The sequence below is a fragment of the Streptomyces malaysiense genome (genome assembly GCF_000980885.2).
Lineage (GTDB): Bacteria > Actinomycetota > Actinomycetes > Streptomycetales > Streptomycetaceae > Streptomyces > Streptomyces malaysiense.
The window spans coordinates 1-56,787 of the sequence record NZ_LBDA02000116.1 but is presented as its reverse complement, the minus strand read 5'-3'; the positions used below and the strand labels follow the sequence as shown (position 1 = coordinate 56,787).

The following is a 56,787-nucleotide window of genomic DNA, read 5'->3' as shown; positions in this document are numbered from 1 at the left end:
ACGCCGGTGCCGGGCGGTCGGGCGAAGAGGCAGCGGATCGCCCGGCACCGCCGCCGTCGCGCCCTCCGGCTGCCCGGCCCGCACCCCGGGCGGGGACCGGACACGGCGCGCCGGAGCGCCACCGTGCCGGCCCCCGTCCCCGCGCGGACCCCGGTCGGGGCCTGCCGGGTTCGCTCACACCGCGACGCGGCGCGAGCGCCGGGCGCGGCGCAGGCGGACCGCCGTCACGGCCGCGGCGGCCGTGACGGTGGCGGCCGCGGTGACGGCCGCCGGCGTGCCGGCGGCGGCCGGGCGGGCGCGGGACGCGGGAGGTGCCGCGAGGGCGCCGTCGTAACCGCCGCCCCTGCCCGCGCGGTCGTAGGCGGAGCCGGGGAGCTTGTCGCCGTACTTCCGGTGGACCAGGTGCTGATAGCCGGCGAGGGAGACACCGGACCTGCCCACGGCGCGCCGCGCGTCGGGGTCGAGCGGGAGCACGCGGCCGTCGCGCACCACGTACCAGGCGTCGATCTGCGGTTCCTGGAAGACGGTTCCGCGGCCGTGTGCCTTGGCGACGTAGTCGGTCTCGTCACCGCCGGTCGCGATGTTGACGACCTTCCACGCCTTCGCCGTCCGCGCGGTCCACAGGGAGGCGACCTGCCCGTCGGCGGAGACCGCCTTGCTCGCGACGAACCGCGGGACGGCGACAGGGGCGCCCGGCCGTCCGGCGACGAACCCGGGAGCGAGGCGGTAGACCGTCACCGAGGGCCCGACCAGGTGCGGGCGGGCCGTGTCCGCCCTGATGGCACCGGCGCGGGCGAAGAAGCGGGAAACGGTGTGGAGGGTGGCGGGACTGGACGCCGCCGCGCGCGCCTGGGCGGTGGCCGTGGTGGTGAAGGGCGCCGGGAGGGCGGCAGGGCCGGAGGCCGCGTGCGCGGGGGCGGGGGCGAGTACGCCGAGAGCCGCGGTGACGGCGAGCGATGCGACGGCCGTGCCGGGGCGGGTCGCGGTCATGGGGGTCACGCTCCGATCCCGTACAGCGAGTGCGTCCACGTGAACGAGGCGTTGTCCACGTAGTAGTCGTAATCGGCCCAGTTGTAGCGGGAGTTGGAGGGCCAGGGGTCGCCCCAGTAGACCTGGCCGCCGGAGGCGTCGTAGCCGTAGAGCACATGCATGTGCCCGCCCCCGGAGCTCCACTCGACGCGTGTCTCGACGGGGTGGCCGGCGTCGATCTCCTTCCGCACGGTGGCGTAGCGCAGATAACCCCGCACGTACTCACCGGGGTTGATGCCCATCCAGCCGAGGGCGTTGCGCACCTCGTCCAGCGTCGCCTGCCGGTTGCCGCAGGCGCTGCCCTGGGGACGGCCGAACGCGGCGTCGCAGAACTGGTTCTGGCTGTAGTCGCGTCCGAACCACGAGGCGATGGTGTTTCCGCTCGCCGCCCAGCACCAGTTGCTGTTCTGCTGCGCCTGCATGGTGATGCCGAGGCGCTTGGTGGCGGCGGCGACCGAGGGGTGGGCGGCGGCTCGAGGTGCCGCCTGTCGCACGGAGGCGGGTGCGGCGTGCGCGGTGGCCGCCGGCAGGAACGCGGGCATCAGGACGGCGACGGCCGCGAGAGCCAGCGACGCCGGCCGGGTACGGCCCCGGTTGAAGGTGGACATGGCAGTGCTCCCAGTCGAGGTGGGGGAGTGGCGGTGCGCGTCCGGACGCTGCGCCAGCAGCTTTGATCACCCGCCGGGTCCTGGTCAACGACGTCCTCCGCGAGGCGGTGCTGAAGTAAACTCCGCGCGTACGGTTGTGAACGCGCCCGCAGTGCCGGCAGGCGGCGGCCCGCGCGCGACACCCGTGCCAGTAGGGGGAAGTGAACGTTCACTGGAAGACGGTCACGGGGGCGGGAGAGGGAAGAGCCCCGATGGCAGCACGCGGTACCGATCGCCATGTCACCCCGCGCTCCGGTGATCCGGCCCTCGGCCCGTCCCGGCGCCACGCTCCTCGCTCCGCCCCCGAGGCCGAACTCGCCGAAGCCCTGCGCACCGGCCCCTTCGCCGTCGCGCTCCGCGCCGCGCTCGCCGCGCGCGGGCTGGCACTGCACCGGGTGCAGCACCGGCTCGCCCAACGGGGCGTACGTGTCGGGGTGACCAGCCTCAGCTACTGGCAGCGCGGACTGCGGCGGCCCGACCGGCCCGAGTCGCTGCGCGCCGTCACCGCGTTGGAGGAGGTCCTGGAGCTTCCCCCGCACGCGCTCACCCGCCTGATAGGACCACGTGCCGACGGCGACCGTCCCCCGGCCCGTCCGTACCGCGCCCTCCTCGAACCCGCCGCCGCGCTCGAATCACTGCTGGCGGGCCTCGCGGCTCCCGAGGACGGCGGGCTGCACACCGTGCTCCACTACGAGCACGTTCACATCGGCGCCCGTCGTGAACTGCTCGCGCGGGACTCGCACCACGTCGTACGGGCCCACCGCGACGGCGTCGACCGCTATCTCGCCATCCACCTCGGCGACCCGGGCTGCGACACCGAGCGGGTCCGGGTACGTGGCCTCGGCGACTGCCGGGTCGGGCGGACCAGGCGCGACGGCGCTTCGGGGATGGTCGTCGTCGAGCTGCTCTTCGACGGACGGCTGCGGGCCGGCGAGACGGCCGTCCTCGGCTACCGCTTCGAGGACGGAACCGGCGCGCCCAGCGAGGAGTACGTGCGCGGCTTCACCTACGGCGGCGGCCAGTACGCCCTCCAGGTCGGCTTCGACCGCGCCGCCCTCCCCGTCCACTGCCGCCGCTTCACCCGCCCCTCGGCGACCGCCCCCCGCAGATCGGTCACCGACCTGACCCTCAACGCCCACGGCTCGGTCCACCTCGTGGAGCAGCAGGTGCGCCCGGGGGTCCTCGGCATCACCTGGGAGTGGGACTGACCCCGGTCGGCGGGCGCCCGGCCGCTGGAGAGGCAGGGCGTGAACGCATACCGCTCCCGGGCGACTTGGCGGTCGGACAGGGCGGCTCCGGCCGGGTCGCTCACAGGGCTCACGGCGAGCCCGCGGTGCCGTACCCGGCCGCGTCGGCCCGGTACGAAGCCCTCACCGGCACCGCCGAAGACCTCTAGCAGATGCTCTGGCTGTCGAGGGCGGCATCCCACCCGCCTCCCGGGTCGCCGCCGGTCGAGTACTGGTGCCAGTCGGAGTCGAAGAACACGCTGTTCTCCTGGCTGCCGTCGGAGTAGGCGGTACGTACCCAGCCCCGAGCCTGGAAGGACTTGGGCGCCGAGTACTTGTCGATGGGCTGGCTCGCACTCACGACGCCGTACCAGCGCTTGAATCCGTTGGAGTCACCGTGTGAGACGACGTGCCCGTTCTGGTCGACGAGGTCGACCGCGAGCCACCAACCCGGGCCCGACGGGAAGTGGCAGTCCATGCTGTTGTAGTCGACGTCCAGCTCCGCCCAGGTGGACCGCCTACACGAGTCGTAGTAGAGCGTGATCGTTCCCAGCGTCCAGCCGTCCCTGCTGTCGGTCAGCGTGCGCGAGCCGACCATGGCGCTGGAGCCGCAGGCGTGGGCCGGCGGGGATGATGCGACAACCCCGAGGCAGGTCATCGGCAGTACGACCGCGGCGGTGAGCGCCAGCCGGGTCGTTCCGGTCAGAGGTACGAAAGAGGGCACGGCCGTGCTCCTTGGCTGACGAAGGGCCCCGGTCCGGGTCAGGCCCAGGGAGGGGAGTGGGTGCGGGGAGAGCCGCGGTAGCTGTAGGAGGCGTTGTCGCAGCCGAGCTGCGAGGTGCCAGGCGTGGTGACGCTCTACGGCGGCACACGGCGAGGACGGCAGCGCCGGCTGCCTGCACCGGCTGAGCCCGGAGGAGCGCGGCGGCAAGCGGCCGTGGCACCAGGAGGCCCGCGGCGCCGGGGCCGGGGCCTGCGCGCAGGTCATCGCGCACGGCACGGCCGAGGGCAGCCGGCACAGCCGCTGCCCCGCGGGTGGCGGTCAGGTCCAGTTCCAGTTCTGGGGCGCGTCCCCGTGCCGCCCGTCCGGGAGGGTCGGGGAGTAGTAGTCCCAGACCAGGACGGGGTCCCCGTTCTGCGACGGGTCGGTGCCGCCGTAGTTCTTGGCGTCCATGAAATCGAAACTGCCTCCGTTGTCGGAGCCGCTCTGCAGTCGTGCCCACCCGTCGTAGTCACCGGAGAGCTGGTACCAGACCTGGTTCGCCTCGGGCTGTCCGTTGTCGGTGATGCAGTGCCACAGCTGGACCAGGTGTCCCTTGTAGTCGTTGGGGATGTTGTCGTAAGTGCCACCGCTGATGTCCATGTCCAGACACAGGCCGCTGCGCTGGTTGGTGATGGTGAACGCGGGTACGCCACTGGGAGTACGGACAGGGTGGAAGACCCACCCCTGCTGCGCCTGACCGTTGCAGACCCACATCTGCACCTTGTCACCGTCCTTCCACGGATCCTGGTGCGGGTCGCCGGGCGCGTAGGCGGCGTCCAGGCACATGTTGCTCGCGTAGGGTGTGTGAAGCTGCCAGTTCCCCGGGCTCGCGTGGGCCGTCCCCAGGCCCAGGTCGACCACGACCAGCGCTGTCATCGCCGCCACGGCACTGAGTTTGACGGTCTTCCCCATGTTTCCCCCTGTACTCGGATAGAAGTCGGCGAGTGGTCGTTCGCCTGTGCACGCATGCGGTGCTGCGCCTGGTACTCCCGGCCGGACCGCCCCCGCGCACTACCTGACCCGGCGTCGGACGGGCACGGCAGAGACTACGGCGGATGAAGGCGGCGCGAAGGACGCCATTGCACAGTGAGGCCGGCCCTTTGGTGCCAGACCGCACAGCGAGCCCCCCTGTCCGCCTGGCAGAGCCCCGGATACGCTCTGGCCGAACGGATTCGGCAGTCTCTCGGGGGAGTGACATGCACGGTCATGATCCGCGTACGGCCACGGTGGCACCGGGACAGGCCCGGCGGGCCGACGACGTGCTGGACATGCAGCGCGCGGCTCGAACGGGCGGCAGCGCGCTGCTGCTCCGCTGGCTGGCCGGCCGTACCGGGGCCGCCGTCCTCCTGGCGAACCGCTCGGGCGCCCCCGCCTCCGCGCCCCCGCAGCCCCTCGGCAGGGCCGAGCACGACCTCGTACTGCACGGGATCCGGGAGGCCTCCGCGCGAGGGCTCAGGTCCGTGACCCTCGACGGGGAGGACCTCACCTGCGTCGTCCTTCCTCTCGACGGCCCACCGGGCGTCCGCGCGCCCTTTCTCGCGGCCGTGGCGCCACGGCCGGTGCCACCCGGCCTGCTGCTCCTGCTCGCGGATGCCGCATCCGGCCTCAGCCTGTGCTGGCAACTGGAGCGCACCCGGCAGCAGCAGCGTCGGATCCGGGACGCCGACGCGCGGATCCGGGAGGCCGTCGTGCACCTGCTGATGAACGGTCAGGTGACCACCGCACGCCTGGTCGCGGGGGCACTGCGGCCCGCGCTGCCCGACGTGATGCGGCTCTATGTCATCGAGGGACCGCACACGACACGCAGGGCGGTCGCGGACATGTGGGCCAAGGCGGTCGACGGTGCGTGGGTGGTGCCGTGTCCCGTGTACGCCAGCCATCTGGTGGTGCTTGCGCCGGCCGACCGCGCGACTCACGTCGGTATGGCCGTCGAGCCGGTCTGGCCCCCCTCGGTGGCGGAGAACTGCTGCATCGGGGTGAGTGACCCGGTGCCTTTACGGGACACCGCCATCGGCTACGCGCAGGCCTTCCACGCCCTGGCCGCCGCACGTCACAGCGCTGAGCGGCGTGCGTCGTTCGCGGGCCACCCCGACCTGGCGCTCATCATCGGGCCGGCCGCGCAGGCCTGGGCGGCGGTCTTCCTCGCGCCGCTGAGTGCCTACCGTGCGCGGCGTCCGCAGGACCCGGACAGCGCGGAGCTGCTGGCCACCACCGCGTCATGGCTCAGTTTCTCCTCCAAGGCGACCACCCATCTCAAGATCCACCGCAACACCCTGGCGGCGCGCCTCACGCTTGTGCAGAGGTTGCTGGGTCTTGACCTGGAGCGGCTGCCCGACCAGGCGGCACTGGCTCTCGCACTTCGCGTGATCGGCGCGGGCATCCCCGCCGGCCCGGAGGATCGCACGTCGGATGCCGGGGGAAGGGCGCCCTCCTTGGACGGACTCCTTGCGCTGCCCCACGTCGTGATGTGGGCGCAACGCCAGTTCCGTCCCGTACGAGCACCGGGTGTCCCGGTCTCGATCGCGCGGACGCTCACCACCTGGCTCCGCCTCGACGGCCGTATCGTTCCGACCGCTGCCGCGCTGTCCGTCTCGGCATCGGCGGTACGCAAGCGCCTGGAACGGAGCGAAGCATTGCTCCAACGCTCCCTGTTGCGTTCCCCGAGTGCCGTCCACGACCAGTGGCTGGCACAACGGGCCCTCGACCTGGCCGAAGGGAGCGCAGCACCACGTACCGCTTCGTCGGCCGCCACCGCGGGCACATGACCCCGCCGCGGTCTCCAGAAGCTGTGTCGGAACCTCTTCCGGCAGGTCACCACCGATCGGGTTGTGTGACTCCGCCCGCTGCCCGCAGGCAACCCATCATCCTGGGCGCGGCCCGCCGAACGCACCGTACGCTGCTTCCGCAGCAGCACCAGGTGCGGTTCGTTCCACCGCAACGGCTCGGTCAACGGCCACAGTTCATCCGAGACGAGCCACGGCCTCGGCAGGTGCTTCCCCACGGCTGCACCGACGAGCAACCGAACCGACAGCCACATGATCAACAGCTTGTCTCAGGACCTCTCAGGACCTCTTAGGCCGGATGCCGTCTGCGGATGCATGCCGCGGTCGGCCGTCGCAGCATCCTGATCATGCGGATATCTACTGTCGTACGGACCTGTCCTGTGCCGGCGCGGCGCCGTGGGACGCGCCATGTCATACCCGTGACCCTCGCCTGCGGCGTGCTGCTGGCCGGTACCGCGGCGTGCGCCGGCGACGGCGGACACCGGAACCATGCCGGCGCGCCGGGCCTCAACATCCCGGTGGCGTCCGGGTCTCCCCACCCGGGTGCGGCCCCCCGCCTCCCGGGCATCGGAAGCCGCCTGTCGAAGCGGGTACCGGCCGACAGCCGCCAGGCGGTGGTCGTCTACGGCGACGACCGGGACTCCGCCGAGAGCACCGCCGTGCTCTACGAGAAGCACGGCACCGCGTGGAAGCTCGCGGGCAGCTGGCCCGCGCACAACGGCAGGCAGGGCTGGACGACCGACCATCACCTGGACGACGAGCGCAGTCCCGTCGGCGTGTTCTCCCTGACGGACGCGGGAGGGTCGCTGGAGGATCCCGGCAGTCGCCTGTCCTACTGGTACGACGACAACGCCTTCGCGTCCATGACGGAGGAGGGCGACGAGCACGCCCACGACTTCGACTACGTCATCGCCATCGACTACAACCGGCTCAAGGGCGTCCCGCCGTTCGACTGGAACCGCCCGCAGGGAGTGGAGAAGGGCGGCGGCATCTGGCTGCACCTCGACCACGGCGACGGCACGTCCGCCTGTGTCACCGTTCCCGAGTCCGGGATGAAGACTCTGCTGCGTACCCTGAATCCCCGCCTCCACCCCGTCGTGGTGATGGGGGACCGGGAGCACCTGAGCGCCTGACGGCGGGCCGCTCCGACGGTCGGCTCGCCGGCCGGCCCGCGACGGACACGCTCACGAGGTGTCCGTGACCGGTGCCTGGGCGGCGAGCAGCACCACCACCGTCGCGGCGGCTGCCGTGAGCACCGGTGCCACCGGCGGCCGGCCCGGCGTGGCGGTGACACCGACCGTCCGGCAGCGCTTCCCCTGCAGCCCTACGGCAAGGAGAAACCCCCAGGGAAATCGTCACGCACACCTCGGCCGTCAAGGCCCCCGCCGAGCGCTTCACCGGCGATGTGTATCTGTGAGGAGCACTGGTACGGCGGCGCCGGTACCTCCCTCATGGCGCACATCGCCATGTCCGTCGGCGCTGACTACTCCTTGGGGGGCTTGACGGCGATGTCGAGGTAGAAGGCGTCGATGCTGCGGACGGCGGCCTCGAATTCATCGAGGTTGACCGGCTTGGTGACGTAGGCGTTGGCGTGGTGGTGGTAGGCGCCGGTGACGTCGTCGGGGGCGGCGGACGTGGTCAGGACGACGACCGGGATGGTGCGCAGGTCGGCGTCCTCCTTGACCACGGCGAGGAACTCGCGCCCGTTCATGCGCGGCATGTTCAGGTCGAGCACGATGAGGTCGGGGCGCGTGCTGTCCGGGTCGCGCAGATAGTCGAGTGCCTCGACACCGTCGGAGACCTGCGTGAGGTTACGGGTACCGCGTTCGGTGAGTGCGTCCTGGATGAGCATCGCGTCGGCGACGTCGTCCTCGACCAGCAGCACGTCGTAGGGGCGGGTTGCGGCGGCAGCCATGATTCAGGTGCTCCGGTGTGGGGGGCGATGGGATGGATGGTTCGTGTTGCTGCTGATCAGACCGGGCCAGCGGCGCCTGGCTCCCTGTCGGCTCATGCTGACTGCCCGACCGATCTCCGGGTACCCGGCTCCGCTCTCGGCGGCGGCGTGCGCGGCCTGGTCCTCCAGGTGCCGGACGGCCCGCTTGACGTCGCTGAGGACCCGCAGGCGCAGCAGGGCGTGCCTGCGGGACTCGTGTGCCTGATCGGCGGGCCTCGCCGGCGGGCGGACGGATTCCGGGGTGAAGCGCCGGCTCACCTCGTCCACCAGTCGGGCCACCAGCGCGGCCGTATCCTCGCCTGGCGGGCGGGGAGCGGGAGACGGATCAAGCATGGCGTCACTGTACTGCCCTGATACGGAGCCGGACAACATGTGTTGTCGAAGCGTGGGTACAGTGTCCCTGCCGTGCGGCACCGCGCGGCCAGGGACAGCGGGTCTGGAGAGAGAAGCCGAACGATGACAGGCAAGCAGTCGGAGAGCTCGGGCGCGTTCGCCGACTGGACGACCCGCCGCTGGCTGCGCGTCGGGGTGAGCGGCGTGCTCGTCGTCCTGGCGGTGCTGGGCTCCCTGGGCGGCTGGGCCATGTGGCGGACGTCCCAGCTCACCGCCTCACTCATCGACCGGCGCTCCCCGGCCCTGGTCGAGTCGATCCGGATCGAAGCGGCTCTGGTCGACCAGGAGACCGGTATCCGTGGCTACGGGGTCTCGGGCCGACGGGACTTCCTGCAGCCCTACGCGCAGGGCGTGGCCGACGAACAGGCGGCACTCAAGCGCATGCGGCCCCTGCTCAGCGACGACAGCCGGGCGCGCGCCGATCTGGCCGAGGTGGAGAAGGACGCCGACGCCTGGCAGAAACTCATAGCCCGGCCCGTCTCGACGGCTTCCCCCGCCGACGCCGCGAAGATCGCCGAGGCACGGGCCGACGAAGGCAAGGCGGACTTCGACTCGCTGCGGCGTGCGATGGCACGCCAGCAGGCCCACCTGCAGGACGAGCGGCAGGCGGCCACGCGTGAGCTGCGGCAGGCGGTGACCCTGCGGAACTGGATGTTCTCGGTCATCGCCCTGGTCATCGCCGTGGTGGCGGTGCTCGTCTTCGAGGCCCTGCGTCGTGGTGTCACCGGCCCGCTCAGCCTGCTCGGCGCGGCCGCCCGCGAGGTCTCCCAGGGCCGTTTCGACCGTTCCATCGTCGGCAGCGGCCCCGCCGACCTGCGCGGGCTGGCCGCCGACGTGGACTCCATGCGCCTGCGGCTGGTGGAAGAGCTGCGCTTCAGCGAGGGGGCCCGCGGGCTGCTGGACGAACAGGCCGAGGACCTGAAGCGGTCGAACGCGGAACTGGAGCAGTTCGCCTACGTCGCCTCGCACGACCTGCAGGAGCCGCTGCGCAAGATCTCCAGCTTCACCCAGCTGCTGCAACGGCGCTACGGGGGACAGCTGGACGCGAAGGCGGACCAGTACATCGCCTTCGCCGTCGACGGCGCCAACCGCATGCAGAACCTCATCAACGACCTGCTGGCCTTCTCCCGGGTCGGCCGGGTCCACAACGAGCACCAGACCGTGGACCTGGAGGAAGTACTGGGCAGAACGCTGGACGACCTCAGCGTGAGCGTGGAGGAGACCGGCGCGGAGATCACCCACGAATCCCTGCCCACCGTCGTCGGGGACCTGACCCAGCTGGGCATGCTGTGGCAGAACCTGCTGTCCAACGCGCTCAAGTTCCGCAGCCCCGACCGGCCGCCGCGCATCCACATCGGTGCCGTGTGCGACGAGGGGGTGTGGGAATTCGCGGTCACCGACAACGGCATCGGCATCGCGCCGGAGTTCCAGGAGAAGGTGTTCGTCCTCTTCCAGCGGCTGCACACCAAGGACGCCTATCCGGGCACCGGCATCGGCCTCGCGATGTGCAAGAAGGTCGTGGAGTTCCACGGCGGTACGATCAGGATCGACCCGGACTACAGGCTCGGCACCCGCGTCGTCCTCACTCTCCCCGCCCTCGACGCCGCGACGGCGGCCCCGGACAGAGAGACCCAGCCGTGACCGCTCCAGCCGCAGGCCGCGACGAGCAGTACCAGGTGCTGCTGGTGGAGGACGACGACGGAGACGCCCTCCTGGTCGAGGAACTCCTCTACGACACCGACCTGCCGCACACCCTGACGCGGTGCCGTTCGGCGGCCGAGGCACGCCGGGCGCTGGAGGCGTCTCCCGTCGACTGCGTCCTGCTCGATCTGCACCTGCCCGACGCGAGCGGCGTGGAGACGGTCCAGGCGATCGAGGCGAACACCCAGGCCGCCATCATCGTGCTCACCGGACTGGAGGAGCCCCGCGCCGGGGTCGACGCCCTGGCCGCCGGTGCCCAGGACTATCTCGTCAAGGGCAAGGTCGAGCCCGAGCTGATGCAGCGGGCCGTCCGCTACGCCGTCCAGCGAAAGCAGGCCGAACGCGCCAACGCCGCGCTGCAGATCGGCCGGCTGCGCGCGGAGGAGAACGCCCGCCTGGAACGCGGGCTGCTCCCCGAACCCATCCTGTCCCCGTCCACCGCCGTCACCGCCTCCAGCCGTTACTACCCCGGCCGGGCGCAGGCCCTGCTCGGCGGTGACTTCCTCGACGTCGTCCAGACCGATGACGGCCAGGTCCACGCCGTCATCGGCGACGTCAGCGGCCACGGCCCCGACGCGGCCGCGCTCGGCGTCTGCCTCCGCATCGCCTGGCGCGCCCTCACCCTGGGCGGCCACCGTGATCAGGAACTGCTCCACCTCCTCGAAGAGATCCACATCGCCGAGCGCGCCGGCAGCGACCTGTTCACCACCTGCACCCTGATCACCCTGGACCCGGCGGCCGCCACGCTCACGCTGCACCTCGCCGGCCACCACGAACCCCTCGTCACCACCCCCGATGGAACCCAGCAGGTCAGCGCCGCCCACGGCATCGCCCTGGGCATCGCTCCCGGACTGGGTGGCTGGCCCGCCACCACTCTGGCCCTGCCCGCCGAAGGCGCGCTCATCGCCTACACCGACGGACTCGTCGAGGGCTTCGCGGAGGGCACGGGCACCCGGCTCGGCGTGGAGGGCCTGCTGCGCATCATCGACACCCTGCACAGCCCCGACCCCGGCACCCACCTCGACGAACTGATCGCCCGCACCCGCGCGCTCAACGCGGATCGCCACACCGACGACCTCGCCGTCCTGCGCCTGGACTGGAAGACGGGGGCGCCCGGCCGTACCGCGAACGCCTGGCGCACCGCACCGAATCCATGAACCGGACCATGCCCGACAGACCCTCCGTGCCGGCGCCCCGCCCGGCAGACGCCCTTTCCGGCCCGGCGGCCGGTCCCGGACGAACGGCCGCCGGGCCGGACTGCCTGGTGCCTCTCCGAGACGCGGCCACAGGGGGTCGGGCTCCGGCCGCCCGCGAGGACCTGAGGGCGGCCGCCACGGCTGTGATCACCCCGGCCGGGAACGGTACGGCACCGGACGACGAGGTGATGCGGACCGGCGCGGTGCTCGACGGAACGGGGGCCTGCATAGCCCGAGCTCGTCGTCTCGCGCTGGACTTCCTGGACGAGGCGCGAAACGAGCGGGGCATTCCGGTGACCGACAGGGCGCGGGACCTGACCCGGCTGGTCGTGAGCGAACTGGTCACCAACGCCACCAAGTACGCCCCGGGCCCCGTCCGGTTCGGCCTGCGGATCGCCGGCGGCCTGGTGGAGATAGTCGTCCAGGACTCCGATCCGACGCCACCGACCGCGCGGGCGGCGAACCCGGCCCGGGTCGGCCAGCACGGCCTGGAGATCGTACTGGCCGTGGTCACCTCGTTCGAGGCGGTCCCGGAGCCGACGGGCAAGCGCCTCACCGCACGGATCGCCCTCCTCCCCGGCAACGGAGGCTAGCCCCGCCACACGGCCGCACCACCCTCGCGCGGCGTCGCCGACGTCCGGAGTACGACACGAGGAGGTTCTCGGTCTGCTGGTGGTACACGGCATACAAGTCGTTGACCAGCTGGAATGGATCGAATAGGGCGAGACGGCAGACGATTGGCCCGCGTATGGTCCGGATCTTGGTTCAAGGGGAGTGTCTCCTGTGGGCACCGGAGAGGCAGGGACCGTCCCCGCGCGGACGGGGAGCTCGACGGTCGGACCGTCGCGGTGTCCATCAAGGGACCGTTCCCGCCCGCCCGTGCGGGGATGGTCCTCCAGCGCCGCCCGGAAGTACTTCAACCCCGGCGCGGCCGCGCACGCCGAGGTCACCAGCCTGCTCTCCCCCCAGCGACGCCATAGGCTGCACCGCCTGCGGCGTCGCCGTGTCGGACCGGTCAACGCGGTCTGCCGGAAGGCCGGTCGAGTTCCCTGGGCTCTGCCCACGTCGAAGCAGCAGCGGGGCAAGAAGCACCGGACGCCGCACCCTCTACGGCTCGCTCACACCGACCTGGACGGGAACCTCGTGGAACGGGCACTGCGCCCTGGTGCTCGCCGACTCCGAGCGGTTCGTGGACCCGACGATCGAGCAGTTCGACGAGGTCCGGACGATCGGCAGTGGGCCCGATGGTCGGCAAGTTGGCCATGTCGACGCGCGAGGACGGCTCGCTGGCAGAGCCGGGTGAGCAGGTGATGCTGCAGCGCGGAGACCTGGTGCTGACGTACACCGTCGCCGGCCCCGAGGCCCTGGCCTTCATCGTGGAACACCCGGAAGCGATCGCCCACGCTGACGGTCACCGGCGTACCGGGTGAACACCGCCTCCCTCACTCTGGCTGCCCTGCGCGCCGAGAGCGTACGGGACCGGGCGATGCGGGCCCCCCACCCGAGGCTGCACGCTCTGCTGCAGGCAGTCGGAGACGCCCCGTACGAGTCGGACGAGGCGCAGGACGTGCGGTTCCGCCTGTTGGATCAGAGCGGCCAGGAACAGTGGTCGCGACTGGACGAGATCTCGCTGCCGCCGAACACCCAGGCCGCCTGGCCGCGCTGAGGATCGGAGCAGCGCGAAGCCCCGGGAACTCATGCCATGACGCCCCCGCGCCCGCGGGGACACTCACCAGACCACCCCCGCGCATGCAGAGAGCAGTCCTTCCGAAGCCGGAGCGCCGGGTGGTCCGCGGACCCTCCCCGCGCGCGGGGAGGGTCCCGGGAGGCCGTGCCACTCGCACCGCCCGCGCCGTTGCTCCCCGCGCCTGGGATGAGCGGTTGGGCTGGGCGTTCGGACTGATAACAGACGATCCGGCTGCGAGGAGTACGGCACGCGCTGGTCGTCGTCCTCGACCTGACCGCGCGGTGGTGGACCGACAGCGCACCCCGCGCCACGGCGACCTGGTGCAACCTCTGCGGTCGCCGCCCTTACGCCGAAGCCCTGAGGACTGTCGCAGAATCACTTCAGGATTCGATCTCGGTCGGGCGGGCTGTCTCGCGAGGTCATCGAGTGGAACGGCGCTTCGGCGTCCGCGAGTTATTTTCCGACGGCTCCCTGGGCCGCTCAGGGGCCGACCGGGTGCGGCGCATGCGCTCTCGGCGTTCTCCCAGGCTGAGAACGGGAGGTGACGCCGCCTCAGATGGTCGGGGTGTCGTCAACAATCGGCCTGTGAATCTCAACGACCGGCTTCCACCCCGCGGTGAACTCGATGAAGTCCGCACGGGTGGGGTAGGTGTCGATCGCGCGACGGTCACGCTTGGGGCTGTCGCTCGCCTTGCGCCCCCGGGGAATCTGCTCCTCGAAGATGTCGACCTTCACGTCGGGAACCTCCTTGAGTCCCTGGCGCCAGATCTGCACGATGTCGGCGCCGAACGCCTGCCGGGCCGCAGCGTAAAGGGCCGTAAGGGCCCCCTTGTCCCCATTTGGGACGAAAAGTGCCAGGTCCAGCACGACGCCGGCGGACTGGAGGACCTCGATGGTCACCGCGCCGTTCTCGTCGGCCAAGTAGATTCCGGCTTGATTCTCGTCGTCGGGAAGGCAGGAGACCTCTTCCTGGAATACGGTTCTCGCCGTGATCGAGCCGCCTTCGAAATCCTCACCGGACTTGGTCAGAAAAGCAGGGACATAGCAGCCGGGAATCTTGAGTTCTGCCGTGTCGGCGGAAACGAAGATCCGGTCCTTCATGTCAAGCTTCGTCACCTCTTCCAATGAGAGGCGGCGAGCGGTGATCTTCTCCGTGTTCACGATTTCCCTTTCAGGTTGCTCTGTTCCTCCGAACAAGTACGCTACCACGAAACCCTGAGGTCAACTGCCCAGTAATCGTTGGGTAAATGGCCTCCGGGGAGCGGTGCGGGAGGATGTCGAAGCGAGTCCCGCTCGGTCGGGAACACGCATCCGCCAGGTAGTGTCTCTCGTCGTGGTGTTGGGGATCAAATGGCGGTTGCACTTCGGTGCGTTGGGTGGCGCGGAGGCACCAAAAGAGAGTTTAGGTAGATATCACCCATAGCGCCTTCGGGGGGCGGGGTAAGGCGTTTCATTCGTCGTACATATCGAAGAGCGCAGCGGAAACAGGCCGGATGGTCCGACAACGCAACAACGGAGACCCCCACCGGCAACCTCTGGTGAAGCGCGAACCGGAAGTCGCTTACTGCCACGCCCTCTTCGGTCAGGACTTCGGCCTGGTCGGCTGACGCCCGTTGCTGACGTCTCGTCATGTTGGGCGGGGTTCGGTACACAGCAGGCGCGGACGTCCGCGGTGCTCCTCGCCCGCGCGGGCATGGTCCCACGCGTCCACCGTCGGGGGGGGGGCACCGGCCGCTTGTCCAGGGTCCAGGTCGTCGCATGAAAGAAGCACTCTCCAGGTGAAGAAGCGTATCGGGTCCTACCCGCGTGTCCACGTCGAGGGCGGTGGTCGCGGGGTGGTCTCCCAGGCAGGTGGAGTGCTGTTCGTGGGGACTTTCCACAAGAGCGGCCTGGATCAGGCGGTATCGGCGGCGTTGGCGCCGTGGCGCAAGCCGCGAGCGGTGCACGATCCGGACAAGGTCCTGCTGGATGTGGTGCTCGCGGTCACACTCGGCGGAGACTGCCTGGCGGACGTGGGCATGCTGCGGGCCGAGCCGGCGGTGTTCGGGCCGGTGGCCTCCGATCCGACGGTGTCCCGGCTGATCGACGCGCTGGCAGCGGGCGGAAGGCGTGCGCTGACCGCACTGCGGCAGGCCCGCGCTCAAGTCCGCTCAGACGTAGGGACGTTGGCCGGTAGCGCGGCGCCTGACACCGACGGGCAGGTGGTCGTGGACCTGGACGGGGTGCTGGTCATCGCGCATTCCGAGAAGCAGGATGAGGCCGCGACCTGGAAGAAGGCCTTCGGGCACCATCCGCTGATGGGGTTCGTCGACCACGGCCGGGGCGGGTCCGGGGAGCCGGTCGCCGCTCTGCTGCGGCCCGGGAACGCGGGCAGCAACACCGCTGCGGACCGCGTCGAAGCCGCCCGGCTCGCCCTGAAGCAGCTGCCGAGGAAGTACCGGCGCGGACGGCGGACGCTGGTCCGCACCGACTCGGGCGGGGGCCCCACGAGTTCGTCGACCGGCTTACCGCCCGGCGGCCGGTGGCTGTCCTACTCGGTCGGTATGACCATCACTGACGCCGTCCACCAGGCCGTTCTGAAGGTCCCGGCATCGGCCTGGACGCCGGCCGTCGAGCCGGACGGAGAGGTCCGCGCCGGCGCCTGGGTGGCCGAGCTCGACGGCGACTGCCCCAGGGGCTGGCCGAAGGGAATGCGGCTGATCGTGCGGAAGGAACGGCCGCACCCCGGTGGCCAGTTGCGCTTCACCGACGCCGACGGGATGCGCCTGACCTGTTTCGCCACCAACACCAGGCACACCTCGATCGCCGAACTGGAGCTGCGGCACCGCCAGCGGGCCCGCGCCGAGGACCGCGTCCGCGCCGCGCGGGCTACCGGCCTGCGCAACCTGCCCCTCCACGACGCGGCGCAGAACCAGATCTGATCGGAGAACATACAGATCGCCCTCGACCTGCCGGCCCGGCTGCCGATGCTCACGCTTACCGGCACCGCCCGACGGTGGGAACCCCGCCGTCTGCGCCTGCGGCAGTTCTCCGCGGCCGCTCAGCTCGTCACCACCGGACGCCGCCGCATCCTCCGCCTTGCCGGACACTGGCCCTGGACCCGAGTGATCAACGACGCCCTGCAACGGCTCGCAGAACTGCCGAGCCCCGGCTGACCGGCAATTCCCTGTCCCTACGAGCAGCACCACCCGACCGGAGCCATGGAACCCCGCGCACACCCGACGCCACAGCCGGGCCGCCAACCTACCCACAGGAAGAAATCTCCGCCCCGAACGAGCCGAAAGGGTCCGGCAGCAAGCTGACGGACCCTCATACAAGATCGAGGTGAGCGGGACCTTGGCCCGGAAATGCCCCGGAACTGCTGGTCAGAGCCGGGATGCGGGTCGGAGACATCGGGAGTAGGGGCGTGTGTCGACTCGCTGCGCAGATGTGCGGCGAGAAGGGCGCCTGCCGGGCATCTGCCCTGGTCAGGCGCCCTTTTTCTGCGCCTAGAAGAAGCCCAGCTTCTTCGGCGAGTACGACACGAGGAGGTTCTTGGTCTGCTGGTAGTGCTCCAGCATCATCTTGTGCGTCTCGCGGCCGATGCCGGACTGCTTGTAGCCGCCGAACGCCGCGTGCGCCGGGTAGGCGTGGTAGCAGTTCGTCCAGACGCGGCCCGCCTGGATGGCACGGCCCGCGCGGTAGGCGGTGTTGGCGTCCCGGGTCCACACGCCCGCGCCGAGCCCGTACAGCGTGTCGTTGGCGGTCTTGATGGCGTCGTCGAAGTCGTCGAAGGAGGCCACCGAGACGACCGGGCCGAAGATCTCCTCCTGGAAGACCCGCATCCGGTTGTCGCCCTCGAAGATGGTCGGCTGCACGTAGTAGCCGCCCTTCAGCTCGCCGTCGTACTCGACGCGTTCGCCACCGGTGAGGACCTTCGCGCCCTCCTGCCGGCCGATGTCCAGGTAGGAGAGGATCTTCTCCAGCTGGTCGTTGGAGGCCTGGGCGCCGATCATCGTGTCGGTGTCGAGCGGGTGCCCCGGCTTGATCTGCCGGGTGCGCTCGACCGCGGCCGCAAGGAACTCCGCGTAGTGGCCGCGCTGCACGAGCGCCCGCGACGGACAGGTGCACACCTCGCCCTGGTTGAGCGCGAACATCGTGAAGCCTTCCAGCGCCTTGTCGCGGAAGTCGTCGTCGTGTGCCCACACGTCGTCGAAGAAGATGTTCGGCGACTTGCCGCCCAGTTCGAGAGTGACCGGCTTGATGTTCTCCGAGGCGTACTGCATGATCAGCCGCCCCGTCGTGGTCTCCCCGGTGAACGCCACCTTCGCGACCCGCGGGCTCGACGCCAGCGGCTTGCCCGCCTCGACACCGAAGCCGTTGACGATGTTCAGCACGCCCGGCGGCAGCAGATCCGCGATCAGGCTCACCCAGTAGTGGATGGACGCGGGGGTCTGCTCGGCCGGCTTGAGCACCACCGCGTTGCCCGCGGCGAGCGCCGGAGCGAGCTTCCACGTGGCCATCAGGATCGGGAAGTTCCACGGGATGATCTGCGCGACGACCCCGAGCGGCTCATGAAAGTGGTACGCCACCGTGTCGTCGTCGATCTCGCCCAGCGATCCCTCCTGCGCCCGGATCGCGCCGGCGAAGTACCGGAAGTGGTCGATCGCCAGCGGGATGTCCGCCGCCAGCGTCTCCCGCACCGGCTTGCCGTTCTCCCAGCTCTCCGCCACCGCGAGGGCTTCGAGGTCGGCCTCCATACGGTCGGCGATCTTCCGCAGGATGTCCGAGCGCTCCGTCACCGACGTACGGCCCCACCCGGGAGCGGCCGCGTGTGCCGCGTCCAGTGCCCGCTCCACGTCCTCCTCGGTGCCGCGCGCGATCTCGGTGAACGGCAGTCCGTTGACCGGCGACGGGTTCTCGAAGTACTGCCCGCGCGCCGGCGGCACGTACTCGCCGCCGATGAAGTGGTCGTAGCGCGACTGGTAGGAGACGATCGCGCCCTCGGTGCCCGGCGCCGCGTAACGAGTCATCCTGGTGTGCCTCCCGGTGCAGCGCTGCCCGCCCTTGGGCAGCTCTCGGCGCGAGGCTAGGCGGGCGGACGTTGCAAGTACGTTGCGCCGCGGGCCCACCCTCCCGTCCGCGCGACCGGTACCGCCAACTCCGCCTCCAGCGCGGCCAGCCGGGCCCGCACCGCCGCCGTCGGCCGTACCGCAGAGAGCGCCCGCCACACCTCGATGTCGTCCTCGCCCCACGGCGCGTGCGCCCAGTCGGCCAGCAGATCGGGGTCGCGGTGCGCGACCAGCGCGGTGCGCAGCCCCCACGCGAGCCGGTCCCGCAGCCGTGCGATCGCCGGGGCCTGCGAACCGGGCAGCAACGGACCGGCGTAGGCCTCGGCCGCGGCGGTGAGCGCTCCCGACGCCAGCCGCCGTTCCACCACGGTCGCGTCCGCGTCGACCGCGGCCGTCAGCCGGTACGGCCGCGAGGCCAGCAGCCCCGGCCCCAACGAGCGCCGCAGCCGCGCGAGTTCCGCCCGCAGCGTCACCGGGGTCACCGACTCGTCCGCGTACAGCGCGCACAGCAACGCGTCACCCGTCAGCCCCTCGGGATGGCGGGAGAGCAGCAGCACGATCTCGCTGTGCCGACGGCTCAGCCGCAGCCGCCGCCCCTGAACGGCCAGTTCGGCCTCGTCCCGGCCCAGCACGCGCAGCATCGGCGTCTCCGCGGCACACCGCGCCGGAGCGAGCAGCGCCAGCTGGGCCTCCGCAGCCCGCGCCACGGCCTGCACGAACCCCAGGCTGTGCGGGTGCGCCAGTCCGTCCCCGCCGGTGACGTCCACGGCGCCCAGCACCCGCCCGGTGCGCGGATCGTGCACCGGGGCGGCCACGCACGTCCAGGGTTGCACCCGCCGGGTGAAGTGCTCCGCCGCGAACACCTGCACCGGCCGGTCCAGCGCCACCGCGGTCCCCGGCGCGTTGGTGCCCACCGCGCTCTCCGACCAGCGCGCCCCCGGCACGAAGTTCATCGCGTCCGCCCGCCGTCGCGCCGCCGCATGCCCCTCGACCCACAGCAGTCTGCCCTGCGCGTCGCACACCGCGAGCAACTGCTCTTCCTCGGCGGCGAACGTGCCCAGCAGCTCCCGGAACAGCGGCATCACCCGGGCCAGCGGATGCTCCGCCCGGTAGGCGCCGAGGTCGCCGTCGGACAACTCCACGCACGCCGTGCCGTCCGGCACGACACCGGCCCGCGCGCTGCGCCGCCACGACTCGGCCACCACCGACCGCACCGGACGCGGCACCGCGCCCCCCGTGGTGAACGTCTCGTGCGCCCGGCGCAGCACCCGGACCCGCTCGGCGGGATCGGCCCCCGGTTCCAGGGCCACCCACGGATCGGTCAACTCGGCCTCCCCGGACGGTGTTGGGGCGATGATCCGGCTGGGACCATCGTCACGTGCCGTGTCCGCACAGACAACCGGTGCGACGCCGGTTCGGGATCTGTGCTAGGCGAAGTTGACGAGTCTGATGTAACGGACCCAGTCCCAGCCGGGACCGGGATCGGTGTGGTCGGTACCGGGCACCTGGTAGTGGCCGATGATGTGCTCCCTGTCCTTGGGGATGCCGTATCTGTCGCAGATGGACGCCGTGAGCTTCGCCGACTGCTCGTAGAGGGCATCGGTGAAGTAGGAGGGCCGGTCCACCCAGCCCTCGTGCTCGATGCCGACGCTGCGGGTGTTGTAGCTCCAGTTGCCCGCGTGCCAGGCGATGTCGCTCTCGCGCACGCACTGGGCGATGTGCCCGTCCGCCGACCGCACCACGTAGTGCGCGGTCACCTGCTTCGCCGGGTCCTGGAAGATCTCCAGGGTGTCGGCGTACGTCTCCTGGGTCACATGGATGACGACCCGGTCGATCGCGTAGCTGCCGGGCCGGTCGGAGCCCGTGTAGTTGGAGGTGCTGGCGGGCGTCCACTCGGCGGGCGGGTAGTCGACGGAACCGCTCGCACCGGCTCGGGGTTCGGGAAGCAGTGCGTAGGGAACGGCGGCGAGCGCCGCACCCTTCAGGAGCCATCGTCTGCTCGGACGAGGTCTTTCCCGGTCCATGTCCATCGTCGGATGCCTTTCTGGAGTAAGGGAGTCGGGGAGTGACGGGAGCGCGGGTGATGGTGCTTGCGCTCTTCGGAATGGGGGCTCGGGTGGGGGAGGGACGAAGAGGACGGCAGTGGGGCACCGGGGTGTGCGGGGGTGAGCGATCAGGCGGTTGTGCGTGCCGTCTCCGTGGCCTGCCGTCAGTCGCGCAGAGCCCGAGCGGCCTCCCGGAGCCGCGCGTGCACACCGCGGTAGGTCTCCCGCGCGGGCAGCCACTCCTTGCGCAGCTTGGCCACGCACGTGTAGTTCGTGTCGCACACGTTCGCCAGTGGCGACTCGACGGTCTGGGTGGCGAACTGGTAAGCGTCCAGTTCGCTGAACCCGTAGTCGCTCACCAGCCAGCGCACCAGGTCTGCCTGCGATATCCGGAACGCGTCCTCCAACGGGCGCGCGGAGCCGGTCGAGGCGATGTGCGTGTCCGACTCCAGCCGGGGCCACGGAGTCGCGACACCCTTGAGGAGGTCCACGATCACCACGGTGTTCATCGCGCACTCCACCGCCACCCCGCAGGTCTCGCCCTCGCCCTGACGGGCGTGCCCGTCGCCGAGGCTGAGCAGGGCGCCCTCCACGTTGACCCCGAGGTAGCAGGTGACCCCGGCGCGCATCTCGGGCGTGTCCATGTTGCCGCCGTGCGCGTCCGGGACCAGCGCGGAACGGACCTCCAGGTTGGCCGGCGCCACGCCCACGGTGCCGTGCATCGGCTCCAGGGGCAGTTCCCTCTCGAACTCGTTGTCCCGCGCCCGGAAGAGGGCGGTGCGCCGCGCACGGTCCAGCTCCCAGATCCAGACCCGCTCCGGCAGCGGTGGCTGGAGCGAGGCGGTGGCGTGGGTGGAGGTGAGCGCCCCGAACAGGGGGACCGTCGTGGACGCCGCCCAGTCGCGGGCCGGTTCGATCGACACGAAGTGCACGGCCACCGTGTCGCCGGGTTCCGCACCCTCGACGTGGAAGGGGCCGGTCTGGGGGTTGAGGAACGGGAAGGCGCAGACCTCGGACACGAGGTCCTTCTCGGAGCGGACCCGGCCGGCGAAGCAGTCCTCCGTGAACAGGTCGAGTACCGTGCCCGGCGCGACACGGGCCACGGGTGCCGCTCCGCCGAACGTCCAGGCGTACTCGTCCGGCTCCGGTCGCACGGTGAGGATCCGGGGGTCGGTCATGGTTTCGTGGGTCCCTTCTGGTGGGCTGGGTCGTAGGGGGCGAGGAGGGGGGCGGGCCGCCGGGCGGCGGACGCGGCGTGATGCGCGGCGGACGCGAGCGGCGACCATCGGTCGTCCGGCCGGCCGGCCGTACGGCGCGGTGCCGGCGGGACGACCGGTCAGCGGACGATGCTGCCGTCCTGCCGTGGGCCGGCTGTGGCGTCCTCCTCGATGTGCACCCGCGAGGTCTCCGCTATGCGCTCGGGGTGACGCCGGGCCAGGACCAGCAGCGCCAGCACGCCCGCCGCCATCCAGACGCCGACGACGGGACCCGCGTAGGACACCGGAGCCGTCAGCTCGGTCACGAAATCGAACACCGGAAGCCCGGCCGCCGTCAGCAGTGCCGACACGAAGGCGGCGACACCCAGCACCGGGAACAGCAGGTGCCGTACCGGCTTGAGGGAACTGCCGCCGGCCCGTACGAAGTGGCCGGCGCACGCGAGGTTCACCACGATGTAGACGCCGATGACGACCGTGACGATCACCGTGGCGAGGAGCAGGAACGCGGTCTCCGGGCCGTAGCCGAGGCCGAGACCCAGCACGGCGGCGACGGCCACGACGGTCTGCACCACGATGCCCGCCACGGGGGAGCGGTGGCGGGGATGGAGCGTGGCGAGCACCCCGGGCAGGACCCTCACGCGGGCCAGGGCGAAGGCGGTGCGGGTCGACACGCTGGCGCACGCGTTGGCGTTGGCGATCGTGGAGTTCACCACCGCGAGGAAGAGCAGCACCCAGAAGAATCCGAAGGAGGCCCGCGCCACGCCTTCCCAGGACGCGCTGCCCGAAGCGCCGAACCCGGCGAACCGGTCCGGTCCGACGTAGACGGTCATCGCGTAGGTGGTGACGACGTAGAACAGACCGATGCCCAGGGCCGCGCCCAGCACCGCGCGACGCATGGTCCGCCGGGGCTCGCGAGTCTCCTCCGCGAGCGGTGCCGCCGCCTCGAACCCGGCGAAGGCCAGCACGGTGTACACGGATCCCGCGAACACCCCGCCGATCCCGGAGCGGCCCGTGACGGTATGCGAAGTGCCGAAGACGGAGAGGGTGTTGGCGCCGCCGGCGCTGACGATCAGCAGTGCGGCGAACCCCAGGAAGACCAGGACCTCGAAGACTCCGAGGACGGTGCCGAAGCGAGCCGAGGCACGCACGCCCAGGTATCCGGCGACGGCGATGACGGCGGCTCCCGCCAAGGAGTACGGCCACCACAGGTCCGCGGGGTACCAGGGCCGCTCGTCGTGCAAGGTCCCCGCCACCGTGAAGCCCAGTTGCAGGAGCAGCAGCGGCGGGACCAGCATCTCCGCGAAGACGTAACCCCAGCCGACGAGGAAGCCGACGGCCGGATGCAGCCCCCGTGCCGCGTAGGTGGCGACCGAGCCGGCGGCGGGCAGCTCCCGTGCCAGTTCGGCGACGCAGGAGGCGGTGAACAGGCAGGCCACCAGGGCGACCAGCACGGCCAGTGGCAGGCTGCCGCCCGCGAAGGCCGCGCCGGCCGGGATGGACGCGGCCACCGCGGCGGCCGGCGCCATCGCCGTGACACTCTGGAACAGGACCTCGCGCAGCCCGATGGCGTCGCGCCGCAAAGTCCCGGTGGCCTCCTCGCGCATGCGTCCCCCGATGTCTGTCCGTCCGGCGCCGCCCGATCCGGGTGAATACCGCTCGAATCGCGAGGCCCACGCCGGTTCTGACACTTCGGCAGCGCGTGCCTCGTGCGATTCACGTTACGGCGCGGGCGGGCCCGGCAGAAGGGTGCGCCACGGGTCCGTGGACAAGCCGAAGCCTGTGGATATCTTCGCCACTCATTCGGGCGATGAGAGTGCGCGGGGGCCGGGCGGCCGCGCCGGAGCCCGCGACGGACACGTCCGCACCGCGGCCGGCCGACGCCGTCCGCGGGCGTTCGACGAGACGTCAGGATCGTGTGGCCACCGAGGCCGGATCGTCCAGCACGGCACGGACCACGGAGTGCGCCGCGCCCAGCAGCGGACCCTCGGGGCCGAGCGGGGACACCGCCACCGGACAGGCCGGGCCCGTCGTGCGGCCCCTCAGCTCCGCCTCCAGCGACGGCAGCAGCCAGGGCGACAGCCCCGCCAGGGCGCCGCCCAGGACCACCGTCTCGGGGTCGAGCAGGTTCACCGCGCCGGTCAGCGCGATTCCGAGCGCCGTGCCCGCGTCGCGCAGCGCCTCCCGCACCCCTTCCTCGCCCTTCTCGGCGTGCTCCGCGAGCAGGCCGACGAGATCCTCGCGCGGCTGGAGCCCGGCCGCGCGCAGCACCGCCTCCTGGCCCGCGAACTGCTCCAGACAGCCACGCCCGCCGCAGGCGCAGGGCGGTCCGTCCGGTCGCACGGGCACATGGCCCAACTCGCCCGCGAAACCCCGGGTCCCGCGTAGCAACCGCCCGTCCACGACGATCGCCGCGCCGATGCCGATCTCGGCCGACACGTGCAGGAACTCGCGCGGCGTGCCGGCACCGAGCCACAGCTCGGCCAGGGCACCGAAGTTGGCCTCGTTGTCCACGGTGAGCGGCCAATCGCCGGGCAGCAGGCCACCGAGGTCCGTGTCGCGCCATTCGAGGTTGGGGGCGCGCACGACGGTGCGACTGTCCCGTGCCACCAGTCCGGGAACGGCGACCGCGAGCCCGGCGGGCCACAACTCCTCCCGCTCCGCCTCGGCGACCACCTGGCTGACCAGTGCCGCCAACTCCGCGATCACCGGCTCGGGCGCCCGACCGCGGTTGGCGCCCCGGCGCACGGCCCGCGCGCGGACCGCGCCACGCATGTCGACCGCGCACACCGCGAGGTGATCGACGCCGATCTCGGCGCCGATCCCGGCCGGGCCGCGGCCGTTCACCGCCAGCGCCGACCCGGGCCGGCCCACGCGCCCCGGCCGTTCGGGGCCCAGTTCCTCCAGTAGCCCCCAGCGGATCAACTCGTCCACCAGGGTCGACACCGCGGCCCGGGTCAGGCCGATGCGCGAGGCCACCGCGGCCCTGGAGAGCGAACCCTCGGCACTGACCGCGTGCAGCACTCGCGCGAGATTGCGCCGGCGCATGCCCTGCTGCGTGTCCGGCAGAGCCCGGCCGACCCCGGCGGGTCGGGCCTCGTGCAGCGGTACGGTCATGGCTGCGTCAATCCTCGTTCCAGGGCCCGGTGGCGCGGCTCAGCGGTTTTCCGTGCCCCGCTCCAGCAGCGGGGCCGCGTCGGAGAGTACCCCGCCGATCCGGGCCAGCGTCTCCTCGTCCCGGGACACGGGCTCCAGCACCGGTCCCGCCGCGGTGTTCCAGCGGCGGGCCACCGCGGCCGCATCCTCGCCGGTCAGTAGTCCGGCCGCCTGGGCCGCGGCTCCCAGGGCGACCAGCTCCTTCGCCGCGGGGATCCTGACCGGCCGCCCGGACAGCCGTCGTACGGTCTGCTGCCAGGCGTGGCCCCGCGCGCCGCCGCCGATCAGCAGCAAGGGGCTGTCGCGGTCCGCGTCCTCGTCGAGGACCAGGTCGAGCGCGCCGAGCAGCGAGTGCACGGCACCGTCGTACGCCGCCTGGAGCAGCTGGCCCGGTGTTGTGTCGTGGCGCAGCCCGTGCAGCAGCCCGGAAGCGTTCGGCAGGTTGGGGGTGCGTTCGCCGTCCAGGAACGGCAGGAGCGTCACCGAGCCGCCGGGTGCCACGGCCTCGCGGTCCAGGCCCAGCAGGGTCGCGACGCGGTCGACTGCGAGCGTGCAGTTCAGGGTGCAGGCCAGCGGCAGCCAGTCGCCGCGAGCGTCCGCGAAACCGGCGACTGTGCCGGTGGGATCGGCCGGGCGGTGCCTGGAGACGGCGTAGACCGTGCCGGAGGTGCCCAGGCTCAGCACGGGGGTGCCGGGCAGCAGCCCGAGGCCCAGCGCGGCCGCCGCGTTGTCACCGGTGCCGGGGGCCACCAACGTGCCCTTGGAGAACGGCAGTCCATGGCCGTCACGTACCGTGCCCGCCACCTCGCCCGGACGCACCACCCGGGGCAGCAGCGCCGGGTCGAGCCCGAGGTGCGCCAGGGTCTCCTCGTCGTACCGCTCCGTGCCGGACGCCCACCAGCCGGTGCCGGAGGCATCGCCGCGATCGGTGACGGCCTGCCCGGTCAGGCGCTCGGTGAGGTAGTCGTGGGGAAGCCGTACGGCCCTGGTCGCACGCGCCGCCTCCGGTTCCTGCTCGACGAGCCATGCCCACTTGGCCGCCGTGAACGACGCTCCGGGCACGCTTCCGGTGCGCTCGGCCCAGGCGTTCGGGCCACCCAGCTCCGCAACCAGCCGGCGGGCCTGCGGCGCGGAGCGGACATCGTTCCAGAGCAGCGCCGGACGCACCGGCTCACCGTGCTCGTCCAGCGTGACCAGGCCGTGCTGCTGGCCGCCGACCGAGATCGCGGCCGCCTCGTGCGCCGCGTCACCGCACTGGCGCAGCGCCTCGCACAGGGCATCCCACCACTGGCGCGGATCGCTCTCCCGGCCCGTTCCGGTGGTGACGGTGTGCGGCGCCTGGCCGCTCGCCACCACCTCCCCGGTGGCCGCGTCGACGACCAGGGCCTTCGTGGACTGGGTGGACGTGTCCACGCCGACGACGAGCGGACCCTCCGCTGCTGACATGGGGTTCTCCGTAAGTTGTTAGGCGGCCCGGGAGGGCCGGATGTGGCTGATGGGGTCTTGCCAGTCGTGGCTCCGAAGGAGTGGCCGTCCGGCTCTCCGGGGCGCCCTGGCTGCTGATTGAGATGTGCGCGCCTTGTGCGGTCGCTGTTTACGGAGATGACAGCGGGGTGTTCCTCGGGCCGACGGCATGCTGTGCGGAACGAGGAGGGGCGAGTGAGCGAGCGACGGGCCCAGGCCTGGGCCGGTGTGGACGCGGGCAAGGGCCATCACTGGGCGGCGGTGGTCGACGAGACCGGCGCGACCCTGTGGTCGAAGAAGATCGACAACGACGAATCGGCGATCCTGACCGCGCTCGGCGAGATCCTCGACCTGGCGGACGAGGTCCACTGGGCGGTGGACATCTGCGGGACGTCCTCTGCGCTGCTGCTGGCGTTGCTCGCAGCCCACGGCCAGCAGGCCGTCTACGTGCCGGGCCGCACGGTCAACCGCATGTCGGGCGCTTACCGGGGCGAGGCGAAGACCGACGCCCGCGACGCCTATGTCATCGCCGAAACCGCCCGCCACCGCACGGACTCCACCACGGTCGACGTGCCTGCCCAGCTGGCCGCGGACCTTGCGCTCCTGACTGCTCACCGGTCCGACCTGGTGGCGGACCGGGTGCGGATGATCAACCGACTCCGCGACGTGCTGACCGGCGTCTTTCCCGCGCTGGAACGGGCCTTCGACTACAGCTCGCACAAGGGCGCCCTGGTGTTGCTGACGGGCTACCAGACGCCGGCCGCGATACGCCGCCGTGGTCGGTCGCGGCTGACCGCCTGGCTCGCCAACCGGGGCGTGCGCGGTGCCGACGAGGTCGCGGCCGCCGCCCTGGAGGCAGCTCAGGCCCAGCAGACCGCTCTGCCCGGCGAGGATGTCGCCGCGCAGATCGTGGCCGGTCTCGCCGAGCAGATCCTGGCCCTGGACGACCGGCTCAAGCGCATTGGCAAGCAGACCAGCGAGACGTTCCGGACCCATCCGCAAGCAGAGATCATCGAATCCCTGCCCGGCATGGGCCCCATCCTCGGAGCCGAGTTCATCGTCGCGGCAGGCGATCTCGTGGCCTACGCGGACGCCGGCCACCTCACCTCCGCGGCCGGGCTGGTGCCCGTCACGCGCGACTCCGGCCGCCGAACCGGCAACCTCCACCGGCCCAAGCGCTACAGCCGCCGCCTGCGGCGGGTGTTCTGCATGTCCGCGCAGACCAGCATGATGCGCGAGGGACCGAACCGGGACTTCTACCTCAAGAAGCGTGGCGAAGGGCTCAAGCACGTCCAGGCCGTCATCGCCCTTGCTCGCCGCCGGGCGAGCGTCCTCTGGGCGCTGCTGCGCGACAACCGGGTCTTCACCTCCGCCCCGCCGGTCGCGCGAGCGGCTTGACTTCGTCATTGAGACTCCCTCTTCCGCGGCTCAGCGGGATGTGCTGTGGGGCGCTCCCGGGGACATCCCGAGGGGCCCGTGGAAGGCATCTGTCGAAGACGCCTTGTGGTCGAAGACACCTTGTCTCTTCCCAGAGGCGTGGTCGCATACTAATTTGTAAACGGCCATGACGAAATAGTCGTACGGAACAAGGAGCCGCGCCATGAGCTTCCAGCCCACCCCCGAGGACAGGTTCACCTTCGGTCTGTGGACCGTCGGCTGGCAGGGAAGGGACCCGTTCGGCGACGCCACCCGTCCCGCGCTCGACCCGGTCGAGACGGTGCGGCGCCTGGCCGAGCTGGGCGCCTACGGAGTGACCTTCCACGACGACGACCTGATCCCCTTCGGGTCCTCCGACAGCGAGCGCGAGTCGCACATCAAGCGGTTCCGCCAGGCCCTGGACGCCACCGGTATGACGGTGCCCATGGCCACCACGAACCTCTTCACCCACCCCGTCTTCAAGGATGGCGGCTTCACCGCCAACGACCGCGACGTACGCCGGTACGCGCTGCGCAAGACGATCCGAAACATCGATCTGGCGGCCGAGCTGGGCGCCAGGACGTACGTCGCCTGGGGCGGCCGTGAGGGCGCCGAGTCCGGTGGCGCCAAGGACGTGCGTGACGCCCTCGACCGCATGAAGGAGGCGTTCGACCTGCTCGGCGAGTACGTCACCGCCCAGGGTTACGACCTCCGCTTCGCGATCGAGCCCAAGCCCAACGAGCCCCGCGGTGACATCCTGCTGCCCACCGTCGGCCACGCCCTGGCCTTCATCGAGCGACTGGAGCGCCCGGAGCTGTACGGCGTCAACCCGGAGGTCGGCCACGAGCAGATGGCCGGCCTGAACTTCCCGCACGGCATCGCGCAGGCCCTGTGGGCGGGCAAGCTCTTCCACATCGACCTCAACGGCCAGTCCGGCATCAAGTACGACCAGGACCTGAGGTTCGGCGCCGGCGACCTGCGGGCGGCGTTCTGGCTGGTCGACCTCCTGGAGAGCGCGGGTTACGAGGGCCCGCGGCACTTCGACTTCAAGCCGCCCCGGACCGAGGACTTCGACGGCGTGTGGGCCTCGGCCGCGGGCTGCATGCGCAACTACCTGATCCTCAAGGACCGCGCCGCCGCCTTCCGCGCCGACCCGGAGGTGCGGGAGGCGCTGCGTGCCGCGCGCCTGGACCAGCTGGCCCGGCCGACCGCGGCCGACGGCCTGGACGCCCTGCTCGCCGACCGCACCGCGTTCGAGGACTTCGACGTCGATGCCGCCGCCGCGCGCGGCATGGCGTTCGAGCACCTCGACCAGCTGGCGATGGACCACCTGCTGGGCGCCCGCGCCTGACGGTCGGCCCCGTGGGACGGTGACGGAAGAAGGCCGGGGAGCGGGGCGTGCACGCGTCCCGCTCCCCGGCCTTCTTCCGTGGGCGTCCTGGCAGCGCCCCCCTTATGCTGACGCCGTGACCTGGGTCGTCTCGCCCCGCTCTGTGGCCGTCGCCCGGCGGAACCGGTCCACTAGGGGCACACATCAGGGATGTCTCAGGGGCGAGGCCCGGAACCGCGGGGAGCGGGAGGCCGTTCTCACAGCAGAGAACGGCGGTGGCCGTTGAAGGAGGCGACGCTCATGTCGAGAAATGCGAAGATCGCCGCAGGGGGTGTGGCGGTCGGTCTGATACTGCTGCTCCTGGGGCTGCCCTGGTGGGTGGTGTTCCTGGTCGTGGTGGGAATCCCGGCCGCCGCCTACCTGGCACTGGACCCGTCCCAGCGGCGCAGGCTGCGCCGGGTCACCCGTAAGGAGCTCGGCCGCTGAGACGGACACCGCACCGCCCCTGATCACAGGGGTCGTACGGCCATCTTGTCGAGGGCGTCCAGCAGTCCGGGCAGCTCCGGACCGCGGCCGACCGGCAGGACCTCGCCGGGCTCCTCGTCGAGCAGCACGAAGGCGATGTCGTCGGTGCGCGCCACCATCGACCAGCCGGGTCCGTCCGCGCGCAGCGTGCGGGCGTCACCAGGGGCGAAGGTGGAGCGCACCCGGCCCAGCGGAGGCGGTGAGTCGACGTAGGCGCGGGCCTCCGTGAGCACCCGCCGGATCCCCCGGTGTCCGCCCTTCGGCGCTTCCGCGGTGCCTTCGGGCTTCTTGTCGCTCCCCTCGGGCCGTGCCGAGGGTTCGGCGGCGGGGGCCGGTCCGTCCGGCGGGGCGAACTCGTCGTCGTTGATCTGCTGCCGCCAGGCCGCCCACTGAGCCGCTATCTCGTCGGCACCCAGGCGTCGCTGAGCCGGGCCCCAGACACTGGTGTCCGGCGGACACAGCGGGGGCCGCTCGCCCGTCTCGGGAGCGGGATCGTGCGGCGCGGGGACTCCAGGGGCCGCGACGGCGACCGCCAGCGGCCACCCCGGCAACGCGGTCACGATCGCGTGCTCATCGGGCGACAGTTCGTACTCCAGGCCGCAGTCCCAGGACGCGATCGCCACCGCGACCAGCGAGACATCGTCGATGACGACCGTCCAGCGGGCGCCGTCGCCGTCCTGCCCGAGCACCAGGCCGTACCCGTCCACGCGGGGCGCGAGCCCCAGCGCCGCGCACGACTCCGGATAATCGTCGCCCAGTACGCTCGGGAACTGCGCCGGTGTCAGCAGCACCGCCGTCAGCACATACAGCGCATCGTCCGCGGCGGCGACGGCCCCATCGTCCGTCCCGGCCATCCCTGCCTCCCAGTGGCTTGTCCAACCGCGCGCACCCTAATGCGGACGGAAGGACCTTGTCACGACTCCTCACACCACGCGGACCTGCAACTTTCCCCCTGGACGGGGGCGAAACGACCACGGTCTCCACGGGACTTCCCCAGACCGCCCCCGCCCCGGGACCACCGAGAGCGCCGATCCCGCCGAACGAAAGTGCCCGCTCACCTTCTGAAAAGGGCAGATCGGTGATGGTTCGTCCGTCCGCACTCCACATAGAGTTGGCTTCCGGCGACAGACAGGGGGACGACGCGGTGAAGCGCTTCGAACGGCTGGAGCGGATCCGCCGGCTGGACCCGGTGGCGGATGCCCCGGAGATCTACCGGCTCAGCGCCGTCTACGAATTCCCCTGGGACTACACGCGCGCCCTCGAACTGGCCCTGTACCGCACCTACGCCGTCCCGAGCATCGGCCGCCTCCTCGCTCGCACCGCCGAGCTGACCGACCAGACCCAGAGGCGGTACGACGACACCGCCCTGCTCCTCGACACCGTCGTGGAGCACGGCTTCGCCGCCGAACAGGGGCGCACGGCCATCCGTCGCATCAACCAGATGCACCGCGCCTACGACATCGGCGACGACGACATGCGGTACGTGCTCAGCACTTTCGTCGTGGTGCCCAAGCGCTGGATCGACGCGTACGGCTGGCGCCGGCTGTCCCGACACGAGGCCGTCGCCGCCACCGAGTACTACCGGACCCTCGGCCGGCACATGGGCATCCCCGATCTCCCCAGGACCTACGAAGAGTTCGAAACCCTTCTCGACACCTACGAGGAGGCGAACTTCGGCTGGGACGAAGGAGCCCGTCGGGTCTCGGACGCCACCCTCGAACTGATGGCGTCCTGGTATCCACGCCCCCTGGCGCCCCTGCTGCGCACAGGTGTGCTCGCGCTGCTCGACCAGCCGCTGCTGGACGCGTTCCGCTACGAGCGGCCCGGCGCGGCCGCCGTCGCCCTGGTACGCGGCGCCGTCCGGGCGCGCGGCCGGCTGGTGCGGCTGCTGCCGCCACGCCGCGCACCCCACTTCGCGCGCCAGAACCGGGAGATCAAGGGGTATCCGAACGGTTACCGAGTGGCCGACCTCGGCACGCGCCCGGTCCCGGGACTGCGCGGCTGCCCGGTGCGGCACCTGGACACCTCAGGCTCCGTCGAGTGACGCGAGGGTGTCGCGCAGCCAGCCGAGTTCGGCCCGGCTCGTGGCACGCGCGATGGTGAGGATGCCCTGCCGGAATGGGTCGTCCACTTCCTCGGCACGGATCGGCCGGTCGCCGTCGTAGAAGAAGCTCGTCGGCTCCTCCAGGAAGGCGAGCCGCCGGTTCAGCACCGCGGTCTGGGCCGCGGGGTCCGCGAGGTGACGCAGGAAGGCGAGCAGGACGAACCACTGGTTCTCGTCGGTGATCTCGCGCCGTCCGGGTTCGGCGAGCCGGCGCCGCAGTTCCCGCCGGCCCTCCTCGGTCAGCCGGAGCACATGACGTGGCGCGGCCACGGCTCCCGGCTCGGTGGCCCGCACCAGCAGTCCGGCCTTCTCCAGGCGCTTGATCGCCGGATACAGGGTGCTCTCCGCGACGGGCCTCACATGTCCGGTGAGCGCCGCGATGCGGCGGCGCAGAACGTACCCGTGCAGCGGGGCCTCGTACAGGAATCCCAGGATGGCGAGTTCGAGCATGCCCGCATTCTTGCGTACGGCGACGCTGTACAGCGTTCCATGAATACTTCATTGACGTAATACATCGAGGCCGATGTATGGTCGCTCGGTGATCAAGGCCGACAGGGAGGGCGCTGTGCAGCAGGCCGTGTTCGATGACGAGGGAAGCCGCATCCGCTGGACCGAGGTCTCGGGGGCGGAGCCCGCCCGGGTCTACCTCCACGGTCTGGGGTCGATGTCCGCGCCCTATCACGCGCATATCGCGGCCCGCCCCGAACTCGCGGGCAGACGAAGCCTGTTCATGGACCTGCCCGGCCACGGTCTCAGCGACCGGCCCCGGCGCTTCGGGTACACACTGGAGGAGCACGCCGACGCGGTCGCGGCCGCGCTGGACGCGGCCGGGGCCGACGGCGCCGAACTGATCGCGCACAGCATGGGCGGCGCCGTCGCCATCGTGCTCGCGCACCGGCGGCCCGAACTCGTCTCCCGGCTCGTGCTCTGTGAGGCCAATCTGGACGCGTTCCCACCTCGGACAGCGGGCAGCAGCGCGATCGCCGCCTACGAGGAGGACGAGTTCGTGGGGGAGGCGTACGCGAGCGTCCTGGCCGCCGCCGGTCCGCTGTGGGCGGCCACCATGCGGCTCGCGGACCCGCGCGCCCTGCATCGCAGCGCCGTCGGCCTGCGGCGCGGCTCCGACCCGGTCATGCGCACGATCCTGGAACGCCTGGACATCGACCGGGTCTACCTCCAGGGGGAGGAGAGCGGTGGGCTCGACGGCCTGGAACGACTGGAAGCGGCCGGCGTACGGGTGCTGACGGTGCCCGGCGCCGGGCACAACGTCATGTTCGACAACCCCGGTGCCTTCGCCGCCGCGGTCGCCGCAAACATCTGATCCCTCAGCTCTCGCGTACGGCGAGGGCGAGGAATCGGGCGTCCTCGTCGACGTAGGACGTCATGCGCCACCCCGAACGGGACAGCAGAGCAAGGAGGTTGGGCTCCGCCCGCAGGTCCTCCGGTGTGATCTGCCGGCCCTGCCGCGCCGCCAGGGCCGCGCGGCCGATGGGATGGAACAGGGCGAGCCGCCCGCCGGGCCGTACCACCCGTGCGAACTCCCGCAGGTTCTCCACCGGGCGTGGCAGATGGGCGATCAGTCCTGCCGCGAACACCGCGTCCAGGCACTCCGAGCGCAGTGGCAGGGCGGCCACGTCCGCGAGCAGCAGCGCTCCCTCCCGGTCCCGCCCCGCCGCTACGGCGGCCGCGAGCATGGCCGGGGTCAGATCGGCGCCGAGCACCATGCCGGTGGGGCCCACGGCGGCCCGCAACGGGGCCAGCGCGCGCCCCGTTCCGCAGCCCGCGTCGAGCACACGGCCGCCCGCCCGCAGCCCGAGGTCAGCCACGGCGGTCGCGTACGCCGGCCCGTCGTCGGGAAACTTGCTGTCCCACTCGGCGGCCCGTGCGGTGAAGAACTCCTGGACATGTGCGTGGTCGTCGCTCATGACCCGCATGATGCCCTGATTTTCGCGGCCCTGTGCTTTGCGTGTCCGGGTGCGGCGACGGGCGCACCGCGGCTGCCGGTCCGCCCGGGGCACCGCTCCGGCCGTCAGGTCCCGGATCGCCACCACCTCCCCGACGTTGACGTGCGCCAGCAGCTCACCGGGAACGCCGTTGCGGGCGCCGAACTCCTCGGCCCGGTCCTCTCTCCTGCACCGGACGGCGACCCGCGCGGCCCGGTGGCGCAGTTCCGCCGGGTCCTCGGGCAGCCGGGCGCGGCCGCTGAGCAACACGAGATGGAGCGGCGGCCGGTCGTCGTCCATGGTCAGGGCGACACGCCCGTCACGGGTCAGATTGCGCCCTTTCACGGTGTTCTGGCCGGGGAGAAGGGTCGATTCGTCCGTCCAGCAGGAGCCGGATCAGGGTCACATGCGGGCTCCCATCGGCGCGAACGGTGGTCAGTTTGCCGGCGAGAGTGCCTTTTGGGGCGAATGCCCGCCATTCCTCGTCGGTCATCTTCTGTGCCGTGCGCCCGTCCTGCTTGCCCGTACGCCGCACGTGGGGAAGGCTTGCGGAGGGTTCCTCCGGCCAGGGAGGAGAGATCGCAGGGGGAGACGTAAATGGCGCAGAACCAGGGACTCGGCTGGCTCCTGGACGACCTGACGGAACGCGTGGACGACGTACGGCACGCACTGATCCTGTCCAACGACGGCCTAGTCACGGGCGCGAGCACCGGCCTGCGTCGCGAGGACGCCGAACACCTCGCCGCCGTGGCCTCCGGACTGCACAGCCTGGCGAAGGGCTCGGGGCGTCACTTCGGTGCCGGGGCGGTGCGCCAGACGATGATCGAGTACGACGACGCCGTGCTGTTCGTGACCGCGGCCGGTGCCGGCAGCTGTCTGTGCGTGCTCAGCGGGGCCGAGGCCGATATGGGGCAGATAGCGTACGAGATGACCCTGCTCGTCAACCGGGTCGGTGAGCACCTCGGCGTGGATGCCCGGAAACCCGAGCGGGCGCCGGACATAGGCCTCTGACCTGCGCGTTCTCGAAGCCTCACGGAGTTGTCCACAGGTCTGCCGCGTGATGCGCCGATCCGGCTACGGTGTGTGCACGGCGATCGCACCGGGCGTGAGCCACTGACTCCACGGGGGAGTGCGGCCATGTCGGCACACATCTTCGAACCAGTCCGCTCCGACCTCTGCGCGCCGAGCCGAGCCGCTCGCGAACTGGGGATGCTGCGAGGCGAGTTCGATCTCGCCGTCCAGCTCGGCCATGTGCGGACCGTCCCTGATGAGGGCGGGGGAGGGGCCCGGCTGGTGGAGCGTGCGGAGATCGACCGGCTCCGGGCGCAGGACGGGTTCCCGGACGCGTTCAAGGACCGGGTGCGCGTCGTGGGTACCGCCGAAGGTGCCGAGTTGATGGACATCTCCGCCGGCCGCTTCACCCGGCTCGCCCGGCTGGGCCTGTTCGTGCCCGCGAAGGTCTACGTCAACCGGTACGGCGCCGTGGTCTGGCTCTATCTCACCGAGGAACTGCAGCACTTCGCGGCCGTCCCCGAGAACACGCGCCTGCTCAAGGGCCGCACACCCGAGACACTGCGCGGCCAGCTCGCGGAGGGGGTGGACCTACGCGCCCGCAACTGGCGCATGCGGCAACTGGGATCCCTGCTGCGCCAGGCCGAGGACCCGTGGGCCCGAGCCGGTGCCCTCGCCGCCCTGCTCCCGCCCGTCGAGGTCGCCGACGTCGTCGAGGATCCGTACGAGCGCGCCTGGATGAACCGATTGCGGCCCGCGCTGTCCGGCCGGACTCTGGCCGGAACCTCGTTCGCCCATGTCGCCGAGCGGATCGCGACCGCGCAGGACGCGGACGAGATCGAGTGGCTGCGCAGCGACCTCGCGCACTCGGTCGAGGAGGCGCGGGCCCTGTCACCGGCGCCGCGCCCGACCGTCCGCCGTACCGGTCCGCCGGCGCGTCGGACGGCAGGCCCGATCCCGCCCCTGGCGCGCACGGTCACGGCACCGGTGGAACCGATGCCTGCACCGGCGCCGGCGGAGCCGTCGGATACCTCGGGCGAGTCGACGGCGCTCACCGCCGGGCCGGCACCGGTGGAGCCGCTGGTGCGCTCCGTCGAGCCGCGCCGGATCTCCGGCGGACGCGCACCCGAGCGGCGACACGTGCCGCGTAGGCAGCCCGTTCCGGCCCCCGTACCCCGGTTCCCCGGAGCCGGGCACGAGCCGTCACGCTCCACACGGCGTCTGCGCACCTGGCTGCGACGGGGCGCGCCTCGGCCCGCAGAGGTCTGAGCAGCCTGGATCACGCCCGGTCGACGCGGTCCGCTAAAGGGACCTGAACAGTCCCTCCTGTACGACCGAGACGAGCAGTCGCCCCTCGATGTCGTAGATCCGCCCGCGGGCAAGCCCTCGCCCGCCGGTGGCGATCGGTGACTCCTGGTCGTACAGGAACCACTCGTCGGCGCGGAACGGACGGTGGAACCACATGGCGTGGTCCAGCGAGGCCATGTCGAAGCTCCGGCGGCCCCAAAGGGGTTCGATGGGAATGCGCACCGCGTCCAGCAGCGTCATGTCGCTGGCGTAGGTCAGTGCACAGGTGTGGACCAGCGGGTCGTCGCCCAGCGGGCCGACCGCGCGCATCCACACCGCGCTGCGCGGCTCGGCTCCCTTGACCTCCTCGTCGTTCCAGCGAAGGGGGTCGGCGTACCGGAGGTCGAAGGGCTGGCGGCGCACCATCCGCTCCAACTGGTCCGGCAGCGCGCCCAGATGCTTGCGTATCTCCTCGGCCACCGTCGGCAGCGACTCGGGGTGCGGCAGCTCACGGGCCGGCGGCAGCTGGTGTTCGAACGGTCCTTCCTCGGGCTTGTGAAAGGAGGCGGTCAGATTGAAGATCGTGCGGCCCTGCTGCACCGCGGTGACCCGGCGTGTGGTGAACGAGCGCCCGTCGCGGATCCGCTCCACCTGGTACACGATCGGCACACCCGGACGACCAGGGCGCAGGAAGTACGCGTGCAGCGAGTGCACCGGGCGGTCGCCGTCCGTGGTGCGGCCGGCGGCGACCAGGGCCTGGCCCGCCACCTGGCCGCCGAAGACCCGCTGGAGGGACTCCTGCGGGCTTCGGCCACGGAAGATGTTGACCTCGATACGCTCCAGATCGAGCAGATCGACCAGTCTTTCGGCCGGGTTCGTCGTCATGGGCGGGGTTCTCCTGTGGTCACAGCTGGCCGACGTCGGTGACGCGGATGACCGCACGGCCCTCGGCGTCCGAGGCCGCGAGGTCGACCTCGGCGCTGATACCCCAGTCGTGGTCGTCGTTCGGGTCGTCGAAGATCTGCCGGACCCGCCACAGGCCGTTCTGCGGCTCCTCCTGGATGACCAGCAGCTTGGGGCCGCGGGCGTCGGGGCCGGTGCCGAGATCCTCGTACTCGTCCCAGTACTTGTCCATCGCCTCGCCCCACGCGTCGGCGTCCCAGCCGGACTCGGCGTCCATCCCGCCCAGTTCCTCGACCTCGTCCAGCGCGGCCAGCTCCACTCGGCGGAACAGCGCGTTGCGGACCAGCACCCGGAAGGCGCGCGCGTTGGTGGTGACGGGCTTTACCTCGTCGGCCTTCTCCTGGGCCTGCTCGGCGGTCATCTCCTCGGGGTTCGCCAGTTGCTCCCACTCGTCCAGCAGGCTGGAGTCCACCTGGCGCACCATCTCGCCCAGCCACTCGATCAGGTCCTGGAGGTCCTCGGACTTCAGATCGTCCGGGATGGTGTGGTCGAGTGTCTTGTAGGCGCTGGCGAGGTAGCGCAGCACGATTCCCTCGGTGCGGGCCAGCTCGTAGAAGGACACCAACTCGGTGAAGGAAAGCGCCCGTTCGTACATGTCGCGGACGACCGACTTCGGCGACAGCGGATGGTCGCCGACCCAGGGGTGGCTCTTGCGGTAGGTGTTGTAGGCGTGGAAGAGCAGCTCTTCCAGCGGCTTCGGGTAGGTGACGTCCTGGAGGCGCTCCATGCGCTCCTCGTACTCGACGCCGTCGGCCTTCATCGCGGCCACCGCCTCGCCGCGCGCCTTGTTCTGCTGGGCGACGAGGATCTGCCGCGGGTCGTCCAGGGTGGACTCGACCACGGAGACCATGTCGAGAGCGTAGGACGGCGACTCGGGGTCGAGGAGTTCGAACGAGGCGAGCGCGAAGGTGGACAGCGGCTGGTTGAGCGCGAAGTCCTGCTGGAGGTCGACCGTGAGCCGGACGATGCGACCCTCGGCGTCGGGCTTGTCGAGCTTCTCCACGATGCCGCCGTCGAGCAGCGAACGGTAGATCGCGATCGCCCGGCGGATGTGCCGCAGCTGCTGCTTGCGCGGCTCGTGGTTGTCCTCCAAGAGGTGGCGCATCGCCTTGAAGGCGTTGCCCGGCCGGGCGATCACCGACAGCAGCATGGTGTGCGTCACCCGGAAACGGGACGTCAGCGGCTCGGGCTCCGAGTCGATCAGTTTCTGGAAGGTGTTCTCCGTCCAGGCGACGAAGCCCTCCGGCGCCTTCTTGCGCACCACCTTGCGCCGCTTCTTCGGGTCGTCGCCGGCCTTCGCCAGCGCCTTCTCGTTCTCGATGACATGCTCGGGTGCCTGGGCGACGACGAGGCCCGCCGTGTCGAAGCCGGCCCGGCCGGCCCGGCCCGCGATCTGGTGGAACTCCCGTGCCCGAAGGGTTCGCACCCGGCTGCCGTCGTATTTGGTCAGCGCGGTGAACAGCACGGTGCGGATCGGCACGTTGACGCCGACGCCGAGCGTGTCCGTGCCGCAGATGACCTTCAGCAGACCGGCCTGGGCGAGCTTCTCCACCAGCCGCCGGTACTTGGGCAGCATGCCGGCGTGGTGCACACCGATGCCGTGCCGGACGTACCGGGAGAGGTTGCGGCCGAACTTGGTGGTGAAGCGGAAGTTGCCGATCAGCTCGGCGATCTGGTCCTTCTCCTCGCGCGAGCACATGTTGATGCTCATCAGCGCCTGTGCCCGCTCCACGGCCTGCGCCTGCGTGAAGTGGACGATGTACACCGGAGCCTGCTTGCTCTCCAGCAGTTCGGTGAGCGTCTCGGTGAGCGGGGTCAGTTTGTACTCGTACGAGAGCGGCACCGGGCGGGTCGCCGAGCGGACCACAGCGGTCGGCCGGCCGGTGCGGCGGGCGAGGTCCTTCTCGAAGAACGACACATCGCCCAAAGTGGCCGACATCAGGATGAACTGTGCCTGGGGCAGTTCCAGCAGTGGAATCTGCCAGGCCCAGCCACGGTCGCCCTCCGCGTAGAAGTGGAACTCGTCCATGACGACCTGGCCCACGTCCGCGTCTTTGCCGTCACGCAACGCGATCGAGGCCAGCACCTCGGCGGTGCAGCAGATCACGGGAGCGTCGGCGTTCACGGACGCGTCGCCGGTGAGCATGCCGACGTTCTCGGTGCCGAACAGCTTGCACAGCTCGAAGAACTTCTCCGACACCAGCGCCTTGATCGGCGCCGTGTAGAAGGTGACCTCGTCCCGGGCCAGCGCCGCGAAGTGCGCGCCCGCGGCGATCATGCTCTTGCCGGAGCCGGTGGGGGTGGAGACGATCACGTTCGCCCCGGACACCGCTTCGATCAGCGCCTCTTCCTGGTGGGGGTAGAGGGTGAGGCCGCGCTCCTGGGCCCACGACTCGAAGGCTTCGTACAGGGCGTCGGGGTCGGCGGTCGGCGGCAGCTGATCGATGAGGGTCACCCTCCCATCTTGCCTGTCCTTCTCCCCGATCGGACAATCGGCTGGGGCCGGGAAGATCATGGCAGCTACGCTGTGTCGCCGACGGGGCGTCAGCGCACCGTGTCAACTGGACAGCGGTATATGAGGAATGGGGCGGAAAGCGGCCATGATGGGACCAGCACACTCACTGTCGGGGGCCGCGGCCTGGCTCGGTGTCGGGGCGGCCGCCGCCGCGGCCGGGCACCCGATGCCCTGGCCGGTCCTGCTGGTCGGCGCCCTGATCTGCGCGGGCGCCGCGCTCGCACCGGACCTCGACCACAAGGCAGCTACCATCTCACGCGCCTTCGGGCCGATCTCGCACTGGCTCTGCGAGATCGTGGACAAGCTGTCCTACGCCGTCTACAAGGCGACCAGGAAGAAGGGCGACCCGCGCCGCTCCGGTGGCCACCGCACGCTGACGCACACCTGGGTGTGGGCGGTCCTGATAGGCGCCGGCGCCTCGGCGGCGGCGATCACCGGGGGCCGCTGGGCGGTGCTGGCGATCCTGTTCGTGCACATGGTGCTGGCGATCGAGGGACTGCTGTGGCGGGCGGCCCGCGGCTCCAGCAGCGACATACTGGTCTGGCTGCTGGCGGCGGCCTCCGCGTGGATCCTGGCGGGTGTGCTCGACAAGCCGGGCAACGGCTCGGACTGGCTGTTCACCGAGCCCGGTCAGGCGTACATGTGGCTGGGGCTGCCGATCGTGCTGGGCGCGCTGGTGCACGACATCGGGGACGCGCTGACGGTCTCGGGCTGCCCGATCCTGTGGCCGATCCCGCTCGGGCGCCGGCGCTGGTACCCGGTGGGACCGCCGAAGGCGATCCGGTTCCGGGCGGGCAGCTGGGTCGAGCTGAAGGTGCTGATGCCGGTGTTCATGGTGCTCGGCGGCGTGGGCTGCGCGGCAGCCCTCAACGTGATCTGAGGCCGCAGGCCGGATCAGGTGGCGTCGCCCGCGCCCGCGCCCGCCTCGCCGTAGCGGCGCTCGAAGCGGGCGATGCGGCCCTCGGTGTCGACCTGGCGGGCCTTGCCGGTGTAGAAGGGGTGGCTCTCCGAGGAGATCTCCACGTCGATCACCGGGTAGGACTCGCCGTCGTCCCAGTCGATCCTCTGCTCGCTCCGCGCGGTGGACCGGGTCAGGAACGCGTAGCCGGCGGCGCGGTCCCGGAAGACCACGGCGTGGTACTCGGGGTGCTTGTCCTGCTGCATGGCGGCTCCTTGTGCGGGGTGGCCGGGCCGGGCGCGGACGGGGCCGCCGTGGCCCGGAGGTCAACCCGAGAGGGAGTCCTCGTCCACGATGTGCATCGCGGCCTCCTCGGCGGAGGCCGCGGCGCCGTCGATGCCGACGTCGCTGGCCACGAGGGCGGCCTCCTCGTCCTCGTGCGCTCCCTCGTCGGGTGCCACCAGGCGGCCGGAGCGCAGATCGCCGACCTCGTTGTCGAGGAGTTCCCCGTCGGTGCCCGCGCAATCGCCGATGCCGTCGCCGTCGGGAGCCTCCCGGTCGGGTATCTCCTCGGCGAGGCGCTGGTCGAGGGTCTCGCCCGCCTTGCGCTCCGCCGCGGTCACGCCGTCGTGTTCCACCGCCCAGGGGCGCTCCGGAGGAGACCAGCCGCGGTCGAGGGGGTCGTCGACACCGTCGAAGTCCAGAGTGTCCTCGACGTCGAGCACCCCCGAGTCCTCCCGGCCCTCGGAGGGATCGGGATCGGGCTGGTAGACGTCGTCCCCCCAGCTGTCGGCGCTGTCCACGACTACCTCCAGGTGGTGAGGACGGCCGGTTGCCGCCCAAGTGGGCGGCGGGCCGTCGGCACACGCGGCACGGATGTCGCACGGCGCGGACCGGGAGGTTCCCGGGCGAAACCCGAGCCGGTGCCGTTCCCCAGCCTTCCACTGCTGCTCACCACCGCGCAACGGCACGGGCCCCGGGCAACCCACGAGGGGACCGCCGGGGCCGGGCACTCAGCCGTGCCAGGACCGCCACAGGGCGGCGTAGGCGCCGCCCGCCGTGACCAGGTCGTCATGACTGCCCAGCTCGCTGATCCGCCCGGCCTCCACCACGGCGATCACATCGGCGTCGTGGGCGGTGTGCAGCCGGTGGGCGATGGCGACGACCGTGCGGCCGTCCAGGACCCGGGCCAGGGACCGCTCCAGATGACGGGCCGCGCGCGGGTCCAGGAGCGACGTCGCCTCGTCCAGGACCAGTGTGTGCGGATCGGCCAGCACCAGCCGGGCCAGCGCGATCTGCTGGGCCTGCGCCGGGGTCAGCGTCAGCCCGCCGGACCCGACCTCGGTGTCCAGGCCCTCGTCCAGCGCCCGAGCCCAGCCGTCGGCGTCCACGGCGCCCAGGGCCGCCCACAGCTCCGCGTCGTCGGCGCCCTCGCGGGCCAGCAGGAGGTTGTCCCGCAGGGAGCCGACGAAGACGTGATGTTCCTGGTTGACCAGGGCGACGTGCGAGCGGACACGTTCGGCCGGCATCCGGGCCAGCTCGGCCCCACCGAGGGTGATCCGGCCGTCCCGGGGCGCGTAGATCCCGGCGAGCAGCCGTCCCAGGGTGGATTTGCCCGCGCCCGAGGGGCCGACCAGGGCGAGCCGGCTGCCCGGCGCGACCCTGAGGGAAACCTCGCGCAGCACGTCGACGCCCTCCCGGTAGCCGAAGCGCACCCGGTCGGCGTGCACGTCCCGTCCCTCGGGCGCCACCGACGCGTCCCCGGCGCCCGGCTCGATCTCCCGGACCCCGACGAGGCGGGCGAGCGACACCTGGGCCACCTGCACCTCGTCGTACCAGCGCAGGATCAGGTTGACCGGGTCGACGAGCATCTGGGCCACGAGCGCGCCGGTGATCAGCCGCCCCACCCCCAGCCAGCCGTGCAGGACGAGCGTTCCGCCCACCATCAGGACCGAGCCGAGGACGATGACATGGGTGGCGTTGATGACAGGGAACAGCACGGACCGCAGCCAGAGCGTGTACCTCTCCCACGCGGTCCAGGACTTGATCCGCTGCTCGGACAGGGCGACGCGGCGTGCGCCCAGACGGTGCGCCTCGACGGTGTGACCCGCGTCCACGGTCTCGGCGAGCGCGGCGGCGACGGCCGCGTACCCGGCGGCCTCCGAGCGGTAGCCGGCGGGTGCCCGCTTGAAGTACCAGCGGCACCCGGCCACCAGCACCGGCACGGCGAGCAGCACGGCGGCCGCGAGCGGCGGGGCCGTCACCACCAGCCCGCCGAGCAGCAGCAGGGCCCATACGACACCGATCGCGAGCTGCGGTACGGCCTCGCGCATGGCGTTGGCCAGCCGGTCGATGTCGGTGGTGATGCGGGAGAGCAGGTCGCCGGTGCCCGCGCGCTCCAGCACGCCCGGGGGCAGGCCGACCGAGCGGACGAGGAAGTCCTCGCGCAGGTCGGCGAGCATCCGTTCGCCGAGCATCGCACCGCGCAGCCGCACCTGCCGGACGAACACCGCCTGTACGGCGAGCGCCAGCAGGAACAGGCCGGTGGTGAGGCCGAGACGCAGCTCCCGTTCGCCGTCCGACAGGCGCTGGACCAGGTCGCCGAGCAGGTAGGGACCGGTCATCGAGGCGATCACGGCCACCGTGTTCACGGTGATCAGCAGCAGGAAGGCCCGGCGATGCCGGCGGAACAGCTCGGCGACGTAGGCGCGAACGGTCGCGGCCGTGCCGACGGGCAGGGTGGCGGCGGTCGTCGGGGCCGCCGGGTCGTGGGCCGGTGGTGCGACGCCGATCATGCGCTCTCCTCGATCTCTGCAAGCTCCCCGAGGGCGTCCAGCAGGGCGTCCTCGTCGTCGGCGGCCGGTTGGTCGTCCGTCTCCCTTGTCACCACGGCCCGGTACCGGGGATCGCTCTCGAACAGCTCCCGGTGCGTCCCGGTCGCCACGACCTCGTCCTCGTGGACCAGGACCACCCGGTCGGCGCGCTCCAGGAGCAGCGGTGAGGAGGTGAACACCACCGTCGTGCGCCCCGAGCGCAGTCGGCGCAGTCCCTCGGCGATGCGTGCCTCGGTGTGCGAGTCGACCGCGGAGGTCGGCTCGTCCAGGACCAGCACTTCCGGGTCGGTGACCAGGGACCGGGCCAGGGCGAGCCGTTGGCGCTGGCCGCCGGACAGGGACCGCCCGCGCTCGGTGATGCGGGCGTCCATCGGGTCGGCGGCGACCAGGGAGCCCTGCACCAGGGCGTCCAGAACGTCCTCGCACCGCGCGGCCGCGAGCGCGTCCGCGGCCGTGACGGCGCCGGACGCGGGCACGTCGAGCAGCTCGCGCAGGGTGCCGGAGAGCAGCACCGGGTCCTTGTCCTGGACGAGGACGGCGGTCCGGGCGAGGTCCAGGGGGAGGCCGTCCAGGGGCGTCCCGCCGAGCAGCACAGGGCGGCCCGGTTCGGTGGGGTGGCCGCCGAGCCGTTCCGCGAGCCGGCCTGCCGTGTCCGGATCGCCGCACACCACCGCGGTGAGCCGGCCGGCCGGGGCGCTCAGTCCGGTGGCGGGGTCGTACAGATCGCCGCGGGGCACCTCCGCCCGGTCACCGCCCGCCGCTCCGCGAGCGGCTCCCCCCGCCACCGCCGACCTTTCCAACGACAGCACCCGTGCGGCTCGCTTGGCCGACGGGCGGGAGAAGGAGTAGGACATCGCGATCTCTTCGAAGTGCTGCAAGGGATAGCTGAGGACCATCACCGAGCTGTAGACGGTGACCAGTTCACCGACGGCGATGCGGCCCTCGCGGACCAGATGCACGCCGTACCAGACGACCGCGATCAGCAGCAGACCCGGTAGCAGCACCTGCACGGCAGAGATCAGCGACCACATACGGGCGCTGCGCACGGCCGCGTGCCGCACCTCCTGGGAGGCGTGGCGGTAGCGGTCGAGGAAGAGTTCCTCGCCGCCGATCCCGCGCAGCACCCGCAGTCCGGCGACGGTGTCCGAGGCCAGCTCGGTGGCGCGACCCGCCTTTTCGCGCTGTACGTCCGCGCGGCGGGTGGCGCGCGGCAGCAGCGGTAGCACGGCGACCGCCACGACGGGGAGTCCGGCGGCGACCACCGTGCCGAGCGCGGGCTGGTAGACGAGGAGGCCGGCACAGACGACGACCACCGTCACCGCGGCGGCGGTGAAGCGGGACACCGCCTCCACGAACCAGCCGATCTTCTCCACGTCTCCGGTGGACACGGCGACCACCTCGCCGGCCGCCACCCGCCGGGTGAGCACCGAGCCGAGTTCGGCCGCTTTGCGGGCGAGGAGCTGCTGGACGCGGGCGGCTGCGGTGATCCAGTTGGTGACGGCGGCCCGGTGCAGGAAGGTGTCGCCCACCGCGATGGCCGTGCCGCACAACAGCATCAGAGCGCCCGTCAGGGCCAGCCGGGTGCCGGACCGGTCCACGACGGCCTGTACGGCGAAGCCGACGCAGAAGGGCAGCGCGGAGACGGCGACGAAATGGAGCAGTCCCCAGGCCAACGCCTTGAGCTGGCCGCCCAGCTGGTTGCGCCAGAGCCACCACAGGAATCGGGGCCCCGAGCGTGCGTCGGGCACGCCGGGGTCGGGATAGGGAAGGTCGTGAATCTGCATGACGTCCAGATGGCTCGTGACAGCGTGTCAGACGACGGCGGCAGCCGGGGGTGGCGGCGGCCCGGGACAAGCCGTGAAAGGGTCGCTTCGCAGAGTCGTGAATTTCAAACGGTTTTCGCGTCAATCGGCCGTCATGTCAGCATGGCCGGGTGCATATGGACAGTGTGCGGCGCTCAAGGCGCTTGGCGGCGGTCCTCGGAACCCTGCTCCTCGCGACCCTTTCGGCCTGTCGCACGGCCTCGCCCAGCACCGCGCCCGGCGGCCACGGCCCGGCCGCGTCGACCGCTTCCGGCACCGCGCACGCCCCCGACCCGGCCCGCGTACCGGGTGTCGGCAGACGTCTGTACGCGCGGATACCGGCACGGTCCCGCCAGGTCGTGGCGGTGTACGGCAAGAGCCGGGATTCCGCCGAGTCCGAAGTCGTGCTCTACGTGCGGCAGGGCGGTGGCTGGCACCGGGAGGGCAGCTGGGCGGCGCACAACGGGCGGCGCGGCTGGACCTTCGACCACCACGAGGACGACAAGCGCAGCCCGGTGGGCGTCTTCACGCTGTCCGACGCGGGCGGTACCTTCGCCGATCCGGGGAGCAAGCTGCCGTACGACCACAACACCTACGCCTACGCGTCCCCGAAGGCATGGCCCAAGGCGTACCAGCACGACTTCGGCTACGTCATCGCCATCGACTACAACCGTGTGCCGGGCACCCCGCCTCGCGACGCCGCCCGCCCCTGGGGCGCGGACAAGGGCGGCGGGATCTGGCTCCACCTGGACCACGGGAGCGGCACCTCGGCCTGCGTGAGCATGCCGAAGAGCGCCATGGAGACGCTGCTGCGCACGCTCGACCCGGCCCGGCACCCCGTGGTGGTGATGGGGGACCGGGCGGATCTCGGCGCCTGAGGGCCGCGCGGCCGTCAGTTGTCCGTCGAGCCGCCCCGGGTCGCCGAGGAAGGTCCCGCCGCGACGGTCGAGCCGACCACGTCCACATCGCTGGAGCGGACGTAGGCGATCCGGTGGTCGAACTGGATCTGGTAGTAGGTCTCGTCGCCCTTGACCACCGGCTCCGGGCTTTCGACGAAGGCCGAGCGCGGCACGAAGGAACTGTCGATGGTGCCCTCGGTGACGTACCGCTGGCCCGCGCGGAAGTGGTAGGGGAGCGGTGCCTCGGGCTCCTCCTCCATGCCCTCCGGATAGGCGTCCTCCTCGGGCAGGGCACGACCGAAGACCGGGATCTCGTCCAGGCCCGCCTTGGGCGTCACCATCTTGCCGGCCGCGCCGACAGCCGTCGCCTGCTTCTTCGGGTTCTTGAACCATGCCTTGCGGCCCTGGTACCAGACCGCCGTCCAGTCGCCGCGGCGTTCGGCGACCGCGAAGGTCTGCCCGGCGGAGGCACGCGCCCCCAGGTCGTCGACGTCCAGCGTGGACTCCCCGCCGTCCGGGTGACGGCCCGGGTCCTGGATCAGCGGTGCCCTCTCGTCGGGACGGGTGTACATGCGGACGGCGCTGGAACCGTGTTTCGGGCACGGTGCCCCGGGCTTGAGGCAGCCCGTGAACTTGGGCGAGTGGGTGGCGTAGTCGGGCAGGATCGTCACCATGTCGCTGTTCGGCCCGGCGGTGGCCTTGAGGGGTGCGCCGAGGAGGTCGAAGTAGTGGCGCCAGTCCCAGAAGGGGCCCGGGTCGTCGTGCATGTCCGGGATGGAGTCACCGGTCGGCGAGGGCACGTTGTCGTGGCCGAAGATGTGCTGCCGGTCGAGCGGGATGCCGTACTTCTTGGCCAGGTAGCGCACCAGGCGGGCCGAGGTCCTGTACATCTGTTCGGTGAACCAGGTGCCCGGCTGCCGCAGGAAGCCCTCGTGCTCGATGCCGATGGAGCGGGCGTTGACGTACTGGTTGCCGGAGTGCCAGGCCTCGTCCTTGGTCTGGATGTGCTGGGTGACGTGGCCGTCGCTGGAGCGGATCGAGTAGTGCCAGGACGCCTCGGTCGGGTCCTGGACCGTCTGGAACATGCTCGACAGCCTGGCCTCGGTGTCGTGGATGACGATGTACTCGATCTTCTGGTCGCGCGGCCGGTCGGCGAGGTCGTGGTTGCCGTAGTCGCCGTCGTCGTCGATCTCCACGTACGGCGCCGCGAGCCAGTCGCAGGACACCTCGGCCGGGCACTCCGTCCCCTTGGCGTGCCGGGGCTTCTCGGTCCGGACGGTGTGGGGGCGCACGGAGGGGCTCGCGGGCAGAGAGACCTCCTGTCCCTCGGCGGTGGTGCGGTGGGCGCCCTTGCGGATCACCGCGAAGACATCGTTCGCATAGGTGGCGGCCGAGGTGATGTCAGGAGTGCCGGGGAAACGTTCCACCGCCTCCCACCAGTCCGCCGGATCCTCGCTCAAGGGCTTGCCCAGCTGCTGCTGGGTCGCCGCCAGCAGGGCGGCGCCGCCGCGCACATTGGCGGCGGCGTCCGTGCGCAGGCGCCCGGCCGGGACGTCGGTCAGCCGGGCGGCGCGCTGGAGGTCCGCCGGCTTCACGGACCGGCCGGCCAGGACACCGTCCGGCCGCGCGGCCGGCGCGCCCGCCGCCCCCGCGCTGGGCTGGAGCGCGCCACCGCCCTGGACGCCGGGGGTGGGCGATGCGGCCGGGAACCGGCTGGTGTCCACCAGATGCATCGGCCCGTAGCCGCCCGCGACACTCGGGGAGCCCGGGTGGGCGTCCCAGCGGGTCTGCACATAGGACACGCTCATCAGCACACTGCGTGGCACATGGAAGTCGTGGGCGGCGTCGGTGAAGGCGATCTGGAGGCGCTGCTCGGGCGCGTCGTCGTCGGTCATCGGGGTGAGCAGCAGCGGCGCCAGCAGGGCCGCCGATCCGATGGCGCATGCGGTCAGACGGCACACGCGGCCGTTGGGGACACGTGGGGCGGTGGGTCTTTTCATGGCACGGGTCTCCAAACATGTTCATCGCGCTCTTCGCAGCCAGGACAATGGAGTTGCCCCTGACAACCACCCCTTGTACGTTTCCGTGCCCCGCGTGTCCCGTCGCGCCAACCGTCACCGGGGTGGACCAGCGGCCCGGCAGAGGCCACCCGGTCGGCGGGCAGCGGCTCCGCTCCGACGGCCCGTCAGCGCGGGCACCCGTCCGGGCGGGTGACGGAGGACATCCGGGTCAGTCCTCGACCGGGTCGACCCGCCAGTCGGGGTGGCCCGGCATGGGCGGGGTGTGCGGTCCGTAGAGCCAGGCGGTCAGAAAGGGTCTCAGATCCTGCTTCGCGACCCGGGAGGCGAGGTCGACGAAGTCCCGGGTGCCCGCCGCGCGGCCCCGGTAGGTGCTCACCCAGGACTTCTCGATCCGCTCGAAGACCCCGGCGCCGACCTTCTCCCGCAGGGCGTACAGCACCAGGGCCGACCCGTCGTAGCGCATCACCTTGAACAGCGTGCCGGCGCCGGGTTCGGCGGGCGCGCCGTCGTCGTGGCGCCACTGGTCGTGCTGCTCGTAGGCGTCGCGCATCGCGTCGTCCAGGCTGACGCCGCCGTGCGAGTCGGAGTACAGCCGTTCGTAGAAGCGGGCGTGACCTTCGCTCAGCCACAGGTCGGACCAGCGCCGGATGGCGACGCTGTCCCCGGTCCAATGGTGCGTCAGCTCGTGCACGAGATTGCGTTCCGCCTGGACCCGGCCGCCGAGCAGATCGTCCTTCGGTACGACTGACAACGACTGGGTCTCCAGCGCCACCGGCAGTTCGGTGTCCCCGACCAGCACGCCGTACCGGCGGAACGGATACGGTCCGAGCCGCTGTTCGAGCCAGGCCAGGTGCTCCGGGGTGAGTGAGCGGTACTCCTCGGTGTCGCCGACGAGGTCGTCCGGGACCACGTCACGGACCGGCAGTCCGTGCGGCCCCCGGCTGTTGACGACGCGGAACCTGCCGATCGCCAGCTGGACCAGCTGAGCCGCGATCGGCTGCTCGGAGTCGTAGGTCCGTTCGACGCGGCCGCCCGGCAGCTTGGTCGTGCTGACGAGGCGTCCGTTGGCCACCGCGCCGATGTCCGCGGGGGTGGTGACGTGAAAGGTGATCGGTGCGCGCAGGCTCGGATGGTCGTCCGCCGGAAAGATCATCTTGGCGCCGTCGGGCTGGGCGCAGACCACCGTGCCGTCGGGGGTGGGCACCCAGCCGTAGTCCCGGATCGCGTCGTCACGGTGGCGCTGCCGGGTGGGATCGGCGGTGTAGGCGACGTGGACGGTGAAGGCGTGGCCGCGAGGGATCGGCCGGGCGGGGGTGACGGCGAGTTCGTCTCCGGCGCGTACGAATCCGGCCGGTGCGCCGTCGACCGTGACCCGGTGCAGCGTGTTGCCCGCGAAGTCGAGGTCGAAGCGGGACAGCGCCTGGGTGGCGGCGGCGTCGATGGTGGCGCCCGCCTCGAACGGCGTCCGCGGCGCCTGCCAGTCGAAGTCCAGCGTGTAACGGCGGACGGTGTAGCCGCCGTTTCCGGCGAGCGGCATCAGCGGGTCGCCGATGCCGGGGGCGCCCGGGGACGGGGGAGCGCCTTCCGCCGGGCCCGGGGCGGCGGCGTGCCCCGGTGCGGCGGCCGGGCCGGGCGCGCGTGCGCCGTGGCCCGTGCGCGGGAGCAGGTCGTAGCAGATGGCGGCCCCGGTGAGAGTGAGGGCACCGGCGAGGGCGAGGGCCGTGCGGCGGTGGCGTCTCGTTCCGCCCGCCTTCCCTGGCCCCTGGCTGGGGGGTCCCGCCGGGCTGTCCACTGACATGATCTCCATGAGCGCACTATGTCAGCCTGATCAGCTCATAGCACTAAATGTCTGTCAGAGTGACAACGCGCCAGATGTGGTCCGTGCGGCGGGCTCCCCTCCTCGATGCCTCATTGCGGGCGCGCCCAACTCCCCGTAGAACACCGCCCATGAGACAACGGATAGTCATGTCCATGCTTGCCGTGGCGGTCCTCCTGGTCGGCGCGCTCTTCGGCGCCGGGACCGCGACCGCGCGGACCGCCGACGTCCCCGCCGAGTTCGGCACCGACTGGCACGATCCGGTGACCGCCGCCCCGCCCGTCGCCCGGCCGCACACCAAGTCCTGCCAGGTCACCCTGGCCGACACGCAGTTCCGCGACTTCACCCCCTATCGGGGCACGTACACCCCGCCCAAGGGCTGCGGCGACCGGTGGAGCAAGGTCGTACTCCGCCTGGACGGCACGGTGAAGGGCCGTCAGTACGACCGGCTCGGCTATCTGCACGTCGGCGGGGTCGAGATCCTGCGCACCTCCACGCCGGAGCCCTCGCCGGACGGCATCGCCTGGCACGTCGAGAAGGACGTCACCCGCTACAGCGACACCTTCCGCAGCCCGCGGGATGTCGAGATGCTGATCGGTAACGTGGTCGACGGCACCTACACCGGCGTCATCGACGTCCACGTCACCCTGACGTTCTACGCGGGCGGTCCCGCCGAACGGACCCCGGACCGTGTGCTCACCCTCACGGACACGCCCGACGGCACGACGCTCACCGCGCCGCGCAACAGCGAGCGGATCGTCGCCGAGGTCTACGCGACCGGATCCGGCGGCGGCTGCGAGGAGTTCTGGTACTTGACGGTGGCCGACCCCGCGTCGTACTCCTGCAAGGCCGATCACGGCCCCTACCGCGAGGTGCAGATCAAGGTCGACGGCCGGACGGCGGGCATCGCCGCCCCCTTTCCGAACGTCTGGACCGGCGGCTGGTCCGACCCGTTCCTCTGGTACGTCATACCCGCCCCCGGCGCGTTCGACGTCCGGCCCATCGAGTACGACCTCACGCCCTTCGCCGGGCTGCTGGACGACGGCCGTCCGCACCACGTCGAGGTGTCCGTGGTGGGCGTGCCGGCGGGGCAGGCCGGCTGGAGCACTCCGGTGAACGTGCTGGTCTGGCAGGACGCGCACCGCGACCACCTCACCGGGGCGGTCACCGAGGACGCGGCGACAGGCATGGCCAACACCTCCACCTACACGCCTGGTTCGGAGAACCGGGTGGACACCGACGCCGGGCACCGGCTCACCGTCAGCGGATATCTCGACACCTCCCACGGACGAGTGACCACCACCGTCACCCGGACCCTCTGCGACACGTCCGTCCACCGCTGGACCGATGACGAGAACTCGGACGGGCTGGACGCGACCTGGACCGACGACCAGACCGTCACCACCACCGGGTCCGGCCCCGCCCGGTCGGCGCACACGCTGCGGACGTACACCCTCGACGGCGCCACCACCATCGGCTCCGACAGCCGGCTGCGCACCGTGCTGACGCTCGGCGACCGCGCCGTCGAGACCGAGCTGCGCGGCGGCCGGCGCATGACGTGGTCGCGGCTGGACGACACCTACCGCGGAGACGCCTCCTACACCCTCGACGCCCCGCGCGAGCAGCGGCACGCGGTCGGCACTTCGTCGGAGCGCTACCGCTCGTACGGCTCGGGCGGCTGCTACGACCACACGCTGGCCACCGCGCAGGGAGCGCTGACGCTGGACCGCAAGGGCTGCTAGCAGCTCTGTCCGGAAGCCCTTCGGCGCGGCCGGTCCCGCCTGTCGCACCGGGGGGTCAGCAGGACTTGGCGGCTTCCCCGTCGACCAGGGTGTCCAGCAGGACGCCGAGCACTTCGCGCTCCTTCTCGGTGAGCGGGGCGAGTATCTCCTCGGCCGCCGAGCGGCGCGCCCCGCGCAGTTCGCGCAGGGCCGCGCGCCCCTCGTCGGTCAGCTCGATCCGGGTCACGCGCCGGTTCGCCGGGTCCGCCGCCCGGCGCACCTTGCCGCTCGCCTCCAGCGCGTCGACCAGCGTCGTCACCGCGCGCGGCACCACCTCCAGGCGCTCGGCGAGGTCGGTCATGCGCGGAGGGGAGGGGTAGTGCGCGAGGGTGCGCAGCAACCGGGACTGGGCGGGTGTGATGCCCAGCTCGCGCTGTTCCAGATGGCGCTTCTGGATGCGGTGCACCCGGCGGGTGAGTCGCAGCAACTGCTCGGCGAGCAGTCCCTCGGGGTCGGGGGTGGTCATGCGGGAACAATATCAGGATGCGGTTCATTGTGAGTGTAGGTAACAATGAGCTACGATCCGTTCCGTCATCGTCGGCCGGCCCCGGCCCGCGACCGCTCACCTCCGTAGGAGCCCATGCATCCCGACCGTGAATCCTCCTGGACCCCGCCCGCCGACGCCAAGGACAGGCCCCGGCAGTGGCGGCGGATCCTCAAGCTGTTCCGTCCCTACCGCGGGCGGCTCGCCGTCGTCGGCCTGCTGGTCGGCGCCTCCTCGCTGGTCTCGGTGGCCACGCCGTTCCTGCTCAAGGAGATCCTCGACGTCGCCATCCCGCGCGGCCGCACCGGCCTGCTGAGCCTGCTCGCGCTCGGCATGATCCTCAGCGCGGTCCTCTCCAGCGTCTTCGGCGTGCTCCAGACGCTGATCTCGACCACCGTCGGCCAGCGCGTCATGCACGACCTGCGCACCGCCGTCTACGGCCGGCTCCAGCGCATGTCGCTGGCCTTCTTCACCCGCACCCGCACCGGCGAGGTGCAGTCCCGCATAGCCAATGACATCGGCGGCATGCAGGCGACGGTCACCTCCACCGCCACCTCCCTGGTCTCCAACGCCACCAGCGTGGTCGCCACCGTCGTCGCGATGGTCGCCCTCGACTGGCGGCTCACCGTCGTCTCGCTGCTCCTGCTGCCGGCCTTCGTCTGGATCAGCCGCCGCGTCGGCAACGAACGCAAGCGGATCACCACCGAGCGCCAGAAGCAGATGGCCGCGATGGCCGCCACGGTCACCGAGTCGCTCTCGGTCAGCGGTATCCTGCTCGGCCGCACCATGGGCCGCACCGATTCGCTGACCGGCTCCTTCGCCGGAGAGTCCGAGCGGCTGGTCGAACTGGAGGTCCGGTCGAACATGGCCGGGCGCTGGCGGATGGCCGTGATCACCATCGTGATGGCCGCCATGCCCGCCGTCATCTACTGGACGGCCGGCCTGGCCCTCCAGTTCGGCGGCCCCCAGGTCTCGCTCGGCACCATCGTCGCCTTCGTCTCGCTCCAGCAGGGCCTGTTCCGACCGGCGGTGAGCCTGCTGGCCACCGGCGTCCAGATCCAGACCTCCCTCGCGCTCTTCCAGCGCATCTTCGAGTACCTGGACCTGCCGATCGACATCACCGAGCGGCCCCGGCCGGTCCACCTCGACCGGGTCAAGGGCGAAGTCCGCTTCGAGGAGGTCGAGTTCCGCTACGACCACAAGGGCGGCCCCGTCCTCGACGGCGTCGACGTCACCGTCCCCGCCGGCGGCAGCCTCGCGGTCGTCGGTCCCACCGGCGCGGGCAAGTCCACGCTGGGCTACCTGGTGCCGCGGCTCTACGACGTCACCGGTGGCCGGGTCACCCTCGACGGGGTCGACGTCCGCGACCTGGACTTCGACACCCTCGCCCGCGCGGTCGGTGTGGTCTCGCAGGAGACGTACCTGTTCCACGCCTCCGTCGCGGAGAACCTGCGCTTCGCCAAACCGGGCGCCACGGACGAGGAACTGCACGCCGCGGCCAGGGCGGCGCAGATCCACGACCACATAGCGGCGCTGCCCGACGGCTACGACACGGTCGTGGGCGAGCGCGGTCACCGCTTCTCCGGCGGCGAGAAGCAGCGCCTCGCCATAGCCCGCACCATCCTGCGCGATCCGCCGGTCCTCATCCTGGACGAGGCGACCAGCGCCCTGGACACCCGGACCGAGGCCGCCGTGCAGGAGGCCATCGACGCCCTGTCGGCGAACCGTACGACGATCACCATCGCCCACCGGCTGTCCACCGTCCGTGGCGCCGACCAGATCGTGGTGCTGGACTCCGGGCGCGTCGCCGAACGCGGCACGCACGAGGAACTGCTGGAGCGCGACGGACGGTACGCGGCTCTGGTGCGCAGGGACGCGCAGCTGGAGCCGACCGGGTGAGAGCGGTGACCGGAGGCCATGGGTCCGGGCAGGTGGCCGGAGTCGCGGACTGAGACGGGTGACTGGGCCGACAAGCTGAATATATGTCGGGTTTGCAGGGCTTCGCGTATTACGGTTCCCGCATGCTGACGCACATTCCGCCACGGAGAAGGACCCGACTGACACGCCGGGGCAGACTCGCCCTCGTCGTGGCCGGCGCCGTCGTGGCCGGCACCGCCGTGGCGGTGCCGCTGCTGACGGTGGCCGATCACCCTGAGGTGCCCAGGCCCGCCGCGCTCGTCGTCCCGGAGGGCTGGCGTGCGAGCCAGGTCTACGCCGCGATCGACAAGGCGCTCGCCCTGCCCTCGGGGAGCACCCGTACCTCGGCAGGCAAGGCCCGGCTGACGCTGCCCAAGGACGCCGGGGGCAACCCGGAGGGCTATCTCTTCCCGACCTCCTACCCGCTGAGCAAGGGCGCGACCCCCGAGTCCGTGCTGCGGTCCATGGTGGCCACCGCCCATGACAAGTTCGACGGCGCGCCGGTCGCGGCCGGGGCGCAGCGCAACTCGATGAACGTCTACCAGGCCCTCACCATTGCCAGCATCGTCCAGGCCCAGGCCGTGAAGAAGGAGGACATGGGCAAGGTGGCCCGGGTCGTCCTCAACCGGCTGGAGCGAGGGATGCCGCTGCAACTGGACTCCACTCTCATCTACGCGCTGGGCCGCGCGCGCACCACCGAGGAGGACACCAGGAGCGACAGCCCCTACAACACCTATCGGCGCTTGGGCCTGCCACCGACGCCGATCGGCAATCCCGGCGAGGACGCGATGCGCGCCGCCATCAATCCGGCGCCGGGCGACTGGCTGTACTTCGTGACGGTGAAGCCCGGCGACACGCGCTTCACCGCCGACTACGACACACACATGCGCAATGTGGCGGAGTTCAACTCCGAGCAGCAGAAGGCCGGCAAGCAGCAGAGCGGGGGCCAGAGCCCGTCCCCGGACCACTCCTCCACCCCGTCCGCGACACGGTCCGGCAAGGCCGGCTGAGAGCGCCGACCGGTTCGACCGAGCTGTGCGGTCCGGTGGTTCGTCACGCGGCGGCCGGCCGGCCCTCCGCCAGCAGTCGCCTGATGTCCCGTACGGCCGCGCGGCCGGCCCGGTTGGCGCCGACGGTGCTGGCCGAGGGCCCGTAGCCGACGAGGTGGATCCGGGGGTCGGCCACCGTGCGCGTCCCCTCCACCCGTATCCCCCCGCCCGGAGCGCGCAGCCGCAGGGGGGAGAGATGGCCGAGCGACGCCCGGAACCCGGTCGCCCACAGGATCACATCCGCGTCCACACGGCTGCCGTCCCGCCACTCCACGCCGTCGGGCGTTATCCGGTCGAACATCGGCCGCCGGTCGAGGACCCCGTCCGCGAGCCCTCGGCGGATCGCGTCGTTCAGGGGCAGCCCGGTGACCGAGACCACGCTGCGCGGCGGCAGCCCCTCGCGCACCCGTTCCTCCACCAGCGCGACGGCGGCCCGCCCCGCGTCCGCGTCGAACGGGCCCTCGCGGAAGACCGGCGGCCGTCGGGTGACCCAGGTGGTCGCGGCCGCGTACGGGGCGAGCTCCAGCAGGTGCTGGGTGCCGGAGGCGCCGCCCCCCACGACCACCACCCGCTGCCCCGCGAACTCCTCGGGCCCGGCGTACCAGGCGGTGTGCAACTGCCGCCCGCGGAAGGTCTCCTGACCCGGACAGCGCGGCCAGAACGGATGCTCCCAGGTGCCGGTCGCGTTGATCAGCGCACGGGGCGACCAGGTGACGTCGGACGTGCCGTCCGATGTCTCCACGAGCAGTCGACCGCCGTCCCCCTCGCGCACCGCCCGCACCGACACCGGGCGCCGCACCCGCAGGTCGAAGGCGTGTTCGTATCGGTCGAAGTACGCGCCGATCACCTCGGCCGAGGGGCGCGCGGGATCGGCGTCCGCCAGCTCCATACCGGGCAGCGTGTGCATCCCGTGCACCTTGCCGTACGTCAGTGAGGGCCAGCGGAACTGCCAGGCGCCGCCGGGCTCGGGGGAGTGGTCGAGAACCACGAAGCCGCGGTCCGGCTCGAACCCGGCGCGGCGCAAGTGATAGGCGCTGGACAGCCCGGCCTGCCCGGCGCCGATGACGAGCACCTCGACCTCACGCAATTCGTTCACGCTTCTACCAACAGCGTGCCGTGTTCGGCTCTTCCCACCCGGTGTCGTACCGATGCGCCAGGATGGGCGTCATGTCAGATGCCTTCACCACCCGAGTCCTGAACGTCGCCTCCGGTAACCGGGAACGCGTGGTCGATCTCACCCGGGACTGCGAGGACTTCCTGCGGCAGGCGGCCGCTGGTCGCGACGGCCTGCTGAACATCTTCGTCCCGCACGCCACCGCCGGGATCGCCGTCATCGAGACCGGCGCCGGCAGCGACGACGACCTTCTCGCCGCCCTGCACACCCTGCTCCCCGCCGACGACCGCTGGCAACACCGCCACGGCAGCCCCGGCCACGGCCGCGACCACGTCCTCCCGGCACTGGTCCCGCCACACGCGACCCTGCCGGTGATCGCAGGCCGCCTGGAACTCGGCACCTGGCAGTCGGTGTGTCTGGTGGACACGAACAGGGACAATCCGAACCGTCAGGTGCGACTGAGTTTCCTCAGTTGATGCACGTGCCGGAACTGAAGCGATCATTCCGGGCGCGCCCAATGACCCAGTGAAGGGCGGTGAGCCCGTCGAGCAGGAGCCATCGCGCCTCCAACGGCAGGCCACGCCTCCGAAGTGGTGACTCGGCCGTCGAAACCGGATTGCTGTGCGCAGGCGTGAATGCTTCCGTTGGCTGCGAAGCGCCGGCCAACGTCTATGCAGGGCACTGTCTCACCGTCAGTACATTGCCTGCGTATGCCTTCAGTATGACCTTCCCTTGGCCCGTCTCGTCTACGGTTGGAAACCGCGGTTGC

48 protein-coding genes and 2 pseudogenes are annotated in these 56,787 nt (G+C 71.5%); 22 read left to right on the top strand and 28 right to left on the bottom strand.

All coding sequences use genetic code 11. From position 1 onward, the window contains the following. Nucleotides 1–174: 174 nt before the first annotated feature. A complete protein-coding gene (locus tag VT52_RS33455; protein ID WP_046417413.1) occupies nucleotides 175–990 on the bottom strand; it encodes a hypothetical protein in 816 nt (271 codons plus the stop codon). Nucleotides 991–995: 5 nt separating this feature from the next. After that, the gene (locus VT52_RS33450) at nucleotides 996–1,637 is read right to left on the bottom strand and encodes a papain-like cysteine protease family protein (protein ID WP_046417414.1); all 642 of its coding nucleotides are present in this window, start codon (nucleotides 1,635–1,637) and stop codon (nucleotides 996–998) included. A 251-nt stretch (nucleotides 1,638–1,888) separates the two neighbouring features. Here VT52_RS33450 and VT52_RS33445 point away from each other — a divergent pair, with 251 nt between their 5' ends. After that, a complete protein-coding gene (locus tag VT52_RS33445) occupies nucleotides 1,889–2,884 on the top strand; it encodes a hypothetical protein (RefSeq protein ID WP_240509986.1) in 996 nt (331 codons plus the stop codon). Nucleotides 2,885–3,068: 184 nt separating this feature from the next. On the opposite strand, the gene VT52_RS33440 is transcribed toward VT52_RS33445, so the two are convergent. Then, entirely contained in the window at nucleotides 3,069–3,626 is a 558-nt protein-coding gene (locus VT52_RS33440; protein ID WP_046417415.1) for a hypothetical protein, read from the bottom strand. 318 nt (nucleotides 3,627–3,944) lie between these two features. Next, on the bottom strand, nucleotides 3,945–4,577 hold the full coding sequence (locus VT52_RS33435; RefSeq protein WP_046417417.1) for an RICIN domain-containing protein: 633 nt from the start codon (nucleotides 4,575–4,577) through the stop codon (nucleotides 3,945–3,947). Nucleotides 4,578–4,861: 284 nt separating this feature from the next. Here VT52_RS33435 and VT52_RS33430 point away from each other — a divergent pair, with 284 nt between their 5' ends. Further along, a complete protein-coding gene (locus VT52_RS33430; RefSeq protein ID WP_240509985.1) occupies nucleotides 4,862–6,430 on the top strand; it encodes a helix-turn-helix domain-containing protein in 1,569 nt (522 codons plus the stop codon). A 365-nt stretch (nucleotides 6,431–6,795) separates the two neighbouring features. Then, the gene (locus VT52_RS33425) at nucleotides 6,796–7,581 is read left to right on the top strand and encodes a hypothetical protein (protein WP_107481526.1); all 786 of its coding nucleotides are present in this window, start codon (nucleotides 6,796–6,798) and stop codon (nucleotides 7,579–7,581) included. A 350-nt stretch (nucleotides 7,582–7,931) separates the two neighbouring features. On the opposite strand, the gene VT52_RS33420 is transcribed toward VT52_RS33425, so the two are convergent. Both VT52_RS33420 and VT52_RS33415 read right to left on the bottom strand, forming a co-directional pair. Further along, a complete protein-coding gene (locus tag VT52_RS33420) occupies nucleotides 7,932–8,363 on the bottom strand; it encodes a response regulator (RefSeq protein WP_046417419.1) in 432 nt (143 codons plus the stop codon). Between the two features lie 3 nt (nucleotides 8,364–8,366). Next, nucleotides 8,367–8,735 carry a hypothetical protein gene (locus VT52_RS33415; protein WP_240509983.1) on the bottom strand — a complete coding sequence of 123 codons (369 nt, stop codon included), beginning with the start codon at nucleotides 8,733–8,735 and terminating at the stop codon, nucleotides 8,367–8,369. Nucleotides 8,736–8,858: 123 nt separating this feature from the next. Here VT52_RS33415 and VT52_RS33410 point away from each other — a divergent pair, with 123 nt between their 5' ends. The 5 genes from VT52_RS33410 to VT52_RS33390 all read left to right on the top strand — a co-directional run bounded on the left by VT52_RS33410 (nucleotide 8,859) and on the right by VT52_RS33390 (nucleotide 13,358). Next, nucleotides 8,859–10,436, top strand: a complete 1,578-nt coding sequence (locus VT52_RS33410; RefSeq protein ID WP_046417422.1) for a sensor histidine kinase — start codon at nucleotides 8,859–8,861, stop codon at nucleotides 10,434–10,436. Then, nucleotides 10,433–11,653 carry a PP2C family protein-serine/threonine phosphatase gene (locus tag VT52_RS33405; RefSeq protein ID WP_046417423.1) on the top strand — a complete coding sequence of 407 codons (1,221 nt, stop codon included), beginning with the start codon at nucleotides 10,433–10,435 and terminating at the stop codon, nucleotides 11,651–11,653. The genes VT52_RS33410 and VT52_RS33405 overlap by 4 nt, the downstream gene beginning before the upstream one ends. 227 nt (nucleotides 11,654–11,880) lie before the next feature. Then, nucleotides 11,881–12,285, top strand: a complete 405-nt coding sequence (locus tag VT52_RS33400; RefSeq protein ID WP_046417478.1) for an ATP-binding protein — start codon at nucleotides 11,881–11,883, stop codon at nucleotides 12,283–12,285. A 651-nt stretch (nucleotides 12,286–12,936) separates the two neighbouring features. Further along, the gene (locus VT52_RS33395) at nucleotides 12,937–13,122 is read left to right on the top strand and encodes a hypothetical protein (RefSeq protein ID WP_071387748.1); all 186 of its coding nucleotides are present in this window, start codon (nucleotides 12,937–12,939) and stop codon (nucleotides 13,120–13,122) included. Then, nucleotides 13,119–13,358: a hypothetical protein gene (locus tag VT52_RS33390; RefSeq protein WP_046417425.1), complete on the top strand. Its 240-nt coding sequence runs from the start codon at nucleotides 13,119–13,121 to the stop codon at nucleotides 13,356–13,358. Before VT52_RS33395 ends, VT52_RS33390 begins: the two co-directional genes overlap by 4 nt. 573 nt (nucleotides 13,359–13,931) lie before the next feature. Here the strand turns inward: VT52_RS33390 and VT52_RS33385 are convergent. Beyond that, the gene (locus tag VT52_RS33385) at nucleotides 13,932–14,540 is read right to left on the bottom strand and encodes a hypothetical protein (RefSeq protein WP_046417426.1); all 609 of its coding nucleotides are present in this window, start codon (nucleotides 14,538–14,540) and stop codon (nucleotides 13,932–13,934) included. Between the two features lie 617 nt (nucleotides 14,541–15,157). Here VT52_RS33385 and VT52_RS33380 point away from each other — a divergent pair. Continuing rightward, nucleotides 15,158–16,534: pseudogene (locus VT52_RS33380) on the top strand (IS1380 family transposase). A gap of 333 nt (nucleotides 16,535–16,867) precedes the next feature. Here the strand turns inward: VT52_RS33380 and exaC are convergent. The 7 genes from exaC to xylB all read right to left on the bottom strand — a co-directional run bounded on the left by exaC (nucleotide 16,868) and on the right by xylB (nucleotide 26,291). Next, entirely contained in the window at nucleotides 16,868–18,391 is a 1,524-nt protein-coding gene (gene exaC / locus VT52_RS33375; RefSeq protein ID WP_046417427.1) for an acetaldehyde dehydrogenase ExaC, read from the bottom strand. A gap of 56 nt (nucleotides 18,392–18,447) precedes the next feature. After that, nucleotides 18,448–19,755, bottom strand: a complete 1,308-nt coding sequence (locus tag VT52_RS33370; RefSeq protein WP_046417429.1) for a GAF domain-containing protein — start codon at nucleotides 19,753–19,755, stop codon at nucleotides 18,448–18,450. Nucleotides 19,756–19,857: 102 nt separating this feature from the next. Beyond that, nucleotides 19,858–20,454 (bottom strand): N-acetylmuramoyl-L-alanine amidase, encoded by a 597-nt coding sequence (locus tag VT52_RS33365; protein ID WP_206306676.1) that lies wholly within the window; start codon nucleotides 20,452–20,454, stop codon nucleotides 19,858–19,860. A gap of 185 nt (nucleotides 20,455–20,639) precedes the next feature. Next, entirely contained in the window at nucleotides 20,640–21,653 is a 1,014-nt protein-coding gene (locus VT52_RS33360; RefSeq protein ID WP_046417431.1) for an acetamidase/formamidase family protein, read from the bottom strand. A gap of 158 nt (nucleotides 21,654–21,811) precedes the next feature. Further along, nucleotides 21,812–23,296 carry an APC family permease gene (locus VT52_RS33355; protein WP_046417433.1) on the bottom strand — a complete coding sequence of 495 codons (1,485 nt, stop codon included), beginning with the start codon at nucleotides 23,294–23,296 and terminating at the stop codon, nucleotides 21,812–21,814. Between the two features lie 301 nt (nucleotides 23,297–23,597). Beyond that, nucleotides 23,598–24,806 carry an ROK family transcriptional regulator gene (locus VT52_RS33350; RefSeq protein ID WP_046417434.1) on the bottom strand — a complete coding sequence of 403 codons (1,209 nt, stop codon included), beginning with the start codon at nucleotides 24,804–24,806 and terminating at the stop codon, nucleotides 23,598–23,600. Between the two features lie 39 nt (nucleotides 24,807–24,845). Continuing rightward, entirely contained in the window at nucleotides 24,846–26,291 is a 1,446-nt protein-coding gene (gene xylB / locus VT52_RS33345) for a xylulokinase (protein WP_046417436.1), read from the bottom strand. A gap of 213 nt (nucleotides 26,292–26,504) precedes the next feature. Between xylB and VT52_RS33340 the strand changes: the two genes are divergently transcribed. The 3 genes from VT52_RS33340 to VT52_RS33330 all read left to right on the top strand — a co-directional run bounded on the left by VT52_RS33340 (nucleotide 26,505) and on the right by VT52_RS33330 (nucleotide 29,541). After that, nucleotides 26,505–27,707, top strand: a complete 1,203-nt coding sequence (locus VT52_RS33340) for an IS110 family RNA-guided transposase (protein WP_046417437.1) — start codon at nucleotides 26,505–26,507, stop codon at nucleotides 27,705–27,707. Nucleotides 27,708–27,909: 202 nt separating this feature from the next. Then, complete coding sequence (gene xylA / locus VT52_RS33335) at nucleotides 27,910–29,076, top strand: xylose isomerase (protein WP_046417438.1); 1,167 nt, start codon at nucleotides 27,910–27,912, stop codon at nucleotides 29,074–29,076. Nucleotides 29,077–29,355: 279 nt separating this feature from the next. Beyond that, nucleotides 29,356–29,541 (top strand): hypothetical protein, encoded by a 186-nt coding sequence (locus VT52_RS33330; RefSeq protein ID WP_046417440.1) that lies wholly within the window; start codon nucleotides 29,356–29,358, stop codon nucleotides 29,539–29,541. A 23-nt stretch (nucleotides 29,542–29,564) separates the two neighbouring features. Here the strand turns inward: VT52_RS33330 and VT52_RS33325 are convergent, their stop codons facing one another. Further along, a complete protein-coding gene (locus VT52_RS33325) occupies nucleotides 29,565–30,434 on the bottom strand; it encodes a hypothetical protein (protein WP_046417442.1) in 870 nt (289 codons plus the stop codon). A 290-nt stretch (nucleotides 30,435–30,724) separates the two neighbouring features. Between VT52_RS33325 and VT52_RS33320 the strand changes: the two genes are divergently transcribed. Next, entirely contained in the window at nucleotides 30,725–31,624 is a 900-nt protein-coding gene (locus VT52_RS33320; protein ID WP_046417443.1) for an oxygenase MpaB family protein, read from the top strand. Here VT52_RS33320 and VT52_RS33315 read toward each other — a convergent pair. Next, entirely contained in the window at nucleotides 31,607–32,134 is a 528-nt protein-coding gene (locus VT52_RS33315; RefSeq protein ID WP_046417444.1) for a PadR family transcriptional regulator, read from the bottom strand. The genes VT52_RS33320 and VT52_RS33315 overlap by 18 nt on opposite strands. Nucleotides 32,135–32,249: 115 nt before the next feature. On the opposite strand from VT52_RS33315, the gene VT52_RS33310 reads away from it, so the two are divergent. After that, nucleotides 32,250–33,005, top strand: a complete 756-nt coding sequence (locus tag VT52_RS33310; RefSeq protein WP_046417481.1) for an alpha/beta fold hydrolase — start codon at nucleotides 32,250–32,252, stop codon at nucleotides 33,003–33,005. A 4-nt stretch (nucleotides 33,006–33,009) separates the two neighbouring features. On the opposite strand, the gene VT52_RS33305 is transcribed toward VT52_RS33310, so the two are convergent. Together VT52_RS33305 and VT52_RS38305 are read right to left on the bottom strand one after the other, a co-directional pair. Then, a complete protein-coding gene (locus tag VT52_RS33305) occupies nucleotides 33,010–33,609 on the bottom strand; it encodes a class I SAM-dependent methyltransferase (RefSeq protein WP_046417482.1) in 600 nt (199 codons plus the stop codon). Between the two features lie 105 nt (nucleotides 33,610–33,714). After that, nucleotides 33,715–34,120 (bottom strand): annotated as a pseudogene (locus VT52_RS38305) (TIGR03618 family F420-dependent PPOX class oxidoreductase); the annotation flags it as partial. A gap of 104 nt (nucleotides 34,121–34,224) precedes the next feature. On the opposite strand from VT52_RS38305, the gene VT52_RS33300 reads away from it, so the two are divergent. Together VT52_RS33300 and VT52_RS39230 are read left to right on the top strand one after the other, a co-directional pair. After that, nucleotides 34,225–34,638 (top strand): roadblock/LC7 domain-containing protein, encoded by a 414-nt coding sequence (locus VT52_RS33300; RefSeq protein ID WP_046417446.1) that lies wholly within the window; start codon nucleotides 34,225–34,227, stop codon nucleotides 34,636–34,638. Nucleotides 34,639–34,764: 126 nt separating this feature from the next. Beyond that, nucleotides 34,765–35,907 (top strand): DUF6397 family protein, encoded by a 1,143-nt coding sequence (locus tag VT52_RS39230; protein WP_420856324.1) that lies wholly within the window; start codon nucleotides 34,765–34,767, stop codon nucleotides 35,905–35,907. A gap of 33 nt (nucleotides 35,908–35,940) precedes the next feature. Here the strand turns inward: VT52_RS39230 and VT52_RS33290 are convergent, their stop codons facing one another. Beyond that, nucleotides 35,941–36,810 (bottom strand): acyl-CoA thioesterase, encoded by an 870-nt coding sequence (locus VT52_RS33290; RefSeq protein WP_046417447.1) that lies wholly within the window; start codon nucleotides 36,808–36,810, stop codon nucleotides 35,941–35,943. Nucleotides 36,811–36,829: 19 nt separating this feature from the next. Further along, the gene (locus VT52_RS33285; protein ID WP_046417448.1) at nucleotides 36,830–39,343 is read right to left on the bottom strand and encodes a DEAD/DEAH box helicase; all 2,514 of its coding nucleotides are present in this window, start codon (nucleotides 39,341–39,343) and stop codon (nucleotides 36,830–36,832) included. 145 nt (nucleotides 39,344–39,488) lie between these two features. Here VT52_RS33285 and VT52_RS33280 point away from each other — a divergent pair, with 145 nt between their 5' ends. Beyond that, nucleotides 39,489–40,283 carry a metal-dependent hydrolase gene (locus VT52_RS33280; protein ID WP_046417450.1) on the top strand — a complete coding sequence of 265 codons (795 nt, stop codon included), beginning with the start codon at nucleotides 39,489–39,491 and terminating at the stop codon, nucleotides 40,281–40,283. A gap of 14 nt (nucleotides 40,284–40,297) precedes the next feature. Here the strand turns inward: VT52_RS33280 and VT52_RS33275 are convergent, their stop codons facing one another. The 4 genes from VT52_RS33275 to VT52_RS33260 form a co-directional block, all read right to left on the bottom strand. After that, nucleotides 40,298–40,567: a type B 50S ribosomal protein L31 gene (locus VT52_RS33275; protein WP_046417451.1), complete on the bottom strand. Its 270-nt coding sequence runs from the start codon at nucleotides 40,565–40,567 to the stop codon at nucleotides 40,298–40,300. A gap of 60 nt (nucleotides 40,568–40,627) precedes the next feature. Continuing rightward, a complete protein-coding gene (locus VT52_RS33270) occupies nucleotides 40,628–41,104 on the bottom strand; it encodes a DUF5709 domain-containing protein (protein WP_046417452.1) in 477 nt (158 codons plus the stop codon). Between the two features lie 210 nt (nucleotides 41,105–41,314). Next, nucleotides 41,315–43,096, bottom strand: a complete 1,782-nt coding sequence (locus VT52_RS33265) for an ABC transporter ATP-binding protein (RefSeq protein ID WP_046417454.1) — start codon at nucleotides 43,094–43,096, stop codon at nucleotides 41,315–41,317. Continuing rightward, nucleotides 43,093–44,919 (bottom strand): ABC transporter transmembrane domain-containing protein, encoded by a 1,827-nt coding sequence (locus VT52_RS33260; RefSeq protein ID WP_046417455.1) that lies wholly within the window; start codon nucleotides 44,917–44,919, stop codon nucleotides 43,093–43,095. Before VT52_RS33260 ends, VT52_RS33265 begins: the two co-directional genes overlap by 4 nt. A gap of 155 nt (nucleotides 44,920–45,074) precedes the next feature. Here VT52_RS33260 and VT52_RS33255 point away from each other — a divergent pair, with 155 nt between their 5' ends. Continuing rightward, nucleotides 45,075–45,815, top strand: a complete 741-nt coding sequence (locus tag VT52_RS33255; RefSeq protein ID WP_046417457.1) for a L,D-transpeptidase family protein — start codon at nucleotides 45,075–45,077, stop codon at nucleotides 45,813–45,815. Nucleotides 45,816–45,829: 14 nt separating this feature from the next. On the opposite strand, the gene VT52_RS33250 is transcribed toward VT52_RS33255, so the two are convergent. Beyond that, the gene (locus tag VT52_RS33250; RefSeq protein WP_079175445.1) at nucleotides 45,830–47,836 is read right to left on the bottom strand and encodes an N-acetylmuramoyl-L-alanine amidase; all 2,007 of its coding nucleotides are present in this window, start codon (nucleotides 47,834–47,836) and stop codon (nucleotides 45,830–45,832) included. 229 nt (nucleotides 47,837–48,065) lie between these two features. Further along, complete coding sequence (locus VT52_RS33245) at nucleotides 48,066–49,664, bottom strand: M1 family metallopeptidase (protein ID WP_240509982.1); 1,599 nt, start codon at nucleotides 49,662–49,664, stop codon at nucleotides 48,066–48,068. Between the two features lie 140 nt (nucleotides 49,665–49,804). Between VT52_RS33245 and VT52_RS33240 the strand changes: the two genes are divergently transcribed. After that, entirely contained in the window at nucleotides 49,805–51,415 is a 1,611-nt protein-coding gene (locus tag VT52_RS33240; protein ID WP_338059213.1) for a peptide-N4-asparagine amidase, read from the top strand. Nucleotides 51,416–51,470: 55 nt separating this feature from the next. Here the strand turns inward: VT52_RS33240 and VT52_RS33235 are convergent, their stop codons facing one another. After that, nucleotides 51,471–51,920: a MarR family winged helix-turn-helix transcriptional regulator gene (locus VT52_RS33235; protein ID WP_046417459.1), complete on the bottom strand. Its 450-nt coding sequence runs from the start codon at nucleotides 51,918–51,920 to the stop codon at nucleotides 51,471–51,473. Between the two features lie 114 nt (nucleotides 51,921–52,034). Between VT52_RS33235 and VT52_RS33230 the strand changes: the two genes are divergently transcribed. Then, a complete protein-coding gene (locus VT52_RS33230) occupies nucleotides 52,035–53,837 on the top strand; it encodes an ABC transporter ATP-binding protein (protein WP_046417460.1) in 1,803 nt (600 codons plus the stop codon). A 122-nt stretch (nucleotides 53,838–53,959) separates the two neighbouring features. Beyond that, nucleotides 53,960–54,865, top strand: coding sequence for an endolytic transglycosylase MltG (mltG, locus tag VT52_RS33225; RefSeq protein WP_046417490.1), 906 nt, complete (start codon nucleotides 53,960–53,962; stop codon nucleotides 54,863–54,865). A 43-nt stretch (nucleotides 54,866–54,908) separates the two neighbouring features. On the opposite strand, the gene VT52_RS33220 is transcribed toward mltG, so the two are convergent. Further along, nucleotides 54,909–56,000 carry an NAD(P)-binding domain-containing protein gene (locus VT52_RS33220; protein WP_046417462.1) on the bottom strand — a complete coding sequence of 364 codons (1,092 nt, stop codon included), beginning with the start codon at nucleotides 55,998–56,000 and terminating at the stop codon, nucleotides 54,909–54,911. Nucleotides 56,001–56,071: 71 nt separating this feature from the next. Between VT52_RS33220 and VT52_RS33215 the strand changes: the two genes are divergently transcribed. Beyond that, nucleotides 56,072–56,494 carry a secondary thiamine-phosphate synthase enzyme YjbQ gene (locus tag VT52_RS33215; protein ID WP_046417463.1) on the top strand — a complete coding sequence of 141 codons (423 nt, stop codon included), beginning with the start codon at nucleotides 56,072–56,074 and terminating at the stop codon, nucleotides 56,492–56,494. Nucleotides 56,495–56,787: the final 293 nt, after the last annotated feature.

Excerpts from the sequence above, each read along its gene's own strand:
- VT52_RS33365 (WP_206306676.1), bottom strand. The coding sequence starts at position 20,454 with ATGGACCGGGAAAGACCTCGTCCGAGCAGACGATGGCTCCTGAAGGGT.
- VT52_RS33415 (WP_240509983.1), bottom strand. The coding sequence starts at position 8,735 with ATGCTTGATCCGTCTCCCGCTCCCCGCCCGCCAGGCGAGGATACGGCC.
- mltG (WP_046417490.1), top strand. The coding sequence starts at position 53,960 with ATGCTGACGCACATTCCGCCACGGAGAAGGACCCGACTGACACGCCGG.
- VT52_RS33215 (WP_046417463.1), top strand. The coding sequence starts at position 56,072 with ATGTCAGATGCCTTCACCACCCGAGTCCTGAACGTCGCCTCCGGTAAC.
- VT52_RS33245 (WP_240509982.1), bottom strand. The coding sequence starts at position 49,664 with ATGGAGATCATGTCAGTGGACAGCCCGGCGGGACCCCCCAGCCAGGGG.
- VT52_RS33325 (WP_046417442.1), bottom strand. The coding sequence starts at position 30,434 with ATGGCCGGGACGGACGATGGGGCCGTCGCCGCCGCGGACGATGCGCTG.
- VT52_RS33235 (WP_046417459.1), bottom strand. The coding sequence starts at position 51,920 with ATGACCACCCCCGACCCCGAGGGACTGCTCGCCGAGCAGTTGCTGCGA.
- VT52_RS33260 (WP_046417455.1), bottom strand. The coding sequence starts at position 44,919 with ATGCAGATTCACGACCTTCCCTATCCCGACCCCGGCGTGCCCGACGCA.
- VT52_RS33400 (WP_046417478.1), top strand. The coding sequence starts at position 11,881 with ATGCGGACCGGCGCGGTGCTCGACGGAACGGGGGCCTGCATAGCCCGA.
- VT52_RS39230 (WP_420856324.1), top strand. The coding sequence starts at position 34,765 with ATGTCGGCACACATCTTCGAACCAGTCCGCTCCGACCTCTGCGCGCCG.
- VT52_RS33420 (WP_046417419.1), bottom strand. The coding sequence starts at position 8,363 with ATGGCTGCCGCCGCAACCCGCCCCTACGACGTGCTGCTGGTCGAGGAC.
- VT52_RS33305 (WP_046417482.1), bottom strand. The coding sequence starts at position 33,609 with ATGAGCGACGACCACGCACATGTCCAGGAGTTCTTCACCGCACGGGCC.
- VT52_RS33265 (WP_046417454.1), bottom strand. The coding sequence starts at position 43,096 with ATGATCGGCGTCGCACCACCGGCCCACGACCCGGCGGCCCCGACGACC.
- VT52_RS33250 (WP_079175445.1), bottom strand. The coding sequence starts at position 47,836 with ATGAAAAGACCCACCGCCCCACGTGTCCCCAACGGCCGCGTGTGCCGT.
- VT52_RS33455 (WP_046417413.1), bottom strand. The coding sequence starts at position 990 with ATGACCGCGACCCGCCCCGGCACGGCCGTCGCATCGCTCGCCGTCACC.
- VT52_RS33395 (WP_071387748.1), top strand. The coding sequence starts at position 12,937 with ATGGTCGGCAAGTTGGCCATGTCGACGCGCGAGGACGGCTCGCTGGCA.
- VT52_RS33275 (WP_046417451.1), bottom strand. The coding sequence starts at position 40,567 with ATGCAGCAGGACAAGCACCCCGAGTACCACGCCGTGGTCTTCCGGGAC.
- VT52_RS33300 (WP_046417446.1), top strand. The coding sequence starts at position 34,225 with ATGGCGCAGAACCAGGGACTCGGCTGGCTCCTGGACGACCTGACGGAA.
- exaC (WP_046417427.1), bottom strand. The coding sequence starts at position 18,391 with ATGACTCGTTACGCGGCGCCGGGCACCGAGGGCGCGATCGTCTCCTAC.
- VT52_RS33255 (WP_046417457.1), top strand. The coding sequence starts at position 45,075 with ATGGACAGTGTGCGGCGCTCAAGGCGCTTGGCGGCGGTCCTCGGAACC.
- xylA (WP_046417438.1), top strand. The coding sequence starts at position 27,910 with ATGAGCTTCCAGCCCACCCCCGAGGACAGGTTCACCTTCGGTCTGTGG.
- VT52_RS33280 (WP_046417450.1), top strand. The coding sequence starts at position 39,489 with ATGATGGGACCAGCACACTCACTGTCGGGGGCCGCGGCCTGGCTCGGT.
- VT52_RS33435 (WP_046417417.1), bottom strand. The coding sequence starts at position 4,577 with ATGGGGAAGACCGTCAAACTCAGTGCCGTGGCGGCGATGACAGCGCTG.
- VT52_RS33350 (WP_046417434.1), bottom strand. The coding sequence starts at position 24,806 with ATGACCGTACCGCTGCACGAGGCCCGACCCGCCGGGGTCGGCCGGGCT.
- VT52_RS33410 (WP_046417422.1), top strand. The coding sequence starts at position 8,859 with ATGACAGGCAAGCAGTCGGAGAGCTCGGGCGCGTTCGCCGACTGGACG.
- VT52_RS33240 (WP_338059213.1), top strand. The coding sequence starts at position 49,805 with ATGAGACAACGGATAGTCATGTCCATGCTTGCCGTGGCGGTCCTCCTG.
- VT52_RS33290 (WP_046417447.1), bottom strand. The coding sequence starts at position 36,810 with ATGACGACGAACCCGGCCGAAAGACTGGTCGATCTGCTCGATCTGGAG.
- VT52_RS33360 (WP_046417431.1), bottom strand. The coding sequence starts at position 21,653 with ATGACCGACCCCCGGATCCTCACCGTGCGACCGGAGCCGGACGAGTAC.
- VT52_RS33315 (WP_046417444.1), bottom strand. The coding sequence starts at position 32,134 with ATGCTCGAACTCGCCATCCTGGGATTCCTGTACGAGGCCCCGCTGCAC.
- VT52_RS33230 (WP_046417460.1), top strand. The coding sequence starts at position 52,035 with ATGCATCCCGACCGTGAATCCTCCTGGACCCCGCCCGCCGACGCCAAG.
- xylB (WP_046417436.1), bottom strand. The coding sequence starts at position 26,291 with ATGTCAGCAGCGGAGGGTCCGCTCGTCGTCGGCGTGGACACGTCCACC.
- VT52_RS33355 (WP_046417433.1), bottom strand. The coding sequence starts at position 23,296 with ATGCGCGAGGAGGCCACCGGGACTTTGCGGCGCGACGCCATCGGGCTG.
- VT52_RS33445 (WP_240509986.1), top strand. The coding sequence starts at position 1,889 with ATGGCAGCACGCGGTACCGATCGCCATGTCACCCCGCGCTCCGGTGAT.
- VT52_RS33450 (WP_046417414.1), bottom strand. The coding sequence starts at position 1,637 with ATGTCCACCTTCAACCGGGGCCGTACCCGGCCGGCGTCGCTGGCTCTC.
- VT52_RS33330 (WP_046417440.1), top strand. The coding sequence starts at position 29,356 with ATGTCGAGAAATGCGAAGATCGCCGCAGGGGGTGTGGCGGTCGGTCTG.
- VT52_RS33430 (WP_240509985.1), top strand. The coding sequence starts at position 4,862 with ATGCACGGTCATGATCCGCGTACGGCCACGGTGGCACCGGGACAGGCC.
- VT52_RS33425 (WP_107481526.1), top strand. The coding sequence starts at position 6,796 with ATGCGGATATCTACTGTCGTACGGACCTGTCCTGTGCCGGCGCGGCGC.